This is a genomic window from Nocardia uniformis NBRC 13702 (assembly GCF_001613345.1).
GTDB lineage: Bacteria > Actinomycetota > Actinomycetes > Mycobacteriales > Mycobacteriaceae > Nocardia > Nocardia uniformis.
In genome coordinates this window covers 1-57671 of record NZ_BDCE01000077.1, presented here as the reverse complement: position 1 = coordinate 57671, position 57671 = coordinate 1, and the positions used below count along the sequence as shown (strand labels likewise).

Sequence of the window (57671 nt, the reverse complement as noted above, 5' to 3'; positions counted from 1 at the left end):
CAGCGTACGTTTCGCGCGCGGACGTGGTGCTGGTGCAGTGCGCACCACCGGATGCGCAGGGCCGCTACCGCATTGCGCTGGCTGATGACTATCTCACCAGCGCCGTGGATTCCGCGCGCACGGTCATTGCCGAGGTCAATGATCAAGCACCGGCGACACCGGGCGCGCGGTATCTCACCGCGGACCGCATCGACCTCATGGTGCACACATCTCGCCCAGTGGCACAGAATTTTTCGTCTCCGGACGCATCGGAGCTGCCCGCGATCGGTGGGCACATCGCCGCGCTCGTACCCGATGGCGCGACCCTGCAGTTCGGTATCGGATCGGTGCCGGAGGCCGTGCTGGGGGCGCTCGGTGACCACAACGATCTCGGAATTCACTCCGGCATACTCACCGACGCCGCCGTCGAGTTGATCGACAAGGGTGTGGTGACCAACCGACGCAAGAGCACCGATCCTGGTGTGTCGGTGGCCGCGGTGCTGATCGGTACACGACGGCTGTTCGATCATGTGCACGGCAATCCGGCCGTATCGCTGCGGCCGATCACCTACACCCACGACCCGGAACGACTCGCCGCACACCATGCGTTCGTCGCCATCAACTCCGCGATAGAGGTCGACCTCACCGGTCAGGTCAACGCGGAGGTCGCGGGTGGCCGCTATGTGGGCGCGGTCGGCGGGGGCGCGGAGTTTCTGCGCGGCGCGGCGCGGTCGGCAGGCGGAGTCCCGATCATCGCCCTGCCAGCGACCGCCGGGCCCCGCAGTCGCATAGTCGATCGGCTTTCCGGGCCGGTGAGCACCGCACGCAGTGACGTGGGCGTCGTGGTCACCGAATTCGGCGTTGCCGACCTGCGCGGGCTGACACTGCCCGAGCGGCGGCGGGCCATGGTGGCTATCGCGCACCCCGACCATCGAGAACTATTACAGGACCGGGAGATCCGATGAAGAGAGCAGCGATCGTCAGCCCATTGCGGACCCCGGTCGGGACATTCGGCGGCACCCTGCGGCCGGTCCCCGCGGAGCAACTGGCGGCGCTCGTCATTCGGGCGGTGGTGGAACGCTCCGGCATCGATCCGGCGCGTATCGACGACGTCGCGTTCGCACAGTCCTACACCAATTCCGAGGCCCCGTGTATCGGCCGATGGGCAGCGCTCGCCGCCGGTCTGCCCATCGAAGTACCCGGCTTTCAGATCGACCGCCGGTGCGGTGGCGGGCTGCAAGCCGTCGTGACCGCCGCGATGATGGTGCAGACCGGCGCCGCCGATGTGGTGCTCGCGGGTGGTGTCGAAAGCATGAGCAATATCGAGTACTACACCCAGGACATGCGCTGGGGAGCCCGCGCGGGCAATACCACCTTCTATGACCGGCTCGACCGCGGCCGTGAACGATCCCAGCCGGAGGACCGGTTCGGGAAGATCAGCGGCATGATCGAGACCGCCGAGAATCTGGCGGGGCGGTACGGCATCAGCCGGGCGGCGGCCGACGAGTTCGCGGTCCGTAGCCACCAGCGTGCCACGGCCGCATGGGATTCCGGGAAGTTCACCGAAGAGGTGGTGCCGGTGTCCGTACCGCAGCGCAAGGGCGCGCCGATCGAATTCGGCAGAGATGAGGGTGTGCGCGCCGATTCGACGGTCGAGATTCTTGCCCGCCTACGCACGATCATGCCGAACGGCACCGTCACCGCGGGCAATTCCAGCCAGCAGAACGACGCCGCTGCGGCCTGCCTGGTGGTCGCGGAGGACAAACTTGCCGAACTCGGCCTGGAGCCGCTCGGGTATCTGCTCGGCTGGGCCGCGTCAGGGTGTGAACCGTCCGAAATGGGGATCGGTCCGGTCCCCGCGGTCGAACGGCTCTTCCAACGCACCGGACATTCCTTCGACGACATCGACCTGGTCGAGCTGAACGAGGCCTTCGCGGTACAGGTCCTGGCCGTCATGAAGGGCTGGGGTTTCGACGATATCGACCGGCTGAATGTGAACGGCTCCGGTATCTCGCTGGGCCACCCCATCGCTGCGACCGGCGTCCGCATCCTCACCACCATGCTGCACGAATTGCGCAGGCGCGGTGGGCGTTACGCGCTCGAATCGATGTGCATCGGCGGCGGCCAGGGCATGGCGGCGCTGTTCGAGGCGCCGTGACGGGCTACGGAATCGCCGCCTACGGCACGTATCTGCCCGCGCATCGAGTGCAGCTCGCCGATATCGGTACCACGCTGGGCGCCAATGCGGGCAAAGGATCTCGTGTCGTCGCGTCTTTCGACGAGGACAGCACCACCATGGGAGTGGCCGCCGCCGCAGTAGCGATGGCTTCCGGCACCGTTGATTCGCTGTACTTCGCGACGACCACACCCGCATATGCGGACAAGACCAATGCGACGGCAATCCACGCGGCACTGAGCCTTCCGGAAGCGGTATTCGCCGTCGACATGGTCGGCTCGGCCCGCGGCGGTGTGGCAGCCCTGCGCGCCGCCGCGGCCGGTGGTGGGCTGGCGGTGCTGGCCGATGTGCGCGTGGGCCGTCCCGGATCGGCGGACGAACGCGGCGGCGGGGACGGTGCCGCCGCATTCCTGTTCGGCCCCGACCCGATCGCGGAGGTGATCGCCGAATCCTCGGTCACCGCCGAGTTTCTCGACCGCTGGCGCGAGCCGCACGCGGTGAGCGGAACGCAGTGGGAGGAGCGCTTCGGCGTCGAGCGGTACCAGCCGCTCATCGACCGCGCCGTGGACGCGGTGTTGACGGAAGCCGGAATAGGCGAGCCCGACCACGTCGTAGTGGTGTCGCCCAACGTAACCGCGGCCAAACGCGCGGCCCATGGGTTGACCGGAAAGCTGAGTACCCGGAATGCTCCGATCGGTCACGTGGGTGCCGCCGATATCGGCCTCGCCTTGGCCGCGGTCCTGGATATCGCCGAACCCGGTGAGACGGTGCTGTTGGTGTCGGCGGCCGACGGCTGCGATGCGCTCATCCTGCGCGCTACCGAGCGAATTACTCGAGGCAGACAACCGATTCCGGTATCCACGCAGCTCTCGTCCGGACGGCCGGTGTCCTACGCGACCTACCTCGGCTGGCGCGGCATCCTCGACCGCGAACCGCCCCGGCGGCCCGAACCCGACCGCGTCGCCGCACCACCGTCGGCCCGCGCGGTCCGCTGGAAGTACGCCCTCACCGGAAGTCGCTGCACCACCTGCCGATTGGTGCACCTGCCACCCGCCCGCATCTGTAAGCGGTGCGGCGCGATCGACGCCATGGCCGACGTTTCGATGGCCCATCGACCAGCCACCGTCACCACCTTCACGGTGGACCGCCTGGCATTCTCGCTCGCACCCCCGGTCGTGGAGGCCGTCGTCGACTTCGACGAGGACGGTCGCTACACCCTGGAAGTGGCCGATGGCGTCGCGGACCGACTGAGCGTCGGTGCCCGAGTGGAGACCACGTTCCGTCGTTTGCACAGCGCCGGGGGAGTGCACAACTACTTCTGGAAAGCGCGACTGATATGAGCAGCAATGGAATCCGCGACAAGGTCGCCATTGTCGGCATGGGCTGCACCCGCTTCGGCGAACGCTGGGACAGCTCCGCCGACGATCTGCTCGTCGACGCCATGGCCGACTGCTTCGACGACAGCCCTCGGCTGGACCGCGACGATATCGACGCCTACTGGCTCGGCACCCTCGGCACCGGCCAGAGCGGCCTGACCGTCAGCAAGCCGCTCGGCCTCACCAATATTCCGGTGTCCCGTGTCGAAAACTACTGCGCCAGTGGAGCGGAAGCGTTCCGCAACGCATGTTACGCGGTCGCCTCCGGCGCCTACGACCGGGTGGTTGCCATCGGAGTCGAAAAGCTGAAGGACTCCGGCTTCTCCGGCCTGCTGCGTGGCGACCCGCCCAGCGACGGCACCGCGTCGGAACTGTCGTTCACCGCACCCGCGGCCTTCTCGCTGCTCGACCCGGCCTACTGCGCGAAATACGGCGTCGACCCGGCGGCAATGCGTGACGCGATGACCCATGTCGCGTGGAAGAACCATTACAACGGAGCCCGAAACCCGAAGGCCCAGTTCCGCTCCGAAATCCCCAAGGACAAGATTGCCCGCGCCCCGCTCGTGGCCGGTCGTCTGGGGGTCTTCGACTGCTCCGGGGTCTCCGACGGTGCCGCCTGCGCGGTGCTCGTCCGCGCCGAAGATGCCCTGAACTACACCGACACGCCGCTGTACGTCAAGGGCCTATCTCTCACCGCCGGTGCGGGACTCGGCGCGGTAGACCCCGACTACGACTTCACGACCTTCCCCGAAGTTGTCGCGGCGGCGAAAGACGCCTACGCCCAGGCCGGTATCACCGACCCCCGCCGCGACATCTCCTTCGCCGAAGTCCACGACTGCTTCACCCCCACCGAGCTCGTCCTGATGGAAGACCTGGGTTTCGCAGACCCCGGTCATGCCTGGAAAAACAGCCTCGCAGGCGATTTCGACCTAGCAGGCCGCCTACCGGTCAACCCCGACGGCGGCCTCAAATCCTTCGGCCACCCGGTCGGCGCCAGCGGCCTGCGCATGCTCTACGAGTGCTGGCTGCAATTCCGCGGCGCGGCCGGAGCCCGCCAGTTATCCGGGCCGCGCACGGCGCTCACCCATAATCTGGGTGGCCGCCCCGGGGCCTGCGTCTCCTTCGTTGCCATCCTCGGTCGCGAACTCGGCTGACCTGGTCGGCTGGACAGACGTTCCGCTTGTCATCCCGGCATGCGCCGGAATGACGAGGAGAACCTTCGGTCAGGCGCTTGAGTAGTCAGGCCGGATCTTCGGCGAATCGTATGTCGGCAACGGCATTGCGAGTGTCGGCCGCCGCGGTGGCGGTCAGCGTGGCGGTGGCAGGCCCTGTCATATCGCCGGACAGCAGCACACGGTTGCCGAGAAACACCGGATGTTGCAGCCGGTAGACGATCGATTCGACCTGTCGCCCCCGCTGGTGCGCGCGTGCGAGTTCGAGCAGGAGCAGGACCAGCAGGGGCCCGTGGACCACGAGCGCGGGAAAGCCCTCCGTCTCACGGGTGTACGGCTCGTCGTAATGGATACGATGGGCATTGGCGGTGAGAGCGCTGAAGCGGAACAGCAGGCTGGTGGACAGCTGGGGTTCCGATTGCCATGCCGCGGTGGATGGTCGCGGTTCCGGGCGGACCATGGGGAATTCACGGTGTGTGCCCGCGCCGCTGCGATAGACGAGGTCTTGCTCCTCGGTCAGGCGCAGCGTGCCTGCTTGCCGATATTCGGTGCGGACCGTAATGAGGGCCAGCTCACCGGTTTTCCCTTGCTTCACAGCGATGTCGGACACCCGCGAGGTTCGATCGGCTGGTTGCCCGATATCGAGTGGGCGGGTGATCTCGACGCGGCCACCCGCGAACATCCGCCGCCGGTCCGGAATCGGCGGCAGGAAGCCGTGATTCGCGGGATGTCCGTCCTCGCCGATGTCGTGTTGCGCTGGCCAGTCCAGGAAGTGGAACCAGTGCCACAGCAGGGGGAGCGGGGACCCCGCGGCGGGTGCCGTGGGCTGGTTCAGCAGTGCGGCGAAGCGCGCGGGCTCGCGGGTGGACATCTCGTCATGCTCGATGACGGGCTCCGGGTGCCAATCCGTCAGGTAACGCTCCAGTCCGCTCATCGGGTCTCCCGATCCTCTCGTCGGCATCGCGTGCGGTCACGGCCGCCGATCCCATCTTGGCTCGACACCTTGACCCGTGTACTTAATTTAATTTACATTAGATTCGAGCTGGAGGTAGTGAGGGTGATCGCCTACGACGTCGAGGACGGGATCGGGTTCGTTCGACTGGACCGTCCGCAAGCCCGCAATGCCATGAACAAGGACATGGGTGCGGCGCTGTTGGAGGTCGCGACGACCATCGCCGACGATGACAGCCTGCGAGCGGTGCTGATCACCGGGAACGGGCCGGTATTCAGCGTCGGCGGGGATATCGGCGCGTTCGCCGACGGGGTGGCGGACCTGCCGGACACTCTCACCCGGATGGCGCTGCTCATGCACGATGCCATCCGGATCCTGGTCCGCATCGACGCGCCGATCGTCACCGCGGTGCACGGAGCCTGTGCGGGTGGCGCATTGGGTCTGCTGTATCCCGCCGATATCACCCTGGCTGCCGCCGGGACGAAATTCGCCACCGGTTTCGGTCGTATCGGGATTACCGCCGACTCCGGAAACACTTGGTATCTCCCGAAATTCATCGGTATCCGCCGGGCGGCCGAGATGCTGTTCGAGGACCGTGTCATCGACGCGGACACCGCCGCCGACTGGGGTCTGATCAATCGCGTCGTGCCCGCCGAGCACCTGCGGACCGAGGCGGAGGCGGTGGTGCGCAAGCTCGCCGCCGGGGCCACCCGCAGCTACGGCGAAATGCGTCGGCTGCTGCACAACTCCTGGACCACCACCGTCGACCAGGCGCTGTCGGAAGAGACCGCGGCATTGCGACGTATCGCCCGCACCGCCGACGCCCCGGCGGCCATCGACAGCTTCCTCGGCAAGCAGTCGCCGACCTTCACCGGAAAGTGAGAATTCTCTTGTCCGCCTTCATCGTCGACACCGATGAGCACAAAATGCTGCGCGAGAGTGCAGGCAAGATCGCCGGAAAGTACGGCCAGCACTACTTCCTGGAGCGTTCGCGCGCGGGGGAGAAGGTCGACGAGCTCTGGGCCGATCTCGGCCAGGCCGGGCTGCTGGGCGTGCACCTGCCCGAAGAATACGGCGGCGGCGGCGCGGGCATGACCGAACTGCTCATCGTCATAGAAGAGCTTGCGGCCAAGGGGATTCCGCTGCTGCTGACCGTCATCTCACCCGCCATCTGCGGTTCGATCCTGGCGGCGCATGGTTCGGAACAGCTGAAGGCGTCCTGGCTGCCCGGCATCGCGGATGGCAGCAAGAAGATGGCGTTCGGACTCACCGAGCCGGATGCGGGATCCAACAGCCACAATGTGAGCACCACCGCTCGCCGCGATGGTGACGGGTGGGTGATCTCCGGTGGCAAATACTTCATTTCGGCCATCGATGAAGCCGACGCGGTCCTGATCATCGCGCGTGACCAGGACTTCGTGGGCACCTCGCGCTCCCCGCTGTCGATGTTCGTGGTCCCGACCGATTCGCCGGGTCTGACATTGCAACCACTGCCTACCGCGGTGGTGTCGCCGGACGGTCAGTTCACGGTGTTCCTGGATGAAGTCCGGGTCGGGGCGGAGGCACTGATCGGTATGGCGGGCAACGGATTACGGCAGGTGTTCGCCGGACTGAATCCGGAACGCATTCTGGCCGCCGGCATCAGTAACGGCATCGGCCGCTTCGCCATCGCCAAGGCGGTCGACTACGCCCGGGACCGGAAGGTGTGGTCTACGCCAATCGGTGCGCACCAAGGCGTTTCGCATCCCCTGGCCGAATCGCACATTGCGGTCGAACTGGCCCGGTTGGCCACCTACCGCGCCGCTGAACTCTTCGATGCGGGCGAACCCGCCGCGGAAGCGGCGAATATCGCCAAGTTCGCCGCCGCCGACGCCTCGCTGAAAGCACTCGACCAATCCATCCAAACCCACGGCGGCAACGGCCTTTCCAACGAATACGGCCTCGCCGAACTCTGGTTCAACGCGCGCATGCTCAAGACCGCGCCGGTCAGCCGGGAAATGGTGCTCAACTTCGTCGCGCAGACCAGCTTGAAGCTGCCCGCGTCCTACTGATTCAACAAGGGAGAAAACAACAATGCCCGGAGTAACCGATCGTGTCATCGTCGTTACGGGAGCCGGTGGCGGCCTCGGCCGCGAGTACGCGCTGCTACTGGCGTCCGAGGGCGCGCTGGTGGTGGTGAACGACCTCGGCGGCGCTCGCGACGGCTCGGGTGCGGGCCACTCGATGGCCGACGCCGTGGTCGAGGAGATCCGTGCCGCGGGTGGGACCGCCGTCGCGAACTACGACAGCGTCGCGACCGAGGAGGGGGCGGCCGCGCTGATCAAAACGGCGGTAGACGAACTCGGCACGGTGCACGGTGTGGTCAATAACGCGGGCATCCTGCGTGACGGCTCGTTCGCCAAGATGACCGCCGACAACTGGGAATCGGTACAGCGCGTGCATCTGTGGGGCGGCTACTTCGTCACGCGCGCCGCGTGGCCGTACTTCCGCGAACAGAACCACGGCCGCGTCGTCGTGGCCACCTCGACCAGCGGTATCTTCGGCAACTTCGGCCAGGCCAACTACGGCGCCGCCAAACTCGGCCTGGTCGGAATGATCAATACCCTCGCGATCGAGGGCCGCAAGCACAATATCCTCGCCAATGCCGTTGCCCCGCTGGCCGCCACCCGCATGACAGCGGACCTCGCGCCGCAGGAGATGCTCGACAAGCTGCCACCCGCCCACGTGGCCGGGGTCGTCGGCTATTTGATGAGCGACGAATGCACCGATACCGCAACAGTTCTCGTGGCAGGTGGCGGCGGCGTGCACCGCGTCGCGCAATTCCAGAACAAGGGAGCGGTTTTCGCGACGCCGCCGAGCATCGACGAGGTCGCCGCACAGTGGGACCGGATCACCGATATGTCGACCGCAGAGCTCGGCACCAACCCGCTCGGCTGAACTCGAAGGAGCTGGCATGACCGAAAACAACTGGGACGCACTGGTCATCGGCGCGGGCGCGGGCGGGTTGTTCACCGCCGCGCGGCTATCGCATCTGGGCTACAAGACCTTGGTCGTCGAGCGCCTCGACAAGGTCGGCGGGCGTGCCTCGACCGATGAGATCGACGGCTTCAAGGTCAATAACGGTGCCATTGTCATCGAACTCGACGGCATTACCGAGGAAACCTTCGACGAGGTCGGCGCGAAATTCGATATCCGCCGCCCGGAACCGCCGCTCCTGTATCGCCTCAGCGGTAAGGACGTCGATGTCACCGGCGGTGGCTGGGGCTTCCTGCTGTCGAAGCTCACCCGTCAAGGCGCGAAGCTGGTGCAGGGTCTGGGTGCGGCGCGCAATGACAGCGGCCTGCCCGAGAATGAGATGTCCACCGCCGAGTGGGTTTCCAAATACACCAAGAACGAGTCGGTGCACGGCATCTTCCGCAATATGTGCGGATCCGTATTCGCCGTGGGGTCCGAGGAACTCCCGGCTCGGGTGTTCCTCACCTATTTCACCCGCAAGAGCGCGTTCAAGAAGTTCGGTTTCAGCCCGGACGGCACCATCGGCGTGTGGAAGGCGCTCGCCGAGGTCGTCGAGAAGAACGGTGGCGAAGTCTGGCTCGATAGCGAGGTGACCTCGTTGACCGTCGTGGACGGCGCGATCACCGGTGCGGTGATCGCGCGCGGCGGCGAAACCGTTGAGATCACAAGTCGTTTCACGGTCAGCGATATCGGGCCGTTCGCCACTGTTGACATTGTGGGCCGGGACAACCTACCCGCCGACTATGTCGCGCAGGTGGATCGGGCCAATCGGCCCTGCGCCATGATCTCGGTGAACTTCGCCGCGCAGCGGAAACTGGTGAATGCGCCGGGCATGCTCAGCTTCGCCCAGACCCGCCGACTCTGCTACGTCGCCAACTTCAGCGAACTGTGCCCGGAGATGTCGCCGGAGGGCTGGTATCTCTACCAGGGCACCTCCGTCCCGAAGCCCGCTATCGGCGACTTCGACGAGGAATCGGAAACCCAACTGCTCCTGCAAGATCTGCGCGACGAGATCGACGGCTTCGACGAGGCGCGCATCCTGTCGATCAATGTCACGCGCGACGGCTGGCCGCCACAGCGCGCGGTGGCCGGTTTCGACCTGCCGCACGACACCCCCCTCGGCAACCTGTGGAATGTCGGTGACGCGGTCAAGGAATACGCCAACGGTGGCACCACCGCGTGCGCCGAAACCGCCAAGATCGTCGTGGACAAGATCCGTGACCTGTATCCGGTGCGGGCATAGCGCCTTTCGAACGTGCGAATGGCGGCCCACGTGGAGACGTGAGCCGCCATTCGCGCCCTGCGCGTCTACCTGCCCAACCCGTTACGGCTGACCAGCTGACCCGCGATGACATTGCGCTGGATCTCGTTGGTGCCCTCGCCGACGATCATCAGCGGGGCGTCGCGGAAGTAGCGCTCGACGTCGTACTCGGTCGAATATCCGTAGCCCCCATGGATCCGCACCGCATTGAGCGCGATCTCCATGGCCACCTCGGACGCGTACAGCTTGGCCATACCCGCCTCCATATCGCAGCGTTCGCCCGATTCGAAGCGTTCGGCCGCGTACAGCACCAGCTGGCGGGCGGCGGTCAGTTTGGTTGCCATATCGGCGAGATAGTTGCCGATCGACTGGTGCTGCCAGATCGGCTTGCCGAAGCTTTCGCGCTCCTGGGCGTAGCGCAGGGAGTCGTCGAAGGCCGCCTGCGCGACGCCGAGCGCGCGGGAGGCGACTTGGATGCGACCGGTCTCCAAGCCCTTCATCATCTGCGCGAAGCCCTTACCTTCGACGCCGCCGAGCACGGCCGACGCGGGAGCGCGGTAGCCGTCGAAGGACAGTTCGCAGCTCTCGACGCCCTTATAGCCGAGTTTGGGCAGATCGCGCGAAACAGTCAGTCCTGGACCGTGTTCCACCAACAGAATGCTGATGCCCCGATGCCGCGGCTCGGCTTTCGGGTCGGTCTTGCACAGCAGGGCGATGAGCTGCGAGTAGCGGGCATTGCTGATCCAGGTCTTGGCCCCGGAGATGACGTACTCATCGCCGTTGCGCGACGCGACAGTGGTCATTGCCTGTAGGTCGGAACCGCCACCGGGTTCGGTCAGTGCCATGGTGGCGCGGATCTCGCCGGTCGCCATGCGCGGCAGATAGTGCTGCTTCTGTTCCTCGGTGCCGTAGGTGAGGATCAATTTCGAGACGACCGTATGTCCACCCATCGCGCCCGCCAGGCTCATCCAGCCGCGGGCCAGTTCCTCGGTGACGCCGACATAGCAGGGCATCGAGACCGGTGCCTCCCCATAGGGTTCCGGTATCGCCAGCCCGTAGATGCCGAGCCGCTTCATCTGCTCGATGAGCGCCTCCGGGTAGGTATTGGATTTCTCCAGATCGTGTGCGACCGGCCGGACTTCGCGGTCGACGAAATCGCGGACAGTCTGGACAACGATCTTTTCATCCGGTGACAGGGTCATCGATTCTCCATAGGGCCAGCGTGTGATTCTAGTTTAATATAGATTAAAAACTGTGAGAAGTCCGCACGGTGCTCGGAGGGCTGTTGATGTACTCGGACGCAATCCCGCGCTGCTGGTTATCCGTACCGGCATCGCGCCCGGCCCTACTCGCGAAGGCGGTCTCGACCGAGGTCGACGGCATCATCGTCGACCTGGAAGACGCGGTGGCTCCGACCGAGAAGGCGGCGGCGCGCGCCGGTCTGGCCACGACGCTCGCGGAGTCCGGCCTGAAGGCGGATACAACACGACTGACCGTGCGCATCAACGCACCACGCTCGCGCTGGTGTCACCTCGATGTCGGCGCGTGCGTCAGCGCGGCCACACCTATGGACATCATGGTTCCGAAGGTCGAGAGCGCCGGCGATATCGCATTCATCGACCGCCTGTTGGACGGCATCGAGCTGGAGTCGGGGCGGGTGGAACCGATCGGTGTGCAGGCGTTGATCGAAAGCGCGACCGGATTGGCCAACATTCGCGAAATCGCAACAGCGTCACCGCGATTGCGCGCGCTGGTGATCGGGTACGCCGATCTCGGCGCGTCGCTGGGTCGCAGTGCGCGCATCTCCCACGACCGCTGGCTGTACGCGCAGGAGACCGTGCTGGTGGCCGCGCGCACGGCCGGGTTGGCGGCCATCGACGGTCCGTACCTGGGCGTCGAGGTCGACACGGAATTCCGGGCCCGCGTCGAGCGGGCGGCCGAGCTCGGCTTCGACGGAAAATGGGTGATTCATCCGCGCCAGGTCGCAAGCGCGACCGCCGCTTTCACCCCCGCTCCGGAAGCGGTGGCGAGCGCTCGAGCGGTGCTGAAAGCCTTGCGTGACAGTCACGAGCGCGGTCTCGGCGCGGTCACTGTGGACGGCGCGATGATCGACGAGGCGGTTGCGGTGTCAGCCCGTCGAACCCTGGCCCGAGCTCGCGACGCGACGGTGTGAGCGATCGCGATCACGGTGGCGAAGCGGGCCCGACGGTGAACAGCGTGGCGAGCGGGGCGATGACGCGGGTCGCGTAGCCGCGGACGGCAGTGTCGTCGCCGAGGTCGACGCAGCTGTCGCGATTGGTGACGAACGACATCGCCAGGCGCACTGCGGTTTCCGCTACTTCTTGCGGGGTTTCCCAGTCGCCCGACCATTGTGCTTCGGACTGGATTCGGTCGACGAGGAAGGCACGTGCCACCGCGATCAGCGAGCCGCCCTGGATTGTCAGATAGGGGATCAGGTCGGAGTCGGTGCGGAGCAGCTTACCGAGGATCGGGCTGCTGTCGGCGAATCGGACGGTGAACACGAAGCCCTCTACCGCGATATCCGACGGCTCGTGTAGTTCTGCGGTGGCCTCGTCGAACTCGTAGAGATAACGCTGTAGTTCCCGCATGACGGCCGCTTCGATGAGGTCGTTCTTGGTGCGGAAGTAGCGGTAGACCCCGGATCGGGCGAGCTTTGCCGCGCGGGCCACATCCTCCATCGAGGTACCCCGGATACCCGTGCTGCCGAACACGGTGAGCGCGGCGTCGAGGATGCGGTCCGCGGTGGCATCGACCGCAGCGGGCGGCGCGCTGTTCGCTCGGGGTGCATCGACCTGGACAGCCATGAGATGAGGATAGCGCTTCCGAGCGGGCGAGTCGTGCCGAAGTAGGACAAAGGTTCCGTAATTGTCCTATGGGACGTACTCTTGAGTTCTGTCCTATCACGCAGGGGTCGATTCCTGCACTCAACGGTGAGGTAGTGCGATGACCGCGGACTCGATGCTGAGCGGCAATCCCGACCGGATTGTCAGTGATCCGATCACCGGAGCGGGGCTCTCGCCCGCACGGCGAGAAGCCTTCGACAGGTTCCGCTGGTACAACGCCAGTGTGCTGAAGGGGCTGTTCGGCGCGGCACTGTTCGACCAGACGGTGTTGCCGGCTGTGAGCGCGGGTGTGGAATCCACCGGTCGCATCCGATACACCCCGTTCGAGCGGGCCTTTCGCACCGCGGCGGCCGATCAGCTCGCGTTCTGGAGCGAGGATCCCGAGCGGAGTGCGGAGTTCGAGCGGCTCAAGCACCTGCATCGTGACGTGAAGGGTGTGGGCTACAACGGTGTTCGATACAGCGCGCTGCAACCGGAGTCGTGGAACTGGATTCTGTACAGCACCTTCTTCATGATGCGCAACGCGTACACGCCGATCACCGGCGAGAAGTTGAGCGCGGCCGACGATCAGTTCTTCTGGGAGTTCTTCACCGATGCCCTGTCGGGGCTGGAATTGTCTGGGCGAGCGAAACTTCCGGCCACCTACCGCGAAGCCAGCGCCTACTACGAGGAGATGGTGCGCAGCACGCTCCGTCCGACCAAGACGCTCGATAATGCGGTCGAGAGTGTGCTGAAGCCGCCGACGCCGAATTTCATTCCGGTGCTCGCGCACCCGGTGTGGTGGATCGCGGGGCCGATCATCGGCCATATCGTGTTCGTCTGCTCGTTCGGGATCATGCATCCCGGTGTCCGCGCATTGGCGCCAGTGGCATGGACACGGTTGCACGGCGTGGAATTCCGGGTCATGGGTGCGCTGCTGCCGCTGGTATATCGGTACCTGCCGAGGCGGCTGCAGTATTCGCCGCTGGCCTACAACCGCTGGCGATACGAGCAATTGGTGATGAAGTACCAGGACATGGGCTTGGAATCGTTCGCTCCGTCGGCGGAGGCCGGTGGTTGCCCGTTCTCCGCTTGATCGCGTGTCACTGCGCGACACGCGGGGCCCACCGCAGGGGTCGACGGGCATCGGCCGCTGCGGCGGCCTTCGTGTCCGCCGGTGCGGAGTAGGTTGCCCTGGCGTGTGGGGCGGCACGACCTGCGGGTTCGGGCTGGTCGTGACCGCTCGGCATCAATCTCAGAGGATAGGCTAGCCTTACATCTCGTTCAGTTGATGTCGAGATATCGAGGCGCCATGAGTTCTACCGATCCGACGGTGCCCGAGCTGCCGTTGAGTCCGGCCCAGCAGGAGATGTGGCTCGCGCAGCAGTTGCTGGCGCCGATCCCGCTGGCTGTCGCGCAATATCTCGACCTGCGCGGTCCCTTCGATCCCGATGTCTACGTCGAAGCGTGCCGCCGCGCCGCCCGTGATCTCGGTGCCTATCGCCGATTCGTGGACCGGGACGGGGTTATCGGCCAGGTCGTCGACACCGGGCTCGCCGACAGCGCCGCCCTGATCGACCTGAGCGCCGACCCCGAGCCGCACTCGGCCGCCCTCACCTGGATGCGAACCGATCAGGCCGGTCAATTCGACCCGCTCACCATGCCGCCGATCAGCTCGGCGATCCTGCGACTGGGCGCCGACCGGCACCTGTTGTACACCCGCGCCCATCACCTGGCCCTGGACGGCTACGGCGCGACGCGGTTGCAACAGCGGGCCGCCGAGCATTACGTCGCGCGTCTGGACGGCCGCGACCCGGCCCCGGCCGCGAATGGCACGGAAAAGACCGGCTCCAGTGAGATCGACTCCGCGACAGTGCTTTCCGTCGCACAAGCCGACTACGAGAACTCCATGCGGTATCACACCGACCGTGCATACTGGGCCGACCGACTCGTCGACCTACCCGAACCTGCCACCCTCGCCACCCGCACCGGGGACCCCGACCCGCTGCCGCTGATCCTGGGCACCGATCTGGCACCGGATCTCGTCGCGGCCCTGAACGAACGCTCCGGTAGCGGTGGTAACGCTCCCGTCGTGGTCGCCGCCTTCGCCGCCTACCTGGCCCGCATGAGCGGCACCGACGAGGTGACGCTGAGCCTGCCGATGACCGCGCGCACCACCGCCGCCATGCGCCGCAGCGCGGGCATGATCGCCAACGTGGTACCGGTGCGCGCACCAGGGACCGGCACCATCGCCGCGGTCATCGACGCGGCCCGCCGGGAACTCGGCGGGGCGTTGCGGCATCAGCGATACCGTGGCGCCGACATGCTTCGGGACGCCGGATTCACCAGCACCGCAACCGGATTCGGACCGGCGGTGAACATTATGAACTTCCGCACCGGTATCGAACTCGGCGCGGCCCAGGGCACCCTGCACCTGCTGTGCACCGGGCCCGTCGCGGATCTGGCGCTGAATGTGTACCCCGGCGCGGGGCGACTGCGTATCGAATTGGAATTGAACCGGAACCGGTACTCCGCCGCTGAAGCCTCCGCGCACCTGGGCCGATTCACCGAATTCCTCACCGCCTTCGGCACCGCCGACCCGAGCACCGAGGTCGCGGCACTACCGGTACTGACGGCCGCCGAAACCGGCACCCTGGTGCCGTGGCGAGGGCCCACGCCCACCACTCCCGCCACCCTCGCCGAGCTGATCGAGGATGCGGTCGCCGTCGATTCGGACGCCACCGCCGTCGTCTTCGGCGACACCCGCTGGACCTACCGGGAATTCGATGCCCACACCAACCGGCTCGCGCGAGCTCTGCTCGCCGTCGGCGCGGGACCGGAAGTGCTGGTCGCCATGGTGCTGGAACGATCCGACGCCTCGGTCGCGGCGATCTGGGCGATCACCCGCACCGGTTCCGGATTCGTTCCGATCGACCCGGGCTATCCGCCGGAGCGGATCGCCCACATTCTCTCCGATTGCGGCGCGCCGGTGGGTGTCACCACCGCCGCGCTGCGCCCCGGCCTCCCGGACGAGATTCACTGGCTGATCATCGATTCGCCCACGGCCACCAGCGAATACGATTCCACGCCGATCACCGCGCCGGAGCGACCGGCCACCCCTCGCAGCACCCACCCCGCCTACCTGATCTACACCTCCGGATCCACCGGAGCCCCGAAAGGTGTGCTGGTCACCCATGGCGGGCTGGCGAATCTGGCCGCCGAACGCCGCGACCGGTACCAGCTCACCCCGGGCCGTGGCCGCACACCGCGCGTACTGCACCACGCCTCACCGGGTTTCGATATGGCGGTCGGTGAGATCCTGTGCGGTATCGCCGGGGCCGGAACCCTGGTCGTCGCGGGCAAATACCAGGTCGCCGGGCCCGACCTGAGTGCGCTGATCCGCCGCGAGAACATCACCAACGCCATCATCACACCCGCCGTCCTGGCCACCCTCGACCCCGCCGACGTGCCCGGACTCCGCGTGCTCGGCGTGGGCGGCGAAGCGATCCGCGCCGACCTGGTCGACGCGTGGGCACCGAACCGGTTGATGCGCAACGGATACGGGCCCACCGAAGCCACCGATATCGGCACCATCGCCGAACTGGTGCCCGGCCGACCGGTCACCATCGGCGCACCACTGCGCGGATTCCACGCCCTGGTCCTCGATCACCGGTTGCGGCCGGTACCGCCCGGTGTCACCGGCGAGCTGTACCTGGGCGGACCGGCACTGGCCCGCGGCTACCACCGGAAGACCGCGCTGACCTCGGCCCGCTTCGTCGCCGACCCGTTCGGCCCGCCGGGCGGAAGGCTGTATCGCACCGGCGACCTCGTCACCATCACCCTCGATGCCCAGCCCGAACTGATCTACCACGGCCGCAGCGACTTTCAGATCAAGGTGCGCGGGCATCGCATCGAACCCGGGGAAATCGAAACCGCGCTCACCGCACTGCCGGAAATCGCCGCCGCCGCGGTCACCGCACACCAGGACAGCCGCGGCACCCATTTGGTCGCCTACCTGGTCGCAGCCTATGAACACCGTCTCGACCTCGACGCTGTTCGGGATCGGATCGCGGCGACCCTCCCGAAATACCTGCGGCCCAGTGCCTACCTGCCGGTGCCGGAACTGCCGCGCACCGCGAACGGCAAACTCGACACCCGCCGACTGCCCGCACCGACCTTCGGTCGCGATTCGTACATCGCCCCCGCCACGGCCGCCGAACAGGCGGTGGCGGACGCATTCCGCGCGGTGCTCGGCACCGACCGCGCCGATACCGCGCAGATCGGGACGGCCGACGACTTCTTCGCACTCGGCGGGACCTCGCTATCGGCCACCCGGGTCGCCGCCCGCCTGGGCGTCACCGTGCGGACCGTATTCGACGCGCCCACCGTCGGTGAGCTGTCCCGCCGACTCGACCAGGGCGGCGGGGACACCGGACCGGTCGCCGGAACACGCCCGGAACGGTTGGCGCCCGCTCCCGCGCAGCTGCGCATGTGGCTGCTCAACCAGCTGTATCCGGAGTCGCCCGCCTATCACCTGCCGATCGCGGTGCGGCTGAGCGGGCCGTTGCGCACCGAGGCCCTCGCCGCCGCGGTTGGCGACCTGATCGATCGGCACGAGGTGCTGCGCACCACGTACCCGAGTGGCGACCACCCCGGCAGCGGGACCGAACCCCGGCTTCGCATCCATTCACCTGACGAGGCCCTGCTCGACGGCCTCGCGCCCGTCGAAGTGCGCTCCGACCACGCTGTACCCGATGCAGTGATCCCGCCCGCGGACCGTGACATCGAACCCGAACTGCGCGCGTTCGCGGCGCAGCCGTTCGATCTCACCCGGCAACTACCGTTCCGGGTGCGCCTGTTCCGGCTCGGTGCCGACGAACACGTGCTGATGCTGGTGGTTCATCACATCGCCACCGACGGTTGGTCGCTGGGGCCACTGGTGACGGATCTGACCACGGCATACGCGGCCCGCAGTCGCGGACTCGCACCCGACTGGGAGCCGCTGCGGGTGCAGTACGCCGATTACACGGCGTGGCAGCAGCACCGGCTCGGCGACCGTCGTGACCCTCGATCGCTGTCCGCCCGGCAACTGGCGTACTGGACCCGCACGCTGGCCGACGCACCGGACCGGCTCGCGCTGCCGGTCGACCGGATTCGGATCCCGGGAACCGACGGAACCCGCGGCGCCGCACTCGATTTCACAATCGACCCGACCACCGCGAAGGGTGTGGCCGAGGTGGCCCGGCGGTACGGCGTCACACCGTACATGGTGACGTGCGCGGTCTATCTGGTGTTGTTGCATCAGGCGAGCACCGAGCAGGACGTAGTTATCGGCACCGCGACCGCCGGACGAACCCATCCCGCGGTCGAACCACTGATCGGCATGTTCGTCAATACCTTGCCGGTGCGTGCCACGATCGATCCTGCCGAACCGTTCGACGCCGTACTGGCGCGTGCCCGCACGGCGACGCTGGCGGCGCTGGACCACGCCGACGTGCCGTTCGATCACATTGTCGAGGCGGTCAATCCGCGCCGCGACGACACCCGCAATCCGCTGTTCCAGACCGTGTTCTCGTACGAGAACCTGCCCGCGGCAACAGTATCGGCGGCGTTCGGCGAGGTGCGAGCCACCGTGCTCGACATCGAGCCGGGCACCACCCATTTCGATTTGGCCCTCACGCTGCGGGAGATTCCGGAACAACCGGGATACACGGCGATCTTCCGGTACGCCACGGACCTGTTCGACCGAGGCACCGTCGGCGCGTTCGCCGACGAGTACGTGCGGCTGCTGCGTGCTCTGGTGGCCGATCCGAGCGTTCCGATCGCCGAGGTGACCACCGATTCCATTGCCCGGCAACGGTTGCGCGCGCCCGTCACCGCGACGCCGGACCATGCGCTACCGCCCGCCCGTGCCACAGCGCGTGAGCAGGCGATAGCGCGGGTGTTCGCCGCCGTGCTGGACCGTCCCGCGGTCGCCGTGGACGAGAACTTCTTCGATCTCGGCGGTACGTCGCTGCTGGTTTTCACGGTGCGCGGGGAACTGCGGGCCCAGCTGGGCCTGGACGTGGAGCCGCGGCTGCTGTTCGACAATCCCACACCGCGCGCCCTGGTGGCCGCACTGGACGCGACCGCCGAGCAGACCCCGGAACGGTGGGTTCAGCAGCTGAGCGCCGACTGCGTACTCGATCCGGCGATCACGGTCCCCGGCGGTACCGATCGTCGCGGCCCGGCTCTCGATACCGTTCTGCTCACCGGCGCAACCGGATTCGTCGGCGCCCACCTGTTGGCCGAACTGCTGGAGCGGACCTCGGCAACGGTGTACTGCCTGGTCCGGGCCGCTGACGCGGAGGCCGGACGGGCGCGGTTAGCGGCGACACTGGCCCGTTACGAGCTGCCGGGGCACGGACTGGACCGGGTGGTTCCGGTGCTGGGCGATCTTGCCGAACCTCGGCTGGGACTGACCGAATCGATGTTCGACGAGCTCGCCGCGACGGTGGACACGATCGTGCACAACGGGGCCCGGGTCAATCACCTGGAACCGTACGAGGCGCTGCGGGCAGCCAATGTCGCGGGCACCGTGGAGGTGCTGCGGCTGGCGGCTCAACACTGCGTCTCGGTGGTGCATTTCGTCTCCACCGTGTCCGCGGCCGTCGGCACCGGTCACGACAGCGCCACCGCGGTCACCGAGGTCAGCGTGATCGGGGCGGAGCAGGTGCCACAGCACGGTTATCTGGCCAGCAAATGGGTTGCCGAACAACTGGTTCGGGCCGCGGGGGAACGTGGACTGCCGGTGGTGGTGCACCGGCCGGGTCTGGTGTCGGGCGCCACCTCCAGCGGGGTGATCCCGGAGGACGATTCGTTCTGGACCCTCATCCGTACCGCCGCCCATCTGGGAGTGTGTCCCGATCTCGGTGACGCCCAGGTCACGCTGGCGCCGGCGGATTACATCGCTCGCGCCATCGTCACGCTCGCCACCACCCGGTCGGCGCACGGACAGACCTATCATCTGGTCAACTCGGCGCCGACCAAGGTCACCGACATAGTGGATGTGGTGCGCGCCAAGGGGTACCGGATCGACATGGTCGATACCGCACGGGCCGCGGATCTGCTCGCCGACCGGGTCGGCGGCCTGGTGTCCGGGCACGCCGACCTGCTGCGGTCGGCACTGTTGGCGGAGAACTTCCTCGGTGGGGCCGCCGATCTGCTGGTCACCGATGCGCGGACCCGTCCGGTGCTGGTCGCGGCCGGATTGACCTGCCCGGCAATCGATACCGCGGTGCTGGACCGCTATGTGACGGGTTTCGTGACCGCCGGACTGCTGCCCGCGGTGGCGTAACCGGCTGGGCCGGAACGCGATACGCCCCCACCGAATCCCAGATCGGCGGGGGCGGGCGACCAACGGGATTCGAAACCCGCGTGCGGCGGCTATTCCGAATCGGTGAGGTATCCACCCCGGGAAAAGAATTCGGCGGGATCGTGCTCGCGGCCTTCGGCGTCGCGGAGGGCGGTGACCACCAGGGCGTGGTTACCGCCTCGGAAGCTGTCGCGACCGCAGACGACCGCGGCCTGGCCGTCGACCACGACCACGCGGCCGGGGGTGCCGCCGAATCGGTAGTCGGAGATGCGGCTGGCGAGGATCTCGACTCGCTGGCCGCGGTAGTAGCTGTAGGCGGGCGGGTAGGGGGCCGACAGCGCGCGGACGAACCGTTCCAGATCGACGGCCGACCACGTCCAGTCGATGCGGCTGTCGATATCGGCGCGCTTGTGGAAGTAGGTGCGCTCGGTCCGGTCCTGCGGCCGCCAGACCGCCGTCCCGTTCTCGATGGCGGTCAAGGCCTCGTCCACTGCCTCGGGAATGAGGTCCATCCCGGCGAGCACCAGTTCGGTGCCGGTGGCGGTGGGTCCGATCGGGAGTGACTTCTGCACGAGAATGTCGCCGGTGTCCAGACTGTCGTCCATCCGGTGAACCGTCAGACCGGTTTCGGTCTCACCGCTGATCAGCGCCCACAACACCGGTGAGAACCCGGTGAACTTGGGCAGCAGCGAATCGTGCAGATTCACCGTGCCGTGCGGGGGCATCGCGTACAGCTCGGCGGGCATCCAGGTGTACCAGCTGTTCACCACGATGATGTCGGGCTCGGCCCGCTTGACCAGATCGATGGTCTCCGCGTCGGCGCGCTCGGTCAGATGCACCGGAATGCCGCGTTCGCGCGCCAGTTCCTCCACCGAATCGTTCCAGATCGCCTTGTACGAGGATGCGCTGGCGGGATGGGTGACCGCGAGGACGACCTCGTGACGGGAATCGATGAGAGCCTGCAGTGTCCTGCGCCCCCAGGTCTGGAAGCCGAACGTGACTACTCGCATGCAGGGGCCCACCTTTCTGATACCTAGTTTCAAGTGAGCCTAACCTAAGTGGAATGGGCCTCGATGACGCGGTCCGAGGCCTGGCGGCTCGCTCCAGCCTCCACATCGCAAGGGCAGGTGTGTGCCTGGACGCGGCCGAGCAGTCCGTGCCAGAGCAGGTCGTCGGCGACCGGACAACCTATTGAGCGAGTTCCATTCGGCGCCGCCGCAGTTCGCGTTCAACCATACGGAGCGGTGAATCATGGAACGGTAGTTCGGTGAACGCGACTGATGCGGCGGCATTGAGGGCGAGTTCGCGGGCCGACATGGCGGCTCGCTCAGGCAATCCGATCTCGGCGGCGAAGGCGGTCCAATCTCGGGCGCGGAGCTTTCGGCTGCGTCCGGCGATGGGTAGGGCCATGGAGTCGTCGCCGTAGATCAGCGTGCATGCCGCAACATCTGTGCGGCTCGCAGGTGCACGCTCTCGTTTTCGATGAGATGCGGATAGTCCGGCTCTGCTGCGGTCGGTTCGAACGAGAGCTCGATTCACGTCGGATCCGCCGGGAATCCGTATGGGCTGTGTCCGCGGGCCGCGGGCCGCGGGCCGCGGGCCGCGGGCCGCGGGCTGCGGGTCCCGGTACCGACCCGGCTCAGCGGGCAAGCACCTGAACTGCGAATTCTGAGATCTTTCAGTTCCTTTTGAGTCGCGGGAGCCAGTCTTCGTCGCGGTGCTCGCACAGGGCGCCGATCGGGGCAAACCCGAACGACTGAAAGGGTGCTGTGACGCACGACTACATCATTGTTGGCGCCGGTTCCTCGGAGCGGTGCTGGCTCGCCGGCTTGTCGACGCAGGACAGCCGACGCCCGCATGGGCCGCCCAGGGCCTGGAAGCGCAGCTGTTCGCCACCACCCGGCCGGGCCTCATCGCGCCGGACATTCAGCCCCTGTTCCTGTCGTGGGTGTATCCGCTGGTCGCGCAACTTCTGCACCCCTACAGCCGTGGCGAGATGCGTTTGCGCTCAGCTGATCCCACCGACGCTCCGCGCTACGACCCGCGGGTGTTCTCCGACCCGCGCGACCTGGAAACACTGGTCGACAATCTGGAGCTGCTCCGCGAGATCGCCGCGCAGGAGGCGCTGTACGAGTGGATCGACGTCGAGGCGATCCCGGGCCCGGGACTCCGTAGCCGCGAACAGCTGCGCGACCACGCCCGTGCGACGGTGGTCAGCGGCCACCATCAAATCGGCACCGCTCGCATGGGATTGGACGCGGCTTCGGTGGTCGACGCGCAGCTGCGCGCGCTGATCGCGGCCCAACCCGAGCTCGCTGCCGACGTCCTCGCCGACACGATCACCGCATTCGACGGACTCCATCCCGATGACACCGACGCCCTCGTCCGAACCGCGCTGGCGTGGTTCGAGTTCCGGGGCTCGACCGCAGCCGTCGGGAAGCGTCTGCACCTGCACCGCAATACAGTTCTGCACCGTCTCGAGCGAATCGAGAAGCTCACCGGCGCGGCGTTCGCGGTACCCGCCGGCGCGGCCCTGCTGTACGTGACGTTGCAGGCATGGTTGCTCCGGACACCCGGTGAGCACACGATTTGATGCCTGTGCGACAGGTTGTCGGCTGTCGGGCACTCCCGCGAGCGTCGCTCGGCCGCCATGCGACCGAAGGAACGCTTGCCGTCCGTCGATCTCCGCGAGGACGACCGAGGCATCAGTGTTGTCCAGCAACCGAATTCGGGCCGGTTACGCTCAGGGTTTCGCGTCGCACACGCGCCGCTGGAACAGCGTTGAACAGCAGGTCCGAAGACCACCCGTAGCTGTGCTCGGGGCGTAGCGGAACGTCGTGTGCTGGTACCTGCGGCGAAAGCGTCAGGCGCACAACGCCAGTCGAGGGGGACCGATTCGTGCCGGAGAGAGCTTCGTGGACACCGCGCCGCAAGACCACGCACACCCGCACTGAACGGGTCGTCGCGCTGACCCTGACGTTGGTTTGTGTGGCCGTCTCCTACTTCTTCCTCCACGCACTCGTGGATCTGTCCGGGCACAGCGTCCGTGCGCTGACCGCGTCCTGGGCCGGGCGCGGTGATGGCGCGGGAACCGTCACCGTCACCGAGAGAAAGCGTGCCACCAGGCGGACCTCCGGAGGTATCTGCCGGGGAGAATTCACTCCCGAGAACGGCGGGCCGGTCCGGAAGGACATCTATGTGCACGTCCACTCCTGCACACCGGGCAGTCGGGTCGCGGCGGAGCTCGTCGTCGGCAATCCGGACAGCTGGAATTCCCCCAGCCGCGAGGATCAGGCCTACGAGCGTGGCGCGGCCTGGGGTGGCAACCTCTTCACCGCCGTCTTCATGGGCGGTTTCTGCCTGATCCTCGGGCTGCTGTTCGGTATCGGCGGTATCGCGGTGCTGATCGGGCTGCTACGGAAGCCTTTCCGGCGTCCGGACAAGCCGGGACCCAGTATCAGGGCGCGGTTGGGCCGGGGCTGATCCGGGTTCAGGAACCTGTGATAACCGGACTCCTGACGTCCCGCTGGCAAGACAATCGGTGAGTGCGCCGCGCACCGGGACGCGCCAGCCGAGCCCGGTCGTGCTGGGTAGCAATGGTGTGGGCGAAGTGATGGTCGCCCGAGGTGTGGTCGGGGTGCTGGGGGCCGGTTGGGTGGACTGCGGGAGCGTGTCCCCCCTCGCCGACGAAATCGCAGGATGGCAGCAGCAGTGCCAGTGGTGCGGCTGAGGCGGCTATCGCGTTTCTGCGCACACCCGCTCGGATACCCAGTCATGGGCCGTCTGCACAGATCGGATCAGGTTTGTTCCCGGTCGTCCGGGCGGCGGACGCGCTGCACAGCCCGGGTGAAAGCAGTTGTCACGGAAGGTGTTCGACTCCAGAACGGGACTGCGATCGTGAGGTTCAGGCGGCGTACCGCGCGACCCAGTCGTCGAAGTCCGCCGGCGGCTCACCACCGTCGGCGACCATGCTGTCGTCCTGGATCTGCACGCCCATGGTGCGCTGTGAGAGAGGTACGACCGATTCTGGCACGGTTCCTTGCAGAACCTGGGTGCCGTTGACGTAGGCGGTGTACGTCGTGCCGACGGCGCGCAGCGTGATCTGAGCGTTCTCCGGGAACTTGGCGGTCGGGACGTAACTCTCGGTGCCCAGCGCCGGACGGAACTTCAGTGGAACGTCCGGGTCCTCGTACATGATTCCCATGAGGTTGTCGACGAACCAGAACTGGACGCCGCTCGCGCCGGCCGCGGGGATGCGGGACGGGTTCGCTCGAAGCACGACCGCCGCGGCCGAATGTGCCGGGTTCTGTCCCGACCAGCGAACGTTCGCGCTGACCTCCTGCGTGGCGCTCGGTGACGGTTCGGCCCAGTAGGCGAAGGAGAGCGGAACCGACGGTGTGCCGACGCCGCTGATCTGACCGTTGTTCAGGTATAGATCGCCGCCGCCGACGGTGACCCAGTTCGGCCCCAGTTCCGCACGGTTGAAGTCGTCGGAGGCGAGCACCGTGTTCGGTACCGGCGCCAGAGCCAGCCCGGCAGGCTCCTGGGCCGAGGCCGTGGCCGCAGCGCTGACCACGAACGCGAGGGTCGCGACGACTCGGGTAATTCGAAGGGCGGTGTACTTGATGTGGAATCCTTCCGCGCTGGGAACCATCGATGTGCCGATCAGCCGAGGAGGCTCTCGATGAAACCGGTCGTGCCCCCGATACCGGCTCCCATGGGGGCGTCTCCCGCACACTGTGAAACCCGGCCGAAATGGCGTAGGGCAACACAGTGATCGGTGCCCTCGGGAATACCCGTGAGCGCCGTCGTCACCATGAATTGCTTGATCTGCATGCGTTATCGCTTTCCGACGCAAATGGGATTACTTCGGTTAGCAAACGTAACAGAGATACTCGGGGTGGGTGTCGGCAGGCATCCGCTGAATGATGAGAACACGCCCACAGTGGTCGAATGACCTTGGTGTGCGACCGATTACGTGCTCGCGGCGGCGAATTCGAGCGGGACGCAATGGGTTGCGGTATCGGGCGTCAACGAATCCGCTTCGATGGCTACCGGTTCACCTGGTGATCGACTGTCCAGCGCTGATGAGCCATTGCGAAATACCCTCGGTTCAAATTCACGCTGGTTCGGTCGCTCGGCGGCAGATGAGGAATTGTTTCGCCGTGAAGACCTCCTGCCGCAATTGATTGTTAAGAAGCCGTTTAGAGACATCCCACCGTTGGACCGAACACAACTGGGTCGCTGCTCTATACCGCCTACGGAGATCCATGGGCGGAGGAGGCGTGATGCGGTGGGTGGCAGTATGGCCTGCGGTATTTCGGACAGTTCTGGCACGGAAGGGATCGCCATGGGTGTGAGCGAGGAACCGAGCGGGGCTGTCCTCGATACAAGTGGAGCCCCGCTGGCATACTTCGAACGAGACGAGCGCGACGGCAAGCCGTGGGCGGACGAACTGTTCTCCGCGTCAGGGCCCGCGTCCGGCACCGCGGCCTCCGCTATCGTCCGGTCCCTTGCGGGTTGGGGCGCAACCGCCGAAGGCTCCTTCGGGACAGTTCTCGTGGACGCGGGGGCGAGGCGCCTGCGCACCTTTCACACCTACACGCTGCTCCTGCCCCCACCCGAGCCCCAGCCGGAATTGCCGCGCGGCCTTCGCGCCCTTCCGGCCGTCCGAGTTCGGCCCGCCGCTTTGCGCGAGGCACTATCGGCCGCTTACCCACCGCACCACCCCGACCACCATGACGACGCGATAGAGGCCCTCGCGGGGTTGTACGACGGGACGCTCATGGGTCCGCTGCACGCGTGCAGCACCGTCGCTTGGGACGGCCACAGCGCAGTCGCGGCGGTACTCGTTCAGGACTCCGAGGGCGAGCCACCACTGGCAGGACCCTGGATTTCAGAAGTTTTCCGGCATCCCGCACCCGGTTATGCCGGACTGGGCGCACTCCTGCTGCGGTGTGTGATCGCCCGCGCCAGCGGAGCGGGTCTGACAGCACTGGGCCTCTCGGTCACCGACACCAATCCCGCACAGGCCATCTATGAGCGACTCGGCTTCACCCGAACCGCCACTTGGACCGACCTCGAATTCCCCGCTGTCGGCGATCGGCCAGGTCCCTGAGTGAGGTCTCGCCGGTCGCGACCGGCGAGCGCGATATCTCCGCGGTTCCTCCGGTTCAGGGTCGGGTCAGGAAGTTGGCGATGAGAGTGCTTGCCATTTCCGGCATTCCATTGTTCTGCCGCTCCGCGGCGGTGACCACGTCGTAGTGGCGGTAGCCGGGGATGATTTTGACGTTGGCGGGGAGCAGCCCGGCGTACCCCGCGTTCTGCAGCGGCGAATCACCCGCGAGCAGAGTGAGGTTGCGGTTACCGGCGGGGGTGCTCTGCCAGCGGTCACCGTGCAGCAGGAAGTTGAGTACGCCGCCGCTGCGGTTCTGTAGTTGCCTCAGTTCCCCATCGCGGCCGAGACCGAGGGCGAAGATCATGTCGGTAATGAGGCGCAGCGGGGTGTACTCCTCGAAGAAGTCGGTGGGCTGCCAGCCCGGATTCATCGCGTGCGCGAACTCGCGGATATCGCTGACCTCGTGGTCGAGGTCGGTCGGATTGCCGCGCACCGGATCGATACCGTCGATGGTGGACTCGGGGACCTGATCGTAGTTCTTCCAGCCGCACAGCTGGTTGTGATCGACCGGGGTGTAGTTCTGGCCGTACCCGACTCGCAGCGGAATGATGAAAAGGGTCGGTCCGAGAACCGGCACCGAGGCGAGTCCATTGGGGACCGGATAGGTCTTGCCGACCGTCGCGCAGTCGTAGAAGCCGAGCCCGGCCTGGAGGACGTACTCCGCCGAGTTCTGGTCGAACAGCATGCCGAGCGCAGCGGTATTGGTGAGCCGGAAATCACGTGGCAGGTTGTTGCCGGTGAACAGGTCGAGATAGTCCTTGCCGTAGAACAGTCGCATCCACGATTCGGTGCGCAGATCCCGTGGCACCAGAGACGCGAGATCGCTTTCGGCATCCGGCTTTTGGTCCGCGGCCATGGCGGCCAGCTGATAGGCGTTCATGATCTCGCTGGCGGCGAGGACCGGCAGCTGCGCCACGCTCAGACCGTTCTTCAGCAGCAGATCGACACCGTTCTTGACGACACCACCCACGGCGGACAGGAACATATCCAGCGGGGGAGCACCCGAGAAGCCCACCGGGTCGGTCATGGCGAAGCCGTCCAAGGGCACGCTGCCGCCGCCGCACAGGCTGTAACCGGCGTCGTCGGTGGTGGTGGCGTTCTGATCGAAATCCCAGGCCAGCATGGGGCCGACGAGGAACGCGCCCAGCGAATGGCCGCCGCAGAAACTCTTGTGGCGGTCACCGGCAGCGGGGAGCAGGTATTCGATGGCCACCCGCCAGTCGTCCATGGTCAGCGCCAGGCCGTATTCGCCGAGATAGTCGAGATCCTGCGGGGTCTGATAGCGGTAGGACTTGCCGTCGATGGCCGCGCCATTGAAGTAGTAGTTCGCCGCGACGCGGTAGTCGTCCGCCTGGTGGGCGGCTTCCCATCCGGTGCGGTCCTCCGCGCAGTTGGCCCGGCGGTCCAGCGAGATGTACTCGACGTATTTACCGGTTGCGGCGGCTTTTCGAACAACCTGCGGTGCTTGTGGATTCAGGTTCGCCGCGCCGGAGAAGGTGCCGGGCTGCATGGTGAGAACGGCATCGGCGTCGGCGGACTTCACCGGTCCGTTCTTGGACCGGTATCGCACGAACGAAATCCAATCGCAGGCCTCCGGATGCGCCATGGTGGAGTACGGGCTCGGGTAGTGCAACCGCACGTATGTTGCCTCGATATCGTCACCGAGGGAGGGATCGCCGGTGATCGGGCTGACCACATCTCGATCCGCTCCCACCGAAAGCGCCGGTACGGCAGACGATTCCGGGACGGAGAGTCCGGCGAGCACCACTATCGCCGTAACGGCCAGGGGAATTCCCATGGACAGCGACAACCTGATCCACCTGATGAGTGCCATTGCTCCCGACTTCCCGATGTGTGTACCCGCGGATGCCGCTGTCATCGCAGGCTCTTGACGAATTCGGCCAGGGTTTGCGCGCTGGCGTCCGGTTTGCCGTCGCTCTGGGACCGGGCCGCGCCGATGGTGTCGACATGGCTGTATCCGGGCAACGTCACCACCTGAGCGGTCGGCGGCGGTGGCACGACAATGCCGACGCCCTGCTGCACGAAACCGTCACCGGCATAGGAGATGTAGTTCGGCTTGGTGCGCGCCATATTCGCGTACCGCAGATTGGTCAGATCGCCGCTGCGCGCGCCGCCGTAACCCGCCCCGATATCGATGAACAATCGGGCCGGAAAGTAGGTCTCCCAGTACGCGTACGGTGCCCCCGTGCCGAGTTGTCGTGCCGCATCCCGGATATCGGAAACCTCGTGGTTCGGCGCGGTGTAGGGCACACCCCGGACATTGTCGTAGTTCCGCCAGGTGTAGAGCGCGTTGCGATCGGTCGGCCGAACCCGCTGCTGCGAGCCCGCGCTGACCCGCAGGAATCCGCCCAGTAGCGGAATCTGGGTGACCGAACCCGGTGTCGGGAAGGTCTTCTCCGCCACCGGTCCGCCGTCGAGTGCCCCGACGCCCTGCTGGAACAGTGCGAAGTTGCCGGAGTTGTTGTCGATGAATACACCGAGCAATGCCGCATTGGTGAAGCGGAAATCGCGAATACTGCCGGAGCCGTCCGCGCCGTTGGTGGCGAAGGACGGGAGCGATCCGGAGAACATGAAATTCAGCGTGGTGTCGAGATCGAAGTCGCGCGGCAGATGCGAGAGGAGTCGGCTCTCCGCATCCGGCTCCAAATGCGCCGCGAGCCCGGCCAATCGGTAGATCATGAACGAGCGGGACCCGATCATCGGCACCGAGACCAGAGCGCGCGGCAGCACACCGACATTCGCGACCGCCTTGACTACATCATTGGTCGGTCCGACGATCGCATTCGTAATGTCGTGCAGGAGAGGCGTGTTCTGAATCGCGACCGGATCCGATGTGATCATCGTGTCCTGTGCGGCGAAGGCGGCGCACTGCTGGTAGCCCGCGTCATTGGTGGTCGCCGGATTGCCGTCGAAATCCCAGTCCGCGAAGAATCCGGTGACCAGACCACCCAGCGAGATGCCCGTGCACACGTACTTCTGCTGGCGCACAGCCTGATTCGGAATCTCGAACAGCATCATCTCGTACTGGTCGCGAATGACCCGTTCCATGCCCATGACATCGAGTACCGCCAGATCCTGGGACTCCTTGAACCCCGGGAAGACCTGACCGTCGATCGGCTTGCCATTGAAGTAGTAGTCGACCGCGTCGAGATAGTTGCCGGTGCGCAACGCGTAGTCGAAGCCCGCCGTTTCATCGAGGCAGGCGCTACGCCGTGCCAGCGCCCAGAATTCGACATTCTGGCCCAATGCTCGCGCGGCGGCGACGGTATTGGCGGCGACACTATCGGAGTTGACCGCACCACCGATAGCGCCCGGCTGCTGCACGATCACATTGTCGGCAGCACTGGAATGCTCCGGGCCCCCAACGGGGCGGTAGCGCAGATATCCGGTGCGGTCGCACTCCGCCGGATGCTCCGGTGCGCCCGCGGGCAGCGGAAGCGAATAGCTGACCCGGGACACCATGACACCGTCGCGAACATCGAGCACCTGTTCCTGGCGATCGGTCGCGACCGTGACCGGGACCGACTCATCCGCCCCCGCGGCCCCCACCGGCAATAACGCGCTCGCCGCTGCCATGGCAATCGCCACAATGGCCGACCGCCGCACATTATCGCGGGCGCAGTGCCCCCAGCGTTTACCGACCAGCGAAGCCACGAACGGCTCCTTTCATGTGTCCGAATCGCATGACGACCGGGCATGCGGAACCGCTGACCGCCTCGTCGCGGTCAGCACATCACCTGTGAATAGATGGCCACAATTGACATACTCGAGAAACTTTCGATGAGCGATAGTGCATATGCTCGGCCGCCCAGGTGCATCACCGGCGGCCTGACGTGAGCCACATCACCTGTACCGTTTATTTTGCTACGGCCGATGAACTTTTCGACGCTGCACATCAATCGAGTAACCGAAGGATGGAACGCCAATGAAGACGATCACCCGCGCCGCGACCCGAATCGCCGCCATCGCCGCCGCGACCGGTACCGCCGCCATCATCGGGACCGGCGTCGCCGCCGCCGACGAATGGCCGGTGCAGCAGCCGAACAGCCCGATCCAGGTGTCGGAGGTCACATTCCTCACCGCGGACGATCCCAACTTCTGGAATCCTTTCGATATGCGCAGCCGCCTCAGCTCGCCCTTCGGCAACAGCACCCGCGTGGTCTGCACCAGCTTCCACGGCAAGACCATGGAGTGCTTCCAGGCCGACCAGGACGGTAACCCGCACCAGCTGAAGGCGTTGCCGTTCAACTTCCCGAATATCACCGGCTACGGAAATATCTCCGGCGGCACGCATTATGTGTACCCAGGTTTCATCCCCGGCCTGAGCTGAGCGCATCGCGGAGCGGGAGCCGCTGCCACTTGTTCGACATACGTTGCGTCACAAGGGACTACGGTTCTTGCTTATGGTCGTGTCATCGCGAGAGGGAGTTGCGCAGGTCGCCGAGGGTGGCGCGGCGTTCGTAGGCGATCCAGGCGAAGTCCGGGACACCGGCCCGATGGGCGCGGCGTCCCGGCTCCTTCACAATGACCGCAGTGCCCTCCGACCCATTCGAGGATCGGCCAACGGGCGCACCGCGATCCGCATCAGCGCCAACGCATTGTCGTCCCCGGCAATGCGATTCATCTTCAGTGCGCCGCACGCTACGCACTGATGCACCACCGACCATTCGCCGTTATCGCGCACCGTCATACTGACCGCCCGCATCCGCCCACGGCAGGATGCGGCCCGGTCTCCGGGAATCCGATCCACATGACGACTGGTCAGGCAGTGCGGGCAGTGGTTGCGGTGCGCGGTACCCGGTGCGGAGATCGGCACATCGAGCCGACAACCCACACACCGGAACGAACCGCCGGATTCGCCACCGGGCCCGTGCAATACGGACTTCCCACGTTGTCGACGGCCGGATATCGCGGTGTTCCTTCGCGGCATGTCCAGCTCCTACAGATCGCCGAATACTTCGAGGGGGAACGGTGGTTCGGCGAGCGGACGTACGGCCAGCCGCATGAGAATCAGCTGATTGTCGTCGCCACAGACCGAATGCAGTGCCAGCTCATGGCAGCGCGTGCAACGGTGCACAACGCCCCATTCGCCGGTGCGCGAGACCGCGATCGACAGGGGAGCCATGCGCCCCTGACATTCCGAGACGCCACCATCGACATGGTCGACGGTGTGCCGCGAATGCAGACAGCTGGGACAGTGGTTGCGTCGTTCGCCGTCGGGCCCGAGCAATGCCACAGTCAGACCGCAGCGCATGCAGGCAAAGGTGCCGGTCCGTAGTGCGGGACTGGAATTGTTTTGAATATCGGTGTTGTCGGACAACCCGGATCACTCCTTAGCCGAGAGCTATGTGCAGACAGCGGGAGCAGGCCGAGCGCGCCTCGATGACGCTGGTGACTACCGACCAGATGTGGTGGGGGCAGCGATATTTCGTGCCGAGGCCACACCACGAGGCGCTCTCGGCGCAGGCCGGGTCATAAATATCCCTCCAGCGGACGACTTCGGACACGCCGGATCGGCGCGGCGGCAACCGTAACAGCGGCCGGTCCGTGACCGCTATCGATTTTCGGTGACGTCCGGACCCTTCCGATGGCGACAGGTGCCGCCGATTGCCGATCCCGTGTGAACCGCGACAGCCTCGCCACCACACTCCGCCGGTGTCGGCCGGAATCGGCAGGGCAACCACGCGACTGGCCGGGGCGCAGATGCGGACGGCGGGATTCGCCAGCGGATAGCCTGCACCGGTGGACGCCCTCGATTCCCTGATCGTCGAGATCAATGACGTGTTCTGGACCTGGCTGCTGATTCCCATTGTGATCGGGGCCGGGCTGTACTTCACCTGGCGTGGCCGACTCATGCAGCTGCGACTGTTGCCGGAGATGTTCCGGGCCATCACCGAGCGGACGAAACCGGCGCCGGACGGCAGCCGCCCGGTGTCGGCATTCGGGGCGTTCACCATTTCCGCGGCCGCGCGGGTGGGGACCGGGAATATCGCGGGGGTGGCCACGGCGATCACCCTCGGCGGGCCCGGCGCGGTGTTCTGGATGTGGCTCATGGCGATCGTGGGTGCGGCGTCGGCATTCGTGGAATCGACGCTGGCGCAGCTGTACAAGGTGCGCGATCGCGAGCCGGGCACGTATCGCGGCGGGCCCGCGTACTACATGGAGCGCGGGCTGCGGCGGCGGTGGATGGGCGCGGTATTCGCGGTGGTCATCACCCTGACCTTCGGCTTCGTCTTCAACGCCGTGCAGTCCAACACCATCGCCGCCACCGGCAGAAGGTCCCTGGAGGTCGAGGATTCTTCGTTCGAGCTGTTGCTGGGGCTCGTCCTGGTGGTGCTGCTGGGGCTGGTCATCTACGGCGGGGTCCGTCGCATCGCGCGGGTAACCGAGGTACTGGTGCCGGTCATGGCGATCGCCTACATCGTGCTCGGAATCGCGGTGGTGGTGTTGAACATCGGTGACGTACCCCGGGTGCTCGCCGATATCGTCGGAGGCGCGTTCGGATTCCGCGAGGTCGCCGGTGGTGCGGTCGGCGCCGCGATTCAGAACGGTGTCCGGCGCGGCATGTTCTCCAATGAGGCGGGTCTGGGTTCGGCACCCAACGCGGGCGCCTCCGCGCAGGTGAGTCACCCGGTGAAGCAGGGCCTCGTCCAGTCACTGGGCGTCTTCTTCGACACCCTGCTGATCTGCTCGATCACCGCCTTCATCATCCTCACCACGCACCCGGACCTGTCCGAACGGCGCGGCGCGGACCTCACGCAGAGCGCCCTCGTGGACACCCTGGGTTCCTGGTCCGGACATGCGTTGACGGTGATCGTGGCGCTGCTGGCGTTCAGCTCACTGATCGGCAACTACTACTACGGCGAATCCAATATCGAATTCCTCACCACCAGACGTTCGGTCCTGCAGTCCTATCGAATCCTGGTGCTGCTGGCCGTCTTCGGTGGAGCACTGGGTTCGGTGAGCTTGGTGTGGAACCTCGCCGACGTCTTCATGGGCGTCATGGCAGCGGTCAACCTCGCCGCCATTATTCCCCTGGGCGCCATAGCGTTCCGGCTGCTGGAGGACTACCAGCGGCAGCGCCGCGCCGGGCAGGATCCGGTGTATGTCCACAGCCCCGCCATCGCGGACCCGTCCGGGATCGAATGCTGGCAGCAGGAGCCGACCTCACCGGCGGGACGGTCCTGACCGGCACCGGGACGCGCGGGAAATCAGAAGTCGAAGACGCTGCCCGTGGCTGCCTTGCCGTGGCAGTCGTTCGGGAAAGTCTCGGTGTAGGTGACTGCCCGGCCACGCCAGTTACCCGCGACGGTATAGCCGACCGGGTCGTAGTGCTGCGTGCAAATCGCCCCGGGGTCGACGTCGAGTTCATCGAATTCGCCGTCGACAGCGGTCAATTCGGCACAGGCCTGCGACGCGGCCGGATGATCGCCGCCGATGTCGGGTGAGCAGCGCAATGTCACTGTGCGTGCGACATCCGGATCCTCCGGTGTGGTGACGGATAGCGTCAGTTCGCTGACGCGACCGGACTCGGAGGAGGCGCAACCGCTGCCCACCACGGCAGCGACAGCGACCAGGGCACACACCGGAAACAGGATTCGCATGCGAATTCTCCTTGGATCGCAGTCGTGTAGCGGGGCTCCGAGGCTATCCAGGAAACCGTACCGCCATCCGATGCGCGATATGACGCGCTAGTCCGGCTCGGTCGTCGCGAGCAGGAAGTCGCGACCGTCGAGTCGGGCTACCCGCGCGTCGGTGAGGGCGATGGTCCGCCCCCGGTGTTCGAGTTCGAAGTCACCGACGGCGAGGACGTTGCGCACCCAATCGCTGTGGCGTCCATAGTTGAGTGCGATGCGGATTTCGTCGTGGTGCCGGGTGATTCCGACCGGCGTGCGGTAGTGGCGTCCGGTTCGGCGGCCGATGTGCACGACATTGGCGTAGCCGGGGAGGCGGGCAGCGAGCGCCCGGAACGCTGGGTTCGTCAGGTACCGGTTGATTCGCGCGAGTTGCCGCATGGGTCGTTCCTTCATCGGAAGTCGCCCCCGGCCCGATGGAGAACGATCAGGTCACCACGCGGGTGGGACACGAGGGTGTCCCCGCGTTCGGTGACGTCGGCGGCGAAGTTCGCCAGACCGGTGGAAAACTCGTGGTCGGGAATTCGCTCCAAGGTCGACAGCGCGCGCAGTCGAATGCGCTCGTAACTGTCTCGCAGTGTGCGCATCGGCTCGGGCGGCAGGGTTGTCAGAACCGGGTCACCGAACCCGGCGGCACCGGCTGACTCGCGAACCTCGACCGTGGTCGGAAACATGGCGGCGTCGGCCGCTCGGGCCGAGGATGTTGATTGCTCAGGTTATCGGATAGTCAGTCGGAGTCGGGCTGGTTCCTCAGGTCGCGGATCACCCATCGTTGCCCGTCGAAACGGTCGGGGGTGCCAGCCGGCTTACCTGTTTCCGTCCGCCCGGCGGCAATGTCGCCGAAATTCTCCTGCATGACCGTGCCCGGCGGCACGCCGCCATCCCCGATGGTGGCGAACGGCTGATTGAACTCGCCGCCGCCGACCCCGTAGCGCTTGATTTTGCGCCACCGCAATGCCATCAATGCGAGTGGACCGAAGAAGCCAACGAGGATCACACAGAGGGGCATCACCATCGTTCCATCCATACCGTTCAGTGAATCCCGTCAGCAAATATTCAGCAATTGAATGTCGTGCGTGCCACTGTGTGACCGGCGTCTATCCGACGGTAACGATCCGGTACGGAGCTGCGCTCCGCAGCGCCTGGCCGATGCCTGATAGTGAACGAATTGCACACTGCCGCAGCAATTTCCGAGATTACTCGGATCTATATGTGAGGGCGGGCACGGGTGTCGGGGGAGTGTGACGGCCGTCGCAATCCGCTTCCCGCCCGAATGACCGGCGTGCCATCCTCGCTTTCGTTGCGAGTTCAACCGCATCGTTCACCACTCGGAGGATCTACACCCGACCATCACCCGGAGGAATCCCATGCGCACTCGAATCGTCACGATCACCCTCACCGCCGCTGCCGGGGTCACCGCCGCCGCATTGATCGGTGCCGGATCCGCAGCAGCCGCCACGCCGCTTGTCGGGCCCGGCGCGGTCGGCGTCGATCTCTCGCCCGGTGAGACGGCCGCGCTGGCCAGTGGTCCGGTACCCGCTCTCGTGGACCAGGTGGTTCCCTACGACGCCACGTGGGTGGCCCTCGCACCCGGCTCGCAGCTGGCGGACAACGATGCGTGGCGATTCGCGCCGCTGCGCGACATCATCGGTGAGACCGTCGAGCACCCGGACGGGCACGTCGCCCTCATCGTGTCCCCCGGCGATGGCCTGGGTGTCATCCAGGATTGGTAGACCGTCGGAGGTGGTTGGCGCGGCGCGACTCACCTTTTCGCGCCGCGCTGTTCCAACCTCGAGGCGATCCAGTGCCGCCCGCGCCGCATCGGACCGTCCTCGCGGCTGGTGCCGGGGCGCAGAGCGAGCACCAGAACTCCGGCGGTCACGATGCCGATCAGGTTGACGGCCAATTGCAGCAGCGAGCTTCCGGCGACAGTCCACTTGCCCGCGAGCATCGCGAGCACCGCCAGTCCGGCGGACGGCACGGTGGTGACCGAGATGAACACTCCGACCAGGGCCGCGGACCGTGCGGTGACCAGTGCCAGCATTCCGGCCGCGCCCGCGAGCAGGGCGACGACGAAGGAGAATGGTCCGACCTGGTAGATGAAGTCGAAGGTGCGGGCCGTCTCGACCCCGCCGGCTTCGATCCAGCCGAGTCGCAGCCAGACCAGCGTTGCCGCCGCGGTGACGAGCATGGCAATGGGGAATCCGACACCGAGCGCCCGCCCGAAACCTCTCGATCGGCACGGCGGGCGGATTCGGAGAGCGTGTCGTCGGCAGGTCCGAAGCTGATCGCACCGGCATGGGGCAGGCCCAACGAGCACAGCAGATCGAGTAGGTCATTGGCCGCCGCCCGGGCCACGTCGACCTCGATGAGATCGCCCGGAGGGTCGAACGCCGCCCCGCGCGTGATCGTTACGTGGGTGGCTCCGGGCTCGTCGGTCAGTGCTGACAGGACTTGCGGCGTTGACGCCGTGGGGGAGAGCACCCGCAGATGGAGCACCGGAACCTCTCTGTGTCAGCGATTTTCACGGACGAGAGCGAAATTCGATTCCATCAGACCGGGAGCCGTCGAGTGCGCGCCCACGCCGATGCCTGCCGACGCGAAGATTCGGCCGGTGCGATTCCGCGGCGAACGCCAGTGCCCAGCACGGCTCAGATCGGGAACCGATCGCGGGACGGTGCGGAGTTGCCGGACAGCGCGGTCGTCGTGCCGGTCGCCCGTCCCCGCCCGGAACGCGAGCTATGCGGGAAGTCAGCGCATGGGCACGCCGACGTCGCTGCCACCTTCCTGAGTGAGCCGGGCATGCACCTTGGCCAGCATCGGTGCGGGTACGAATCCGCCCACGAACAATGCTTCACCCTGTCACCCGCACCGGCGGCGGCCCCCGCCGACGACCTGGTGTCGAAGCTGAAGCAGCACGGCGAGCCGCGCGCGTCCGGAGTGCTGTCCGAGGCGGAGTTCGCGGCGGTGAAAGCTCAACTGCTGGGCTGATATTCGGTCGATCGTGAAGGCCGGATGACCGACTTCCGGTACGAACTGTCCTGCACGCCGCAGGACGGCATATCGCCGTCCTGCTTCACCGAATCGCATCGGCGGCAGTGCGCGAACGATTGCCATGAGGGGAGCGCAATAGAACGTGACGGCTGAGTGTTCCCCGTTGTCGCAGGATCCCTTCGGGTCGAGGAACTGCACCGTGACGCCCAGCAAATCACAGTCGGCCATACCGGTCTGTGACATACACATGCTGGCGGGACGGCATTTCCTGAACCGACGACCGAGGTGCTCATTGCTCATGAGCGTGATGTCGCGAGTCTCCTAGGGCGGCTATCGCCCTAGCAGTCGAGCAGAATCGACCTCATGTTGGAAACCTCCGCACGACTGCTCCGCCTGCTCTCGCTGCTACAGACTCCACGCGAATGGACCGGCTCGGACCTGGCGGGGCAGCTCGACGTGGATGTGCGCACGGTGCGCCGGGATATCGAGAAGCTGCGCAGTCTCGGCTATCCCGTGCACGCGACCGCGGGTGCGTCCGGGTATCGGCTGGGTGCGGGGGCGAAACTCCCGCCGCTGCTGTTGGACGATGACGAGGCCATTGCCGTGGCCATGGGTCTGCGCACCGCGGCGGGCGGCACCATTGCCGGTATCGAGGAGAGTTCGCTGCGGGCGCTGGCCAAACTCGAGCAGGTGCTGCCCTCGCGGCTGCGCCATCGCATGACGGCGTTGCAGGCGGCGACGGTCGCGGTGCCCGCGGGTGGTCCGCAGGTCGACCCGGACACTCTCACCGCGATTGCCGCCGCCATTCGCGACCAGCACCGGGTGCGCTTCGACTACCGCACCCACAGCGGTGAAACCGCGCGCCGTACCGCCGAACCGCATCGGCTCGTGCACACCGGCCGACGCTGGTATCTGATCGGGTGGGATGTGGACCGCGAGGATTGGCGCACCTACCGCGTGGACCGGCTCACCCCGCGTATCCCGACCGGACCGCGCTTCACCCCGCGCGAAGCTCCCGACGCGGCCGATTTCGTCTCGCGGGCGGTGACCACCGCGCCGTACCGCTATCAGGCCCGTATTACTCTGCTGACTTCCGCCGAAACGGCGGCCGAGCGGATCGCCCCGACCGTCGGCGTGCTCGAGGCCGTCGACGCGAAATCCTGTGTGCTGCACACCGGCGGGAACTCCCTCGACGAGATCGCTATCTACCTGGCCACCTTCGGCTTCGAATTCCGCGTCGACGAACCGCCGGAATTGGCCGCCCATCTACGGGGTCTTGCCGCCCGCCTGAACCGAGCGGGCGACTGACACGCTCCGGATCTCGGCACGACCTACTGGCACACTTTGTCCCGCACCGCATTCGGGTCTTCCAGATAGCGGGCGACCTCGGTGTCGATGCAGCGGTTCTGGTCGGCGAAGACGAAGGTGTGTCCGTCGCCCTCACGAATCACCAGGGGGCTGTCCAGGTATTTCGCCATGCGTTCGGCATTGCCGATCGGGGTGGTGGGGTCGTGCCTGGTCGCGACGAACAGCAGCGGCGCCGCGTCGTCCGCGCGACTGGGTGCCGCCGGTTGTACCACGCCGGGGAACGGCCACAGGTCGCAGACGTCGAGGGGGAACTCGGCTGGGAGCGGCTGGTAGTTCTCGAAGGGAGCCGCCTCGATCAGGGCCTGCGCATCCTGTTGTCGCACAGCCCGATCCGAGGTGGGCCGGGCGGTGTCGGCGCAGGTGATGGCGGTGATCGCGTAGGGTTCGGTGGACGCCTTCGTGGCCGGCGCGTCGGCGGGCTGCTGTGGTACGGACGTACCCGACTGATCCGGGTCCTCGACGGTATGGCCATTGTCGGCCATCCGCCGGATCGCGGTGCCGTCACCGTGGCGGACGGCGTCGAGAGCCCGTAGGTACGGCACCCATCTCGACTGCCACAGTAGACCTTTGGCGGTGGCGCTGAGGATGTCCGAGGCGGTGACGGGTTTGCCGGTGGCGGCGGGCACCGGGCTGGCGTCGGCGTCGCGCAACAGCTGCTGGAATGTCGACTGGGCGCTGCCGGGGTCGCTGCCCAGTGGACAGCGCGCATGCTCCACGGCCTCGTACGCGCCGGTGCAGTAGGCGACGATGCGGTCGAACGTCTCCTGGTAACCACGTTTCTGAGCGGCGAGCATATCGTTCTGGCGCTCGGAGATATCCACTACGCCGTCGAGTACCGCCGCCCGATACCCGTGTGGGAAGCGTATGGCATACATAGCGGCGATCTGGGTGCCGTACGACGCTGCCCACAGGTTGATCCGGGGCTCTCCCAGTACGCCGCGCAGCAGATCGACATCATTGGTGGCCTCATCGGATCCGATGTGCCGCAACACATCCAGGCCCGTGCCCGCAACGCAGGAGGCCACCAGTTCCCGGTTCTTCCGCTCTTCCACATCCACCCGGTTCTCGGCCGCGGCGGCGGCGGGCGCGTGCAGATGCGGGCAGCTGATCGCGGGCGTGGACTTCCCGACACCGCGCGGGTCGTAGGCGACGATGTCGAAGTGGGACAGGACCGATTCCGGAAAGGCCATATCGACCATGGCGAGGCCGGGAAGACCGGGGCCCCCGCTGATGGCGAGGAGAGTGCCCTTCTTCACGCCCGCGGCCGGACGCCGGGTGACGGCGAGCTGAACCGTCTCGGTGTCGGTGACCGCGTGACCGCGCGCTGTCTGATAATCCAGCGGGGCGACCACCTGACCGCATACCTGTCCCGGCAGGGTCTCGCCCGGGAACCATCCGGCAGTCTCGGCGACGCCGCACGGAACCCAATCGACCGGCTGTGAATAGAACGCTTCCAATCCCGACGGCGTCTCCGCCGCCGGGCCATCCGATTTCGTTGCCGAGCAACCGCTGACAAACCATGTCGCTACCGCCAAGGGAATAGCGATGACGGCGGTAGAACGAAACGCCTTCATTACCGAGCGGCTCCAATCATGTCGTGACACGCCGAGGTTCGAGCCCTGCCGAACCCTCGGGAATTGTCCGACAGGGATACCGCGAAATGGACGTCTCCCGCCTGGTGAGCGGCGGGCCATGCGAAGGTATTCATAATGACCTGATTTCGTACGATAATTCGACTCGAAACGCCGCTACATTAGAAATCGGGTTCTCGGTAACGTGAACAACGGTGGATAAGGATTACTAGATCGCTTGCGCTCGGCGCGCCGAATTTTGGACCTTTCCAAATTAATTGGCGCGCGTGTTCTGTTTTCGAGCCGCTCGACCACGGTCGCGGCCCCGCGGTGTCAGCCATGGTGGATCCCGACGACGCCGTGCTCTCGGGGCATAGGGTGGATGACTGAACCACCACTCATCGACACGAGGAGACGCGCGTGCGGATCGGCATTTTGCTCAATGAAACGACCGGACCGGATGCCCTGAGTCGGCTCACCGACGATCTGCGGCAGGCTGTCGATGAGGGCTTCGAATCGGCCTGGTTGTCGCATATTTTCGGGATCGACGCGCTCACCGCACTCGCCGTCGCGGGCAGCCAGGTACCGGGTATCGAATTGGGCACCGCCGTGGTGCCGACCTATCCGCGGCATCCGGCCGCCATGGCTCAGCAGGCGCGCACCACGGCGCTGGCGGTCGGACGCGGACGGCTCACTCTGGGGATCGGGCTGTCGCACCAGATCGTCATCGAGAATATGTTCGGCTACGACTTCGGCCGACCCGCCCGGCATATGAAGGAATACCTGTCGGTACTGATGCCACTGCTGGAGGGCGAGTCGGTATCGTACCAGGGGGAGACCGTCAGCGCCAATCTTGGTCTGACGGTTCCCAATGAGGGCAAGGTGCCGGTCCTGGTGGCGGCGATGGGGACCCAGATGTTGAAGTTGGCCGGACGGCGGACCGATGGCACGGTGCTGTGGATGACCGGTCCGGCGACCATCCGCGAACATATCGCGCCGACCATTGCCGCCGCCGCGGCCGAGGCCGGGCGGCCCGCGCCACGGGTGGTGTGCGCGCTGCCGGTCCTGGTCACCAATGATGTCGATGGCGCCCGGGAGAAGGCGGCCAATGTGTTCGCGGCCTACGGCACGCTGCCGTCCTACCGCGCCATGATGGACCGCGAAGGGGCCGCGGGCCCGGCCGATCTGGCGATCATCGGCTCCGAGGAGCAGGTGGCCGCCCGGGTCCGGGAGGTCTTCGCCGCGGGTGCCACCGAGTTCTACGGCGTGGTGTTCGCCGGTGGGGAGGCGGGCGCGCGTACCCGTAAACTCCTTGGTGGACTGGCTGATTGAGATGTGATGGTCGATTCCGCGCGTAAGCTGCCCCGGCAGCGTCGGTCCCGGGACACGGTGGACACGCTGTTGGAGGCGGCCGCGCAGGTCTTCGGTCGGGAAGGTATGGCGGCGACCACCAATCGGATCGCCGAGCGAGCCGGAATGTCGATCGGCACGCTGTACCAGTACTTTCCGAATAAGCACGCCCTGCTGCGCACCCTCGCCGAGCGCCACCTCGCCGAGGGCGGCGCTCGGCTCGCGGTGGTGTTCGCCAATATGCGGCGGACGGAGCCGCCCTTCGAGGAGATGATGGCGGCGATCCTCGAGGTGGTAGTCGACCTGCACCGGGACCGGCCGCTGCTGCATGCGCTACTGCACCGGGTCGCGCCTCGACTGCCGGTGGAGGTGGTCGCGTTGCAGGCGTTTGAGGATCATTTGGTCGATGAGGTCGCCTTCCACCTCGAGCGGTGCGGGCGCGGCGGGGCCGACTCGGTATCGACCGCGCGGAGCCTGGTGCATACGGTCGACATTCACGTCCACCGGGTGTTGCCGCGGCACGGGCTGACCGTCGAGCAGCTCATGACGCTGGTGCGGCGGCTCGCTCCGGAATCGTGAAGGCCCGTCACGGAGCGGCTTTCGCCACCGCGTCGAGCACCTCGCGGAAGGTATCGCGCAGCTGGGTGGCGCCGGGTTCCTCGATCGGGAAGTGGCCACAGTTCTCCAGCATTACCAATCGGGTGTGGTTCGGAATACGGCGCAGGAACCGGATACTCAGTTCCGGCGGCGTCCAGCGGTCGGCGGCGGGATGGACCAGGGTCACCGGTGCGGCATCGAAATTCTCCGGGGCGGTGTGCCCGAAACTGAAGAAGTCGGCGAGTAGGCCGAGCGGCACGCTGACCCCGCCGCCCTTCGGATCGGTGGCGCACACGCGCGTCAGCTTCGGGTCGAGACTCATATTGCCCATATCGACCAGCCACCGGATCGGTACCCGTACCCGACCGAATATCGGGTCCACGGCGCGCAACAGCATCGGCGCGACCCCGCCGGTGAGCGACCAGCGTGCCGCCGCGCGGCGGGCGGCGGGATCGGCCGGATCCAGCAGACACGTCGCCACCACATGGGCGACGGCTCCGCTGCGCGCGGCCGTCTCATAGGCCAGCACCCCACCCATACTGGCCCCGAACAGCACCAGCGGCCGATCATCGAATTCTGTTTCGGCACACACGAATTCGGTGAGGAGTTCGACCCAGTCGCGATAACGCACCGACCGCGGCCGAGGTTCGACCGTATCGCCGTACAGCGGCAGATCGATCGCCATCACCTCGACCCCCTCGCGCCGCGCCACAGCCGTCAACGGCCACAGCAGTCCGGCATGGCCACCGGCCCCGTGAATGGCCAACACCCGCACCGGCGCACCGGCGTCGACGGCCCGCGCGACGTGAACCCGCCGCCCCCGCCAGGACCACCAGGTGTGGTCGGGGGCGGGGATCGGTTCGCCACGATGAGCGATGGGCAGAAACTGTGCGTATCGGAGGTAGTCCACCCGGTAAGCGTCGCCCGGCAGCAGGCGCGCCACAACTCGCATTCCCGTCCCGGCCGGCCGGCCCGGAACCCTCTCCGACCAGCGGTGATGATTGCGATCGAGTGGCGGTGGCGGGTTGCTCGCATTCCACGCCGGGTGCGCCGCTACGGACCTCGGTCGGGTGGCGGAACGGTTTGGACTGGCGATGGGGTAGCTCGAGGCGGATGGTGGAGGTGTGGCCCGCTTCGGGAACGAAATACGAGGGAGATGAACGACAATGGGGTTGTTCGACATTGCCCCGGATCCAGCGCATGATGACGACGCGTCCGCGTGGATGGGGGAGATTGCCGCCGAGGATGATGTCTGGACGGTCGGGCAGCACCCGAAGCGCCCTGCAGTCGCCGACGGGGCGGTGTTCACCGTGGGAGAGCACGGGGTGGGCGCGCGCGGAACACCGGAGGGGCCCGAATCCGATGCCGCCCCGGGAGTTCTCATCGGCGGGGTCTACGGCGGCAGCGGACCGGAACAGCAGCTGCTGGAGGGTCCGCGATGGACCGTGCTCGGTATCGACCCGCCGATCGCGGACGGTGACCGATACCTCGATCTCGCCTCCGGGGTGCTGTACCGGACCGAAACCACTGGCGGCCGAGACTTTCGCAGTCTGCGGTTCGCGTGCGCCGGTCGCCCGGGCGTGCTGGTGCTGCGTGCCGAGGCGGCGGCCGGGCGGCTCGACCCGGGGCCACCGCTGCACCCCCCGACCCCCGATCCGACCGTGCGCGCCACCGAACTCACGGTGCTGTCGCCGAGCCCGGGCACCGAGACCCGCTGCCTGCGAATCGAATCCGAGGGGGTGGGCGCGATAGCGGCGGCCGCGTCCCAGCGGCTCACCGCATCCGAGCACACCGCGCTGCTGGATCGCATCGTGGCCTGCGCCGCGGACGAGGACGACGGCGGTGCGGGCCGGGCGGTGCGGGAGCTGCGCCGCGCCTGGGAGTTGGGTGTAGACGACCTGCTGGATGAGCATCGCAAGGTGTGGGCGCGGCGCTGGTCCACCGTCGGCATCGACCTGCCGGACGATCCGGAGGTCGAACTCGGTGTGCGGTTCGCGCTGTTCCAATTGTGGTCGAATGCGGGGGCACACGGCGAATCCGCGATCGGAGCGCGCGGTATCTCCGGATCCGGCTATCGCGGGCATGTCTTCTGGGACACCGATGCTTTCGTGCTCCCGGCCATGGCGAGTATCGATCCGGCGGCCGCGGAAGCCATGATCGCCTACCGGCTGCGGCGACTGCCGGGCGCTCGGGCACGCGCGCTCGCCGACGGCCACCGCGGCGCGCGCTTCCCCTGGGAATCGGCCGCCGACGGTTTCGATGTCACCCCGCGCAGCGGATTCCTCGGCGGCACCGAGGTTCGGATTCTCACCGGGGAATTGGAGGAGCACATCACCGCCGACGTGGCCTGGGCGGCAGATCATTACGCCGAATGGTGCGGGCGACCGGATTTCACGCTCACCACCGCGCGCGAACTGCTCACCGAGACCGCGCGCTACTGGGCGTCGCGAATCCGGGTGGACGATGACGGTCACGGCCACCTCGACCGCGTGATCGGTCCCGACGAGTATCACGAAACCGTCGATGACAATGCCTTCACCAATGTGATGGCGCGCTGGAACCTGCGTCGCGCGGCACGATTGCATCCGCGAAATACCGACGAGGCAGCGGAATTCGCGCGGTGGCGTGAACTGGCCGAGCGGATTGTCGACCAGCTGCGGCCCGACGGCCGCTACGAGCAGTTCGCGGGATACTTCGACCTGGAACCGCTCACCATGGCCGAGGTCGCCCAACCACCGGTGGCCGTGGATGTACTGCTCGGTCAACAGCGGGTGGCGGGCTCGCAGCTGATCAAACAGCCCGATGTCCTGATGATGTACCAGCTGGTGCCCGAGGAGACCGCTCCCGGAACCCTTGCCGCCAATCTGGATTTCTACGGTCCGCGCACCGCCCACGGCTCCTCGCTGTCCCCGGCCAGCATGGCCGCCCTGCTGGCGCGGGCCGGTCGCCCGGACGCCGCGCTGGAGATGCTGCGGCCCGCGCTGCGGCTGGACCTGGACGACCGCACCGGCAGCACCGCCACGGGCCTGCACATGGCCACCATCGCGGGCGTGTGGCAGGCGATGCTCACCGGATTCGCGGGTGTACGGGTGCGCGACGGCGTACTGCGGGTGCGGCCGGTGCTGCCGGACAGCTGGCCGCGGTTGGGCATCGCCTTTCGCGCCCTGGGCCGCTGTATCCGACTCGATATCACCCGCGCGGGTATCGGCATTCGCGTCGACGGCCCGGTGACGGTGCAGGTGGGGGACCACGACCGACAGCGGGTTGTCGGCGAATCATGGTGGCCCACAAGGTAAGGAGAACAACGGTGAATGACATCCTGGTCCGCCCCTCGCCGGTGGCGGATGCGGTCGCCGTCGCGCTCGCGCGAACCTTCGACCTCGGGGTGCGCACCACACCCAAGGACGCCTCGAACGACGAGTTCCTCTATGCCCTCGACGATCCGGCAGCGGCCATCGGAGTCGTCAGCCTCGAATGCGCGGCCTGGGACATTATCGGATGCTGCCGTGGCCCGCTCGTACTGGTGCCCGCCGTCGCGACCATGCGCCCCGGCGGCACCCCCGGCCTGATCGACCGTGTTCTGGTGCCGCTCGACGGCACCGAGGAAGCCGTGCGCGCGGTATCGGAAACCGCGCGCCTGTTCCACCGCGCGGGCACCGAAATCATTGTGCTGCACGTCTTCGACCGCACCACCGTGCCCGCCTGCTGGGATCAGGCCGCACACGAACGCACGGCCTGGGAGACGGAATTCCGGGCCCGGTTCTGTGTGCCGCACCTACCGCACCCGCGCCCGAACCTGGTGCTGCGCAGCGGCACCCCCGGCGAGAATGTGGTCGACGTCGCGGCCCGACAAGCCGACCTTATAGTGCTCGGCTGGTCGCGGCGGCTGGATCCCGGGCACGCACACACCGTACGAACGACAATCGATACCGCCACCGTCCCGGTCATGCTGATACCCGTCGACAATGGTGGCCGCACGGAATAGTTTACGGCCGCACCACTATTCGGCCAACACGACCGGAATCTCGCGCCTCCGGGCACCCTACCTACGAACTGTGTCGGCCGGTCGTCGCGGCTACCAGGTCGGCGACTGCGTCGGCAACCGGCGTCTCGCCACCGGTGAGTTCGACGATGACGCGATTCAGGCGCGGCTCGTGCAGCGCGGCATCGATGAACGCGGCGACGTCCTCGCGACATACGGACCCGTATTCGATTGCGACGCCAGCGGTTACCCGGCCGCCGCCCCGTTTGTCGAGGAGTGTGCCGGGCCGGACGATGAGCCAGTCGAGGTCGGTACGGGTCAGGTAGACGTCGGCGGTCTTCTTGACGCGCATGTAGTGCTCGAAACCCTCGCGTGGTTCCCGGTCCCGTCCCGCCTCGGGAAATACCGAGACCAGTACGAACCGCGATACTCCGGCGAGCGCGGCCGCGTCGGCGGCCTTCTCCAGCCCCTTACCGTCGATGGCGGTGGTCTGATCCATCCCCGTACCGTGCGCACCGGCCGAGAACACCACCGCGTCATGCCCGGCCAGCTTCGTCGCCAGCTCCTCGACCGAGTCGTGAATGAGATCCCCGGCCACCGGCGTCGCACCCGACGCGCGAACGGCATCGGCCTGGTCCGGTTTGCGGTACATGCCGGTGACCTCATCCCCGCGGTCGCTGAGCAGTCGGCCGAGCGGCTGTCCGACACCCCCGGCGGCACCTATTTGGAAGACCTTCACAACCGATCACTCCTCTCCGACGCACCCGCACCGCGTCCTGCGGAGACTGCCAGATGCATGCTACCGATGACCGTGCGCCATCTCGCCCATCCGCATCGGAGCGGGCGGTTGCCTCGATGACGACGATCACCTGTATCCCGCGCTGGCGGCGGGTGCGGCCGGATTCCTGGTGAAGGACACCGCGGCGGGGGATCTACTCGCCGCGATCGGCCGCACCGTCGATGGCGATATGCTCTTCTCCCCGGCACTGGTGCGCCGCCTCGTCGATCGGGCGCTGTCGGCCGCCCGCAGGACGAACCGGCACCCGGCATCGGCCTTACGCCACGTGAACGAGAGGTGCTTGCCCTGGTCGGGCAAGGTGCCGGCTTGCTCTCTCCAGGAGGTCGCGTGTCCCTGGTTCAGGCCCCGATCGCCCGAGCCAGGTGCGGCCACGAATCGTGTAGGTCGGTTTGGAACTGGCCCCAGGTGTGCGAGCCCACCGGGCGATTGACGTAGATCGGCGGCATGCCGAGTTCGGTCAGCCGCGCGGCGAACGCTCCGGTGCACGAGCTGGCGATCGATTCGATGATCGGAGAAGGGATTCCACCCCGATCGATCCCGCCGGGGATGCCGGAGGCGGCCGAGAGGAAGACGGTTTTGCCGCTCAGCGCGGACGCCTGCAGAAACGGGTCGTGGGAGCGCCACACGGCACCGCCGGGCGTACCCCACATATTCATCGGGTTACCGCCACCACGCAGGACGACCGCACTGGCCATGGCGATACCGCGGGCATCGGAGCTCCACGGGCATCCGCTGTAGGACGCGACCGCGCTGTACACGTCGCTGGCTTGGATAGCGAGGTCGATCGCCGAACCCGCGCTCATGGATACGCCGCCGATCGCATTGCGGCCGGTGGCGCCGAACCGCGCATCGACCACACCCGGTAGTTCGCGCGTCAGGTAGGTTTGCCAGCGGTTGCGGCCGGCGATCGGATCATCGGCGATCCAATCGGTGTACAGACTGAACGCCCCGCCGGTCGGCAGCACCACATTGACATGCTTATCCGCGAAGAACTCTCGGATATCGGTGTCGTCCCACCACGAGATCCCGTCCTCACCGCCACCCGCGCCGGTGAGCAGGTACAGCGTCGGCGCGGAGCCGCCCGCCGCCCGGATGACTCGGTTGGAGATGACCCGATCCATGGCGGGGGAGTAGACGTCCACCCGCGAGATGCGATCGTCGATAGGAACTTCGGCGACCACCCTCGCCCCCGTGGGAGCCGCCGCCGCGGGCTGGACGAGAACGACGGAGGCGGCGATGGCACACGCGAGTACAGCGAAGAGCTTTCCAGCGGTCACTATTCCGTTGTACTCCGGACGATGATCTTTCCGCATCGGATACCTGCCATTTTTCGGCACCGATATCGCCTGAACCCGGTCGGCTGCCCCGCTGTGATGCACGGCATAGAACTGATAGCTAACTGTCGGCAACACATTGGCTGTTCGTGGCGATAGGTCCCTAGAGCACACGGTGCTCGTGTCCATTCCGGCGTGGGGACCGGTCTCTGTGTGTGCCTTGCTGTTTCAGCGAGCGCATGAGTGAAAGGGTCGACATCGATGCGATTGACTCGCACAGCGTCGAATTCGGCGAGACGGTTCGGTTTCCGTTGCAGAAGTGTGGTGTTGGGGCTGGTAGCGGTGCTGTCCGCGGGAATAGCGGTGGTGGGGTCGACGGCAACCGCCTCGGCGGCGTTCACTCCGGCCGCTTTCGATTTCTGGGTGGATTCCCCGGCCATGGGGCCGATCAAGACCAGGATTGTCCGCGCGGCCGACGGCAATACCAATCGGGTCGTATACGCCCTCGACGGTATGCGGGCGCGGGAGGATCTCAATGGGTGGGAGATCGAGACCAATGTCGCCGAGCTGCTGGCGAGTTGGAATATCAATGTCGTCATGCCGGTGAGCGGGCAGTCGAGCTTCTACGCCGACTGGAATGCCCCGAGCGAATTCTTCGGTGTGCCGGCGGGGACCGGGCCCGGCAATACGGGTTCCGGTGCCACGGACGCGCTGTCGGGCGGTCCGGGTAAGAGCTACCGCTACGAGTGGGAGACCTTCCTGAGCCGCGATCTGCGCTGGGCGCTGCGAGATCGGCTGGGCTTCAACCCCCACCGCAATGGCGTTTTCGGCCTTTCCATGGGCGGTAGCGCCGCGCTGACACTGGCCGCCTATCACCCGGATCAGTTCAGTTTCGCGGGTGCGTACTCCGGCTACCTGAATATCTCCGCACCCGGTATGCGCGAGGCCATTCGCGTGGCCATGCTCGACGCGGGCGGCTACAACGTGGATTCCATGGCGCCGCCGTGGGGGCCGCAGTGGTTGCGGATGGATCCGTTCGTCTTCGCGCCGAACCTGATCGCCAATGGCACTCGCCTGTGGGTGGCCGCGGCCAGCGGCCGCCCCGGCGCCACGGATGCGCCCAGCGTCGCCACGGCCAACGGGATGGCCCTTGAAGCCTTGGCGCTGGCCAATACTCGCGCCTTCCAGGTGCGGATGGCCTCCCTCGGCGGCGGCAATATCACCTACTCGTTCCCCGCATTCGGCATCCACGCCTGGAATACCTGGCAGGACGAGGCCTACCGGATGATTCCGGACCTCTCTGCCAATATTGGCTAACCCCCCGCACACGGCGTACGACAGGTCTGGACGAGGAGTTTTGACGGTGCTGGTTGTGGATATCGACGAGGAATTCGCCGTCGACTGGCTCGTGCGCGACCTGCCCGGCGCCGCGCTGCGGGGTGTGGCCCGATCGGCGGAAGCCGACCGGATCCAGCGGCAGGCTCCGGTCACCGCGAGCACATTGCACGCCAGGAACGGTCTGGTCCGCTACCGGCGGCGGCTCGAGCGCGCCGCCGGTGAGCTGGCCGCCGTCGTGGCGGTGCTGGAGCTCTCGGGCCGGGCCGGCCGACCGGAGTGGGAGCAGGAGGCGCAGGCGTACGCCGAAATCGGTTCAGCCTGTATGGATCTGGCGTACCAGCTCGAACACCGGCTGCTGTCCAGAGGCGAACAGGCGGGGCGGTGTGCGGTGCGGCTGGTGCAGACCGCCCACCGGCTCGACGCCTTCCTACGCCCGGGTGCGGTCGCCGCGGCGGTGCAGCAGACCTACTGCACGCTGTTCGATACCGCCGTATTCGAAGGGCGCGGACGCCTCCTGCCCGCCTACGACTAGCACCCGAAAATGGCTGGCGCTCAGAGGTGCCGGTCGGGCACGCTATTGCTCATGTTCACGCACGCCATCGCCGCAACACCCGCAGTCGCGGGTGCGATGGCCGCTGCGCTGGTGGTCTCCGCATTCGACGGCGCACGACGCTGACCTTCGCCGGGATGTCCCGGGACCTCAGACGGCGAAGGTCTGCTCGCTGCTGAGGTTCCCTCGAATCACGACTCCCGGACGGAGAATTCATCATGGCCAAGCAGGCCTTCGTTCGTACCAAGCCGCACCTGAACATCGGCACCATGGGACATGTCGACCACGGCAAGACCACCTTGACCGCCGCCATTACCAAGGTGCTCGCCGAGCGCGATGGTGGCACCTTCGTGCCGTTCGATCGCATCGACCGGGCTCCGGAGGAGATCGCGCGGGGTATCACCATCAATATCGCGCACGTCGAATACGAAACGGCCACACGGCATTACGCGCACGTGGATATGCCGGGGCACGCCGACTTCGTGAAGAATATGATCACCGGGGCCGCGCAGCTGGACGGCGCGATTCTGGTGGTGTCGGCGCTCGACGGCGTCATGCCGCAGACGGCGGAGCACGTGCTGCTGGCCCGGCAGGTCGGGGTCGAGCACATTGTGGTCGCCCTCAACAAGGCCGATGCCGGAGACGGCGAGCTGCTGGAGCTGGTCGAGCTGGAAGTGCGGGAGCTGCTGTCCGCCAACGGGTACGACGGTAGCGGACTGCCGGTCGTGCCGGTGTCGGGGCTGCGTGCGCTCGACGGCGATCCGCGGTGGGCACAGGCGCTGCTGGGGCTGCTCGACGCCGTCGACACCCATGTGCCGATGCCGGTGCGCTACACCGACGCGTCGTTCCTCATGCCGGTCGAGAACGTGCTCACCATTACCGGTCGCGGCACCGTCGTGACGGGGGCCATCGAGCGTGGGCGCGTGCGGATGGGCGATCGAGTGGCGGTGCTCGGGTACGGCGACAGCGTCGAATCGGTGGTCACCGGTGTCGAAACCTTCGGCCGCACCATGGAATCGGCGGAGGCCGGGGACAATGTGGCGTTGCTGCTGCGCGGTGTGCAGCGTGGGCAGGTGCGGCGCGGACAGGTCGTCGCGGCGCTCGGCAGCATCGCCGTGCACACCGAATTCACCGCCCGCGTGCATTTGCTCACCGCGGCCCAGGGTGGGCGGCGCACTCCCATCGTCACCGGATACCGGCCGCAGTTCTACCTGCGCACCGGTGATGTGGTCGGCGATGTGGTGCTGCCGGAGGGGCGGGCGCGGCCGGGGGAGACCGTCGAGATGGCGGTCACCCTGGGTCGTCCGGTCCCGCTCGAGCCCGGTCTCGGCTTCGCCATCCGGGAAGGTAGTCGGACCGTGGCGGCGGGCACGGTCCTGACCGTGAGCGAGTAGCGAAGTCGGTTCCCGGCTCCGAGTCGACGTGCTCGGGGCCGGGAATCCGGTGGTTGCGGAAGCACTCCGGGCCGTATGCTGCCGGGTTGCCGCGACCGGGTTGATCGCTGGGTCCAGGCGTTCGGTACGGTCGCTGAGCAGGTCAAATCGACTGCCTGGCAGGAAAACTGCCTAAACCGCGCGTATCAGGAGGATGAATGCGATCCATCAAAGTCGGCGTTGTCGCCGTGGCGCTGGCCGCCGCAACCGTGGCCGGAACAGGTGCGGCGTATGCCGATGAGCCCGCCCCCGAGGGGGCCGATGAAACCATCTCGATCGATATCAACCTGCTGGGATGCTCCCTCGGCGCCGGACTCGGCGTGGACCTGTTGACCGCCCTCGGCGCGGGGAACGGCTCCAGCGCCACCGTTTCTTCCGGATTGGTGGCACGCCTGCGCGCCGCCGGCTGCCTGCCCTGGAAGTGATCAACCCCACGATCACCCGAATGCCGCAGAAATAGGCAGCTAGGGGACACCGCGGAACAGGCCCGATGGTCAGGGGCTGGCGGCGGGAACGGGACGCAACCAGCCAGCTGGGCTATCGGGTCCTGCGCGCAACATCCCCCGTCATCCGGTGTGCTCTTGGCCGGAATCCACACCTGGTGAGTAAGTGCATCTCGGTCGAAAGCGTGCCGGGATGACGGGAGCCGCGCCGACGACACGGCTGCCATCTCAGTAGATCCGCTGATTCGCAGTCCTGATTCTGGATCTCGACGTGGGAAAACTCGATTCTTCAGATACCCATAGGGGGTAGGGGTTTACTTTCGGTCACGGTCGTCGTATTGTTCTCGCCGGGAAGTCCCCTACCGCATACGGAGGAACGAAATGAGCAGCAACGCCAGCGTCAGCACCTACACGGTTTCCGGGATGTCCTGTGGCAGCTGTGTCGGGAAGGTCAAGGCCGGGATCGGCGAGCTGTCCGGTGTCGACGGCGTGGATATCGACCTCGCCACCGGCCGGGTGACCGTCACCGGCGCCATCGACGATGCCGCGATCCGCGACACCGTCGAAAATCTCGGCTTCGCACTCGTCCAAGCCTGACGCCACTCCCCGCGACCGCGTCACCGGGATATTCCCGGTGACGCGGTGACCGATCGAGGGATATCGGCGCGTCCGGACGAGGGAAGTCACTCGCAGCCGCACCACCAGCAGGACCAGAAGGACAACCCGATGATCACCTCATTGTTCAAGAACCGCGACTACCTGCGGTTGTTCACCGCCCAGGTATCCGCCCTATTCGGTACCGGACTGACCACCGTCGCATTGGGCCTGCTCGCCTACGAATTCGCCGGAGCCGACGCGACCGCGGTTCTCGGCACCGCGCTGACGATCAAGATGCTGGTCTACGTCACGGTCGCGCCGATTGTGGCCGCCTATGTCGACCGGTTCCCGCGAAGGCTATTCCTGTTCGGGCTCAATGTGATTCGAGCCGCCGTGGTCTTGGCGCTACCGTTTATCGATCAGGTCTGGCACATCTACGTGCTGATCGCGGTGCTGCAAACCGCCTCCGCCGCGTTCACTCCCACCTATCAGGCCATCATTCCCGACATCCTGCCCGATGAGCGCGAGTACACCCGGGCGTTGTCGGCCGCGCAATTGGCCGCGACCATGGAGACGCTGCTGAGCCCGATGCTGGCCGCGGCGGCGCTCCTGCTCATCAGCTTCCACTGGCTGTTCGTCGGTACGGCAATCGGATTCGCCGTTTCGGCCGTCCTGGTGGTCACGACCCGCATCCCGAATGCCGGTGCCGCGGCCGAGGGGTCGTTCCGGGAGCGGATCGCGGTGGGTATGCGAATCTTCGCCGCCACGCCCCGATTGCGCGGACTGCTCGGCCTCAACCTGGTGGTCGCGGCCGCCGGTTCGGTGATCATGGTCAATACCGTCAACTATGTGCGCGATACGCTCGGTGGCACGCAGACCGGGGTGGCAATGCTCTTGGCCGCCAACGGGTTCGGCACCATGATCAGCGCGCTGTCGCTGCCGCGGGTGCTCGATCGCATCGGTGCCCGGCCGGTAATGCTGGGCGGGGCCGCCACTCTCGTCACCGGGCTGGTATCGGCTATCGCGCTCTCGGTCGCTCCCGTCGGGAGCTGGAGCTGGGCTGCCGCGATCGCGGTGTGGGCCGTGGTCGGTGCGGGCACCGCGGCGGTGCTCACCCCGATCGGTCAGGTTCTGCGCCGCTCCTCGCACGCCGCCGACCGGCCCGCGCTGTTCGCCGCCCAGTTCTCGCTCTCGCACCTGGCCTGGCTGATCACCTACCCGATCGCCGGGTGGCTGACCGCCGCTGCCGGTTTCACCATCACACTGGTGACCCTCACGGCAATCGCCGGTGTCGGAATCGCCGTGGCACTGCGGATGTGGCCCCGGTACGACCCGGAGGTCCTGACGCACCTGCACGAGGTCGGCACCATCGATCCGATCCGGTTGGCCGATGCCGTCCGCGTGAGTGACCGTCTTTACCAGCACACCCACCCGTACATCATCGACGCCGAACACCGGCGCTGGCCGCGACAGGAGGTTCGGGAACTCGCTGCGGTCGCGTGAACTGTCCGTCGACTGGAGAAATGTCGCGAAAAGTGAACGGCCCCCGGGCATTGTGCCGGGGGCCGTTGCGCGTACCGGTATCCAGCGGCGTCTCATGTCGAGGCGCACTCAGCTGTATCGAGGCCTCTTGCTGGGACGGCAACGCACTGCCGCTCCTGCCCTGTCATCCCCCCGGGCGGCACGGTCACCGGAATGACGAGGTGGTCGGGCGACAAGGCGACGTCGAGCTCAGTGGTTTCGTGGCGCGGACAGGCTCGTGAGGTAGTCGCGCTCGGCGGTGCTGAGCGGGCGGGGTGCGCTCTCGTCCACCGCCACCAGCGTGCACGTGGCCGCGAGATACACGTACCGGTCATCGCGCACCTCGTGGATCAGAGTGAAGGAGGTGGTGCCGATGCGGTCCAGGGTGGAGGTCACGGTCACCGGTTCGGGCCGGAAGACCAGCGGCATGCGATAGGTGAGCCGCTGGTTGGCGACCACGACTCGCCATGGGGCGGGGGGTGTTTCGTGGCGCGTGAGGAGGTCGGCGCGGGCCTCGTCGAGGTACTGGGCGAAGACCACATTGTTCAGGTGCTGCAATGCGTCCATATCGGTGCGGCGCAGCTGGATAGCGTAGGTGTGCATCAGACGCTCAGCTCTTCGAGCATGTCGCGCTCGCTGTCCTGGAGTGGTCGGGAACGTTGTGCGCCGGTGTCGAAGGCGACCATGGTGCAGCTGGCCGTCGAGTAGAGCACATCCTCGTCGCGGATCTCCTGCATCAGCGTGAAGGATGATCCGCCCACCTTGGTCGCCCAGGTCTCCACCCGCACCGCATGTGCCCGATACCGCAGCGGCGTCAGGTAGTCGATATCCATCTGCGCTACCACGCAGGATCCGGTGAACCCACGCGACCGGAACAGGTCGATCCGGGTTTCCTCCAGGTAGCGGAGATGGGCGGCATTGTGCACATGACCGTCGGTGTCCATATCGGACCAGCGCAGGGGGCAGAGATAAAGGTGTCGAGCCACCCGGCATTCATACCAAGCCGGTTCCGGACCGATCCAGTAGGGCGGGTGGGGTGATGCTGATGGTTAACGGCACGCCGAACCTCGGCTCATGCTCGGGATCCGCGCGGACTCATGGCAACCTTTCTCGTGCTCCAGTGGGACTTGCATCGACAGAACGAGGAGGGTCCATGGCGAAAATGGGCAGGCGGAAGCGATCGAGACTAATCACCCAGGCTCTGCTGGCTTCCGGGGGAGCTCAACCGAAACCAGCTGTTGTACGCGAAACTCCGGTATTGCCATCCGATAACTCAGCCGCACCTTTGGAACACCCTGATATCAAGGCCCTGGCGGACCGCGTCAAGGAACGCCGACGCGAGAAGGGCTGGACGCAAGCCGATGTCGCTCGCAACGGCGGTCCCTCCGCCGGTGTGATCAGCCAGATCGAACGCGCCCTCACCGAGTCGCCCGCCGCGGATACGTTGGCCAAGCTCGACACGGCGCTGGAATGGCCCGCGGATACCTGCGACGCCATCCTGCGTGGCAACGTGCCCGCCGAACTCGCGAGCACTACGCGCTGATGGCGAACAAGAGCAGGTCAGAACGGGAGCCGCTGTTCTGACCTGCTTGTCGTTTCCGGTCAGGCGCGACGATCGACCGCCGCCCAGGCGGCCAGCGCGACAACACCGGATACGACCGCCACCGACGGCCACGATCCGATCTTCTTCGCCAATGGATGCGACGCACCCATCGCGCCGATCGACAACCCGGTCAGTGCCGCGGCCCCACCGGTTCCCACCGTCTCGCGCCACCGCGGAAACGCCGCCGCCGTCCCCGCCGCGAACACCACTCCACCCAACTGCCGCTTCTTGGTGGCCTGCGCGAGAGCGAAGCCACCGGTGAGTCCACCGGCCGCCAGCAGCGCAGTCGGTACCGCGGGAATCCGAGCCATATCTACCTCCAACAGACAGCAATACGAACACCTCGACAGTAACCGGAGAAGTGACCGCCGGTTTACTCAGCCTGTGACCGACCGAGTTTCGCACCGAAGCAGTTCACGCTCGGGTGACGAGCAGGTCTACCCGATAGGCATCCGGGGCAACGTCTTTCGAGCCCCACGGCGAGGGCTCCAGGTCAACCAGTCGGATGTGATAGCCCTCGACCGTCACCGCGGTGGTGAACTGGGGATTCGAATGCAGCTCATGCTCGGATTCCGCATTCTCGACAGTCACCGTCACGACAACGGCCGCGTCGCCCGGCCACACACAATCGACGTCCACCGGGCACCGACTGTCCTCCGTCACTTCGCGAAACAGGACCTGAACGCGGTCGCTATCGATATGTCCGGTGCTACCGGGCGCTAGCGTGAACTCCGCACCGAGCTCCGCGTTCACCGACTTCGGCGGTGGATCGCCATGCGCACCACACCCCGCCGCCAGCACGACCAGCACCGCCAGAATTCCCCACCGCGCAATCCGCAAGGCGCTCATGCCAACCGATCATCCCACCCGGTCGGCTCGGTCGCCGCTCCGACGAACACAGCGTCCCGAATGTTCCCCCGACGCCGAACATTCGGCGGGCGCGCGGTTCCGGGATATCGGTAGCCCACGCTTCAGGAGTGGTAGAGCGCTCGGGCGCGGGCAGTGTCGACGGGTTGGTGTAGGTCCAGGAAATAGTTCAGTTGCCAGGTTTGGGTGCGGTCGGCTTGGCGGCTGGTGGTGGTCACCCAGGGTGGGTAGACGCGGAACGCGCGTTTGCCGCCGGAGCCGTTCGTCGACAGGACGCCCTGGTGGCGGAGGGCGGCGGCGGGAAAGACGAATTGGCCGAAGTGCTGGTCTTCGCGGGTGCTGATGACGAAGAGGTCGATCGGGTCGGTGGTGTCGAACGGAGCTATCGGGCCGGCCGCGGACCGCTTCCATACGGTGACGAATTGGCCGACCTTGGTGGGGGTGGTTCTGGCCACGCGGAAGCGGACGCCGCGGCCGTCGAGAGTGAATTCATGGGCGGCGTAGGCGGCGCTCTCGGGTTCGGCGATCGGCTGGGTGCAGACGAAGCCGCAGGGATCGTAGACGAGTGCTTTCGCGGCGCGGAGATCACCGGGAGCCGCCGTGGTGTCGGACCAAGGGGTCGGGCGGAGATCGGATACGTCGTGGCTCGGTGTCACCCGATCCACCTTGTCACAGGCGGGAGATTCGCAGTGACGGGGTGTGCCGTTGTGTTGCCGGTGTTTTCGGGGGCCGAGGAACCTGGGGCAGAGGTTCTGCCGGATTTCGCGGTGGGTGCTCGCGCAATACCGTCTGCTCCCGGCGGGTTCCATGCCGTGGGGCCGGGGAGGGAGATGTGGTGGAGCCGAGCGTCCCTGCCGAACGGTGGCATCCGATTACTCGGGTGCTGTTTCGATTCGGGTTCGTGTATTTGGGTGTCGGTACGGCGGGGCAATGGTTGGTTCTCGCGCTGCTGCGAACCTTCGGAGCTCCTCATGAGTGGGTGGTCGCCACGTGGAAGTGGTGGGCGCTGTACCCGCTGAACGACTGGGTGGCCGAACGGGTTTTCGGTATCGAGACCGCGTTGAGTTATGCGGAGACCGGCAGCGGGGACACCGTGGCCCACTGGGTGTCGACGTTCACCTGGTTGGTGGTGTCGGTGCTGATTGCCGCGGTGTGGTCGGTACTCGATCGACGGCGGTGGGAGTACGTGCGGCTGCACGGCTGGTTGCGGCTGGTGGTGCGGTTCGCGCTGGTGGCGTCCCTACTGCTGTACGGGGTCATCAAGGTGCTGCCGTCGCAGATGACATTCGCGCTGTATCGGCTGGTGCAACCGTTCGGGGATATGAGCCCGATGTCGGTGTTGTGGTCGCAGACCGCGGCGTCCGAACCGTATGAGATCGTGCTGGGCTGTGCCGAGGTCGCTGCGGCACTACTGCTGCTCGTG

Annotated in this window: 54 protein-coding genes and 2 pseudogenes (1 of these 56 running past the window's edge); 31 read left to right on the top strand and 25 right to left on the bottom strand. The window is 66.5% G+C overall.

The window, feature by feature from the left end; genetic code table 11:
* The 4 genes in view from NU1_RS29640 to NU1_RS29625 are tightly spaced (each overlapping or abutting the next) and all read left to right on the top strand, a layout consistent with a single transcriptional unit that may run on beyond the window.
* Positions 1 to 944, top strand: the 3' portion of a protein-coding gene (locus NU1_RS29640) for an acetyl-CoA hydrolase/transferase family protein (RefSeq protein WP_067526689.1). Its footprint begins 280 nt before the window's first position; the window shows 944 of its 1224 coding nt (coding positions 281-1224); its start codon lies off the left edge, out of view; the stop codon is at positions 942 to 944.
* Positions 941 to 2137 (top strand): acetyl-CoA C-acetyltransferase, encoded by a 1197-nt coding sequence (locus tag NU1_RS29635; RefSeq protein ID WP_067526687.1) that lies wholly within the window; start codon positions 941 to 943, stop codon positions 2135 to 2137. Before NU1_RS29640 ends, NU1_RS29635 begins: the two co-directional genes overlap by 4 nt.
* Positions 2134 to 3495: an OB-fold domain-containing protein gene (locus NU1_RS29630; protein ID WP_067526685.1), complete on the top strand. Its 1362-nt coding sequence runs from the start codon at positions 2134 to 2136 to the stop codon at positions 3493 to 3495. Before NU1_RS29635 ends, NU1_RS29630 begins: the two co-directional genes overlap by 4 nt.
* On the top strand, positions 3492 to 4685 hold the full coding sequence (locus NU1_RS29625) for an acetyl-CoA acetyltransferase (RefSeq protein ID WP_067526683.1): 1194 nt from the start codon (positions 3492 to 3494) through the stop codon (positions 4683 to 4685). The genes NU1_RS29630 and NU1_RS29625 overlap by 4 nt, the downstream gene beginning before the upstream one ends.
* A gap of 85 nt (positions 4686 to 4770) precedes the next feature.
* On the opposite strand, the gene NU1_RS29620 is transcribed toward NU1_RS29625, so the two are convergent.
* Positions 4771 to 5637: an HTD2 family dehydratase gene (locus NU1_RS29620; protein WP_067526681.1), complete on the bottom strand. Its 867-nt coding sequence runs from the start codon at positions 5635 to 5637 to the stop codon at positions 4771 to 4773.
* Positions 5638 to 5760: 123 nt separating this feature from the next.
* On the opposite strand from NU1_RS29620, the gene NU1_RS29615 reads away from it, so the two are divergent.
* From NU1_RS29615 to NU1_RS29600, 4 genes are read left to right on the top strand one after another with little or no spacing between them, the layout of a single operon-like run.
* Positions 5761 to 6537 carry an enoyl-CoA hydratase/isomerase family protein gene (locus tag NU1_RS29615; RefSeq protein ID WP_067526679.1) on the top strand — a complete coding sequence of 259 codons (777 nt, stop codon included), beginning with the start codon at positions 5761 to 5763 and terminating at the stop codon, positions 6535 to 6537.
* Between the two features lie 8 nt (positions 6538 to 6545).
* Positions 6546 to 7706 (top strand): acyl-CoA dehydrogenase family protein, encoded by a 1161-nt coding sequence (locus NU1_RS29610; RefSeq protein ID WP_157553222.1) that lies wholly within the window; start codon positions 6546 to 6548, stop codon positions 7704 to 7706.
* 22 nt (positions 7707 to 7728) lie between these two features.
* Complete coding sequence (locus tag NU1_RS29605; RefSeq protein WP_067526677.1) at positions 7729 to 8592, top strand: SDR family oxidoreductase; 864 nt, start codon at positions 7729 to 7731, stop codon at positions 8590 to 8592.
* Between the two features lie 16 nt (positions 8593 to 8608).
* Positions 8609 to 9913, top strand: a complete 1305-nt coding sequence (locus tag NU1_RS29600) for a phytoene desaturase family protein (protein WP_067526675.1) — start codon at positions 8609 to 8611, stop codon at positions 9911 to 9913.
* A 65-nt stretch (positions 9914 to 9978) separates the two neighbouring features.
* Here NU1_RS29600 and NU1_RS29595 read toward each other — a convergent pair whose 3' ends face one another.
* Positions 9979 to 11133: an acyl-CoA dehydrogenase family protein gene (locus NU1_RS29595; RefSeq protein ID WP_067526673.1), complete on the bottom strand. Its 1155-nt coding sequence runs from the start codon at positions 11131 to 11133 to the stop codon at positions 9979 to 9981.
* Between the two features lie 86 nt (positions 11134 to 11219).
* On the opposite strand from NU1_RS29595, the gene NU1_RS29590 reads away from it, so the two are divergent.
* Complete coding sequence (locus NU1_RS29590) at positions 11220 to 12104, top strand: HpcH/HpaI aldolase/citrate lyase family protein (protein WP_084521919.1); 885 nt, start codon at positions 11220 to 11222, stop codon at positions 12102 to 12104.
* Between the two features lie 10 nt (positions 12105 to 12114).
* Here the strand turns inward: NU1_RS29590 and NU1_RS29585 are convergent, their stop codons facing one another.
* Positions 12115 to 12756 (bottom strand): TetR/AcrR family transcriptional regulator, encoded by a 642-nt coding sequence (locus tag NU1_RS29585; protein WP_067526671.1) that lies wholly within the window; start codon positions 12754 to 12756, stop codon positions 12115 to 12117.
* A 139-nt stretch (positions 12757 to 12895) separates the two neighbouring features.
* On the opposite strand from NU1_RS29585, the gene NU1_RS29580 reads away from it, so the two are divergent.
* Both NU1_RS29580 and NU1_RS29575 read left to right on the top strand, forming a co-directional pair.
* Positions 12896 to 13870 carry an oxygenase MpaB family protein gene (locus tag NU1_RS29580; protein ID WP_084521918.1) on the top strand — a complete coding sequence of 325 codons (975 nt, stop codon included), beginning with the start codon at positions 12896 to 12898 and terminating at the stop codon, positions 13868 to 13870.
* Positions 13871 to 14086: 216 nt separating this feature from the next.
* Positions 14087 to 20110, top strand: coding sequence for a non-ribosomal peptide synthetase (locus NU1_RS29575; RefSeq protein WP_067526669.1), 6024 nt, complete (start codon positions 14087 to 14089; stop codon positions 20108 to 20110).
* An 89-nt stretch (positions 20111 to 20199) separates the two neighbouring features.
* On the opposite strand, the gene NU1_RS29570 is transcribed toward NU1_RS29575, so the two are convergent.
* Together NU1_RS29570 and NU1_RS29565 are read right to left on the bottom strand one after the other, a co-directional pair.
* On the bottom strand, positions 20200 to 21138 hold the full coding sequence (locus NU1_RS29570) for a methionyl-tRNA formyltransferase (RefSeq protein WP_067526667.1): 939 nt from the start codon (positions 21136 to 21138) through the stop codon (positions 20200 to 20202).
* A gap of 178 nt (positions 21139 to 21316) precedes the next feature.
* Positions 21317 to 21538, bottom strand: a complete 222-nt coding sequence (locus NU1_RS29565; protein WP_067526665.1) for a hypothetical protein — start codon at positions 21536 to 21538, stop codon at positions 21317 to 21319.
* A gap of 403 nt (positions 21539 to 21941) precedes the next feature.
* Here NU1_RS29565 and NU1_RS29560 point away from each other — a divergent pair, with 403 nt between their 5' ends.
* Together NU1_RS29560 and NU1_RS29555 are read left to right on the top strand one after the other, a co-directional pair.
* Positions 21942 to 22721, top strand: coding sequence for a GMC oxidoreductase (locus tag NU1_RS29560; protein ID WP_067526663.1), 780 nt, complete (start codon positions 21942 to 21944; stop codon positions 22719 to 22721).
* 305 nt (positions 22722 to 23026) lie between these two features.
* Complete coding sequence (locus tag NU1_RS29555) at positions 23027 to 23611, top strand: hypothetical protein (RefSeq protein WP_067526661.1); 585 nt, start codon at positions 23027 to 23029, stop codon at positions 23609 to 23611.
* A gap of 421 nt (positions 23612 to 24032) precedes the next feature.
* On the opposite strand, the gene NU1_RS29550 is transcribed toward NU1_RS29555, so the two are convergent.
* Both NU1_RS29550 and NU1_RS41890 read right to left on the bottom strand, forming a co-directional pair.
* Positions 24033 to 24782, bottom strand: a complete 750-nt coding sequence (locus NU1_RS29550) for a hypothetical protein (protein ID WP_157553220.1) — start codon at positions 24780 to 24782, stop codon at positions 24033 to 24035.
* 11 nt (positions 24783 to 24793) lie between these two features.
* Entirely contained in the window at positions 24794 to 24964 is a 171-nt protein-coding gene (locus NU1_RS41890; protein ID WP_157553218.1) for a hypothetical protein, read from the bottom strand.
* A gap of 520 nt (positions 24965 to 25484) precedes the next feature.
* Here NU1_RS41890 and NU1_RS29545 point away from each other — a divergent pair.
* On the top strand, positions 25485 to 26246 hold the full coding sequence (locus NU1_RS29545) for a GNAT family N-acetyltransferase (protein ID WP_157553216.1): 762 nt from the start codon (positions 25485 to 25487) through the stop codon (positions 26244 to 26246).
* Between the two features lie 55 nt (positions 26247 to 26301).
* On the opposite strand, the gene NU1_RS29540 is transcribed toward NU1_RS29545, so the two are convergent.
* Positions 26302 to 28140 carry a hypothetical protein gene (locus NU1_RS29540; protein WP_067526657.1) on the bottom strand — a complete coding sequence of 613 codons (1839 nt, stop codon included), beginning with the start codon at positions 28138 to 28140 and terminating at the stop codon, positions 26302 to 26304.
* 41 nt (positions 28141 to 28181) lie between these two features.
* Positions 28182 to 29981: a hypothetical protein gene (locus NU1_RS29535; RefSeq protein ID WP_067526655.1), complete on the bottom strand. Its 1800-nt coding sequence runs from the start codon at positions 29979 to 29981 to the stop codon at positions 28182 to 28184.
* 271 nt (positions 29982 to 30252) lie between these two features.
* Between NU1_RS29535 and NU1_RS29530 the strand changes: the two genes are divergently transcribed.
* Positions 30253 to 30657 carry a hypothetical protein gene (locus NU1_RS29530; RefSeq protein WP_067526653.1) on the top strand — a complete coding sequence of 135 codons (405 nt, stop codon included), beginning with the start codon at positions 30253 to 30255 and terminating at the stop codon, positions 30655 to 30657.
* Between the two features lie 189 nt (positions 30658 to 30846).
* Here the strand turns inward: NU1_RS29530 and NU1_RS29525 are convergent, their stop codons facing one another.
* Both NU1_RS29525 and NU1_RS29520 read right to left on the bottom strand, forming a co-directional pair.
* Entirely contained in the window at positions 30847 to 31257 is a 411-nt protein-coding gene (locus NU1_RS29525; RefSeq protein ID WP_067526651.1) for an RNHCP domain-containing protein, read from the bottom strand.
* Between the two features lie 9 nt (positions 31258 to 31266).
* A complete protein-coding gene (locus NU1_RS29520; RefSeq protein ID WP_067526649.1) occupies positions 31267 to 31647 on the bottom strand; it encodes an RNHCP domain-containing protein in 381 nt (126 codons plus the stop codon).
* Between the two features lie 422 nt (positions 31648 to 32069).
* Between NU1_RS29520 and NU1_RS29515 the strand changes: the two genes are divergently transcribed.
* Entirely contained in the window at positions 32070 to 33515 is a 1446-nt protein-coding gene (locus tag NU1_RS29515; RefSeq protein WP_067526647.1) for an alanine/glycine:cation symporter family protein, read from the top strand.
* 23 nt (positions 33516 to 33538) lie between these two features.
* Here the strand turns inward: NU1_RS29515 and NU1_RS29510 are convergent, their stop codons facing one another.
* From NU1_RS29510 to NU1_RS29495, 4 genes are all read right to left on the bottom strand, one after another.
* On the bottom strand, positions 33539 to 33931 hold the full coding sequence (locus tag NU1_RS29510; RefSeq protein ID WP_067526645.1) for a subtilase-type protease inhibitor: 393 nt from the start codon (positions 33929 to 33931) through the stop codon (positions 33539 to 33541).
* Positions 33932 to 34018: 87 nt separating this feature from the next.
* Positions 34019 to 34342 carry a nitroreductase family deazaflavin-dependent oxidoreductase gene (locus tag NU1_RS29505; protein ID WP_067526827.1) on the bottom strand — a complete coding sequence of 108 codons (324 nt, stop codon included), beginning with the start codon at positions 34340 to 34342 and terminating at the stop codon, positions 34019 to 34021.
* An 11-nt stretch (positions 34343 to 34353) separates the two neighbouring features.
* The gene (locus NU1_RS29500; RefSeq protein WP_157553214.1) at positions 34354 to 34548 is read right to left on the bottom strand and encodes a hypothetical protein; all 195 of its coding nucleotides are present in this window, start codon (positions 34546 to 34548) and stop codon (positions 34354 to 34356) included.
* Positions 34549 to 34688: 140 nt separating this feature from the next.
* Positions 34689 to 34988, bottom strand: coding sequence for a hypothetical protein (locus NU1_RS29495; protein WP_067526641.1), 300 nt, complete (start codon positions 34986 to 34988; stop codon positions 34689 to 34691).
* Between the two features lie 340 nt (positions 34989 to 35328).
* On the opposite strand from NU1_RS29495, the gene NU1_RS29490 reads away from it, so the two are divergent.
* Positions 35329 to 35694, top strand: a complete 366-nt coding sequence (locus tag NU1_RS29490; RefSeq protein WP_067526639.1) for a hypothetical protein — start codon at positions 35329 to 35331, stop codon at positions 35692 to 35694.
* A gap of 29 nt (positions 35695 to 35723) precedes the next feature.
* Here the strand turns inward: NU1_RS29490 and NU1_RS44380 are convergent.
* Positions 35724 to 36460, bottom strand: a pseudogene (locus NU1_RS44380) (DUF389 domain-containing protein).
* A 186-nt stretch (positions 36461 to 36646) separates the two neighbouring features.
* Here NU1_RS44380 and NU1_RS41885 point away from each other — a divergent pair.
* Positions 36647 to 36952, top strand: coding sequence for a hypothetical protein (locus NU1_RS41885; RefSeq protein WP_157553212.1), 306 nt, complete (start codon positions 36647 to 36649; stop codon positions 36950 to 36952).
* Between the two features lie 366 nt (positions 36953 to 37318).
* A complete protein-coding gene (locus tag NU1_RS29475) occupies positions 37319 to 38263 on the top strand; it encodes a helix-turn-helix transcriptional regulator (RefSeq protein ID WP_067526633.1) in 945 nt (314 codons plus the stop codon).
* Positions 38264 to 38286: 23 nt separating this feature from the next.
* Here the strand turns inward: NU1_RS29475 and NU1_RS29470 are convergent, their stop codons facing one another.
* A complete protein-coding gene (locus NU1_RS29470) occupies positions 38287 to 39897 on the bottom strand; it encodes an alpha/beta hydrolase (protein WP_169815165.1) in 1611 nt (536 codons plus the stop codon).
* Positions 39898 to 40314: 417 nt separating this feature from the next.
* Between NU1_RS29470 and NU1_RS29465 the strand changes: the two genes are divergently transcribed.
* Both NU1_RS29465 and NU1_RS29460 read left to right on the top strand, forming a co-directional pair.
* On the top strand, positions 40315 to 41226 hold the full coding sequence (locus NU1_RS29465; RefSeq protein WP_067526629.1) for an LLM class F420-dependent oxidoreductase: 912 nt from the start codon (positions 40315 to 40317) through the stop codon (positions 41224 to 41226).
* A 6-nt stretch (positions 41227 to 41232) separates the two neighbouring features.
* On the top strand, positions 41233 to 41823 hold the full coding sequence (locus tag NU1_RS29460) for a TetR/AcrR family transcriptional regulator (RefSeq protein WP_067526628.1): 591 nt from the start codon (positions 41233 to 41235) through the stop codon (positions 41821 to 41823).
* Positions 41824 to 41830: 7 nt separating this feature from the next.
* Here NU1_RS29460 and NU1_RS29455 read toward each other — a convergent pair whose 3' ends face one another.
* On the bottom strand, positions 41831 to 42793 hold the full coding sequence (locus tag NU1_RS29455; RefSeq protein WP_170264213.1) for an alpha/beta hydrolase: 963 nt from the start codon (positions 42791 to 42793) through the stop codon (positions 41831 to 41833).
* Between the two features lie 214 nt (positions 42794 to 43007).
* On the opposite strand from NU1_RS29455, the gene NU1_RS29450 reads away from it, so the two are divergent.
* Both NU1_RS29450 and NU1_RS29445 read left to right on the top strand, forming a co-directional pair.
* Positions 43008 to 45137: a glycosyl hydrolase family 65 domain-containing protein gene (locus NU1_RS29450; protein ID WP_067526626.1), complete on the top strand. Its 2130-nt coding sequence runs from the start codon at positions 43008 to 43010 to the stop codon at positions 45135 to 45137.
* Positions 45138 to 45148: 11 nt separating this feature from the next.
* Complete coding sequence (locus tag NU1_RS29445) at positions 45149 to 45826, top strand: universal stress protein (RefSeq protein WP_067526624.1); 678 nt, start codon at positions 45149 to 45151, stop codon at positions 45824 to 45826.
* A gap of 61 nt (positions 45827 to 45887) precedes the next feature.
* Here the strand turns inward: NU1_RS29445 and NU1_RS29440 are convergent, their stop codons facing one another.
* Together NU1_RS29440 and NU1_RS29430 are read right to left on the bottom strand one after the other, a co-directional pair.
* Positions 45888 to 46562, bottom strand: coding sequence for an SDR family oxidoreductase (locus tag NU1_RS29440; RefSeq protein ID WP_067526620.1), 675 nt, complete (start codon positions 46560 to 46562; stop codon positions 45888 to 45890).
* Between the two features lie 398 nt (positions 46563 to 46960).
* A complete protein-coding gene (locus NU1_RS29430) occupies positions 46961 to 47899 on the bottom strand; it encodes an alpha/beta hydrolase (RefSeq protein ID WP_067526823.1) in 939 nt (312 codons plus the stop codon).
* A gap of 258 nt (positions 47900 to 48157) precedes the next feature.
* Here NU1_RS29430 and NU1_RS29425 point away from each other — a divergent pair, with 258 nt between their 5' ends.
* From NU1_RS29425 to NU1_RS29400, 6 genes are all read left to right on the top strand, one after another.
* Entirely contained in the window at positions 48158 to 49213 is a 1056-nt protein-coding gene (locus NU1_RS29425; protein ID WP_067526616.1) for an alpha/beta hydrolase, read from the top strand.
* A gap of 40 nt (positions 49214 to 49253) precedes the next feature.
* A complete protein-coding gene (locus NU1_RS29420) occupies positions 49254 to 49766 on the top strand; it encodes a hypothetical protein (RefSeq protein ID WP_169815164.1) in 513 nt (170 codons plus the stop codon).
* 236 nt (positions 49767 to 50002) lie between these two features.
* A complete protein-coding gene (gene tuf, locus NU1_RS29415) occupies positions 50003 to 51178 on the top strand; it encodes an elongation factor Tu (RefSeq protein WP_067526612.1) in 1176 nt (391 codons plus the stop codon).
* 197 nt (positions 51179 to 51375) lie between these two features.
* Entirely contained in the window at positions 51376 to 51642 is a 267-nt protein-coding gene (locus tag NU1_RS29410) for a hypothetical protein (protein ID WP_067526610.1), read from the top strand.
* A 399-nt stretch (positions 51643 to 52041) separates the two neighbouring features.
* Positions 52042 to 52257 carry a heavy-metal-associated domain-containing protein gene (locus NU1_RS29405; RefSeq protein ID WP_067526608.1) on the top strand — a complete coding sequence of 72 codons (216 nt, stop codon included), beginning with the start codon at positions 52042 to 52044 and terminating at the stop codon, positions 52255 to 52257.
* A 129-nt stretch (positions 52258 to 52386) separates the two neighbouring features.
* Positions 52387 to 53760, top strand: a complete 1374-nt coding sequence (locus NU1_RS29400) for an MFS transporter (protein ID WP_067526821.1) — start codon at positions 52387 to 52389, stop codon at positions 53758 to 53760.
* 228 nt (positions 53761 to 53988) lie between these two features.
* Here NU1_RS29400 and NU1_RS29395 read toward each other — a convergent pair whose 3' ends face one another.
* Together NU1_RS29395 and NU1_RS29390 are read right to left on the bottom strand one after the other, a co-directional pair.
* On the bottom strand, positions 53989 to 54381 hold the full coding sequence (locus tag NU1_RS29395) for an acyl-CoA thioesterase (protein WP_067526607.1): 393 nt from the start codon (positions 54379 to 54381) through the stop codon (positions 53989 to 53991).
* Positions 54381 to 54764, bottom strand: coding sequence for an acyl-CoA thioesterase (locus NU1_RS29390; protein WP_212761461.1), 384 nt, complete (start codon positions 54762 to 54764; stop codon positions 54381 to 54383). Before NU1_RS29390 ends, NU1_RS29395 begins: the two co-directional genes overlap by 1 nt.
* 272 nt (positions 54765 to 55036) lie before the next feature.
* Between NU1_RS29390 and NU1_RS42390 the strand changes: the two genes are divergently transcribed.
* Positions 55037 to 55321, top strand: a complete 285-nt coding sequence (locus tag NU1_RS42390) for a helix-turn-helix domain-containing protein (protein WP_169815163.1) — start codon at positions 55037 to 55039, stop codon at positions 55319 to 55321.
* A 59-nt stretch (positions 55322 to 55380) separates the two neighbouring features.
* Here the strand turns inward: NU1_RS42390 and NU1_RS29380 are convergent, their stop codons facing one another.
* The 3 genes from NU1_RS29380 to NU1_RS29370 form a co-directional block, all read right to left on the bottom strand.
* A complete protein-coding gene (locus NU1_RS29380) occupies positions 55381 to 55692 on the bottom strand; it encodes a hypothetical protein (protein WP_067526602.1) in 312 nt (103 codons plus the stop codon).
* A gap of 103 nt (positions 55693 to 55795) precedes the next feature.
* Complete coding sequence (locus NU1_RS29375; protein WP_067526600.1) at positions 55796 to 56230, bottom strand: hypothetical protein; 435 nt, start codon at positions 56228 to 56230, stop codon at positions 55796 to 55798.
* A gap of 122 nt (positions 56231 to 56352) precedes the next feature.
* Positions 56353 to 56904, bottom strand: coding sequence for a MepB family protein (locus NU1_RS29370; protein WP_245720374.1), 552 nt, complete (start codon positions 56902 to 56904; stop codon positions 56353 to 56355).
* Between the two features lie 176 nt (positions 56905 to 57080).
* Here NU1_RS29370 and NU1_RS29365 point away from each other — a divergent pair.
* A pseudogene (locus NU1_RS29365) lies at positions 57081 to 57671 on the top strand (DoxX family protein); the annotation flags it as partial.

Coding starts and splice junctions, on each gene's coding strand:
- NU1_RS29635 (WP_067526687.1), top strand. CDS start 941: ATGAAGAGAGCAGCGATCGTCAGCCCATTGCGGACCCCGGTCGGGACA.
- NU1_RS29625 (WP_067526683.1), top strand. CDS start 3,492: ATGAGCAGCAATGGAATCCGCGACAAGGTCGCCATTGTCGGCATGGGC.
- NU1_RS29620 (WP_067526681.1), bottom strand. CDS start 5,637: ATGAGCGGACTGGAGCGTTACCTGACGGATTGGCACCCGGAGCCCGTC.
- NU1_RS29605 (WP_067526677.1), top strand. CDS start 7,729: ATGCCCGGAGTAACCGATCGTGTCATCGTCGTTACGGGAGCCGGTGGC.
- NU1_RS29600 (WP_067526675.1), top strand. CDS start 8,609: ATGACCGAAAACAACTGGGACGCACTGGTCATCGGCGCGGGCGCGGGC.
- NU1_RS29595 (WP_067526673.1), bottom strand. CDS start 11,133: ATGACCCTGTCACCGGATGAAAAGATCGTTGTCCAGACTGTCCGCGAT.
- NU1_RS29590 (WP_084521919.1), top strand. CDS start 11,220: ATGTACTCGGACGCAATCCCGCGCTGCTGGTTATCCGTACCGGCATCG.
- NU1_RS29585 (WP_067526671.1), bottom strand. CDS start 12,756: ATGGCTGTCCAGGTCGATGCACCCCGAGCGAACAGCGCGCCGCCCGCT.
- NU1_RS29580 (WP_084521918.1), top strand. CDS start 12,896: ATGACCGCGGACTCGATGCTGAGCGGCAATCCCGACCGGATTGTCAGT.
- NU1_RS29575 (WP_067526669.1), top strand. CDS start 14,087: ATGAGTTCTACCGATCCGACGGTGCCCGAGCTGCCGTTGAGTCCGGCC.
- NU1_RS29570 (WP_067526667.1), bottom strand. CDS start 21,138: ATGCGAGTAGTCACGTTCGGCTTCCAGACCTGGGGGCGCAGGACACTG.
- NU1_RS29565 (WP_067526665.1), bottom strand. CDS start 21,538: ATGGCCCTACCCATCGCCGGACGCAGCCGAAAGCTCCGCGCCCGAGAT.
- NU1_RS29550 (WP_157553220.1), bottom strand. CDS start 24,782: ATGGTTCCCAGCGCGGAAGGATTCCACATCAAGTACACCGCCCTTCGA.
- NU1_RS41890 (WP_157553218.1), bottom strand. CDS start 24,964: ATGCAGATCAAGCAATTCATGGTGACGACGGCGCTCACGGGTATTCCC.
- NU1_RS29540 (WP_067526657.1), bottom strand. CDS start 28,140: ATGGCACTCATCAGGTGGATCAGGTTGTCGCTGTCCATGGGAATTCCC.
- NU1_RS29530 (WP_067526653.1), top strand. CDS start 30,253: ATGAAGACGATCACCCGCGCCGCGACCCGAATCGCCGCCATCGCCGCC.
- NU1_RS29525 (WP_067526651.1), bottom strand. CDS start 31,257: ATGCCGCGAAGGAACACCGCGATATCCGGCCGTCGACAACGTGGGAAG.
- NU1_RS29510 (WP_067526645.1), bottom strand. CDS start 33,931: ATGCGAATCCTGTTTCCGGTGTGTGCCCTGGTCGCTGTCGCTGCCGTG.
- NU1_RS29505 (WP_067526827.1), bottom strand. CDS start 34,342: ATGCGGCAACTCGCGCGAATCAACCGGTACCTGACGAACCCAGCGTTC.
- NU1_RS29500 (WP_157553214.1), bottom strand. CDS start 34,548: ATGCGCACACTGCGAGACAGTTACGAGCGCATTCGACTGCGCGCGCTG.
- NU1_RS29495 (WP_067526641.1), bottom strand. CDS start 34,988: ATGGATGGAACGATGGTGATGCCCCTCTGTGTGATCCTCGTTGGCTTC.
- NU1_RS29490 (WP_067526639.1), top strand. CDS start 35,329: ATGCGCACTCGAATCGTCACGATCACCCTCACCGCCGCTGCCGGGGTC.
- NU1_RS29475 (WP_067526633.1), top strand. CDS start 37,319: ATGTTGGAAACCTCCGCACGACTGCTCCGCCTGCTCTCGCTGCTACAG.
- NU1_RS29470 (WP_169815165.1), bottom strand. CDS start 39,897: ATGAAGGCGTTTCGTTCTACCGCCGTCATCGCTATTCCCTTGGCGGTA.
- NU1_RS29460 (WP_067526628.1), top strand. CDS start 41,233: ATGGTCGATTCCGCGCGTAAGCTGCCCCGGCAGCGTCGGTCCCGGGAC.
- NU1_RS29455 (WP_170264213.1), bottom strand. CDS start 42,793: ATGCGAGTTGTGGCGCGCCTGCTGCCGGGCGACGCTTACCGGGTGGAC.
- NU1_RS29450 (WP_067526626.1), top strand. CDS start 43,008: ATGGGGTTGTTCGACATTGCCCCGGATCCAGCGCATGATGACGACGCG.
- NU1_RS29425 (WP_067526616.1), top strand. CDS start 48,158: ATGCGATTGACTCGCACAGCGTCGAATTCGGCGAGACGGTTCGGTTTC.
- tuf (WP_067526612.1), top strand. CDS start 50,003: ATGGCCAAGCAGGCCTTCGTTCGTACCAAGCCGCACCTGAACATCGGC.
- NU1_RS29410 (WP_067526610.1), top strand. CDS start 51,376: ATGCGATCCATCAAAGTCGGCGTTGTCGCCGTGGCGCTGGCCGCCGCA.
- NU1_RS29405 (WP_067526608.1), top strand. CDS start 52,042: ATGAGCAGCAACGCCAGCGTCAGCACCTACACGGTTTCCGGGATGTCC.
- NU1_RS29400 (WP_067526821.1), top strand. CDS start 52,387: ATGATCACCTCATTGTTCAAGAACCGCGACTACCTGCGGTTGTTCACC.
- NU1_RS29395 (WP_067526607.1), bottom strand. CDS start 54,381: ATGCACACCTACGCTATCCAGCTGCGCCGCACCGATATGGACGCATTG.
- NU1_RS29380 (WP_067526602.1), bottom strand. CDS start 55,692: ATGGCTCGGATTCCCGCGGTACCGACTGCGCTGCTGGCGGCCGGTGGA.
- NU1_RS29375 (WP_067526600.1), bottom strand. CDS start 56,230: ATGAGCGCCTTGCGGATTGCGCGGTGGGGAATTCTGGCGGTGCTGGTC.